This is a genomic window from Martinezella tropici (genome assembly GCF_008370325.1).
GTDB classification, from domain to species: Bacteria; Pseudomonadota; Alphaproteobacteria; order Rhizobiales; family Rhizobiaceae; genus Rhizobium; species Rhizobium tropici_B.
In genome coordinates, this window is record NZ_VNIP01000017.1 from 1 (window position 1) to 57,376 (window position 57,376).

53 protein-coding genes, 2 tRNA genes and 2 pseudogenes are annotated in these 57,376 nt (G+C 59.8%); 26 read left to right on the forward strand and 31 right to left on the reverse strand.

Going from position 1 to position 57,376, the window contains the following annotated elements:
• Both FP026_RS30400 and FP026_RS27865 read left to right on the forward strand, forming a co-directional pair.
• Positions 1 to 1,129 (forward strand): annotated as a pseudogene (locus tag FP026_RS30400) (glycine-rich domain-containing protein); the annotation flags it as partial.
• A gap of 13 nt (positions 1,130 to 1,142) precedes the next feature.
• Positions 1,143 to 1,781: a DUF3102 domain-containing protein gene (locus FP026_RS27865; protein WP_149637807.1), complete on the forward strand. Its 639-nt coding sequence runs from the start codon at positions 1,143 to 1,145 to the stop codon at positions 1,779 to 1,781.
• Positions 1,782 to 1,802: 21 nt separating this feature from the next.
• On the opposite strand, the gene FP026_RS27870 is transcribed toward FP026_RS27865, so the two are convergent.
• A complete protein-coding gene (locus FP026_RS27870) occupies positions 1,803 to 2,342 on the reverse strand; it encodes a hypothetical protein (RefSeq protein WP_149637808.1) in 540 nt (179 codons plus the stop codon).
• Positions 2,339 to 2,557 carry a hypothetical protein gene (locus FP026_RS27875; protein ID WP_149637809.1) on the reverse strand — a complete coding sequence of 73 codons (219 nt, stop codon included), beginning with the start codon at positions 2,555 to 2,557 and terminating at the stop codon, positions 2,339 to 2,341. Before FP026_RS27875 ends, FP026_RS27870 begins: the two co-directional genes overlap by 4 nt.
• A 172-nt stretch (positions 2,558 to 2,729) precedes the next feature.
• Between FP026_RS27875 and FP026_RS27880 the strand changes: the two genes are divergently transcribed.
• A complete protein-coding gene (locus tag FP026_RS27880) occupies positions 2,730 to 3,323 on the forward strand; it encodes a hypothetical protein (protein ID WP_149637810.1) in 594 nt (197 codons plus the stop codon).
• Between the two features lie 69 nt (positions 3,324 to 3,392).
• Here the strand turns inward: FP026_RS27880 and FP026_RS27885 are convergent, their stop codons facing one another.
• From FP026_RS27885 to FP026_RS27935, 11 genes are all read right to left on the reverse strand, one after another.
• Positions 3,393 to 4,292, reverse strand: coding sequence for an Abi family protein (locus FP026_RS27885; RefSeq protein ID WP_149637811.1), 900 nt, complete (start codon positions 4,290 to 4,292; stop codon positions 3,393 to 3,395).
• A 349-nt stretch (positions 4,293 to 4,641) separates the two neighbouring features.
• A tRNA-Phe gene (locus FP026_RS27890) sits at positions 4,642 to 4,717 on the reverse strand.
• Positions 4,718 to 4,913: 196 nt separating this feature from the next.
• Entirely contained in the window at positions 4,914 to 5,129 is a 216-nt protein-coding gene (gene yacG / locus FP026_RS27895; protein ID WP_149637812.1) for a DNA gyrase inhibitor YacG, read from the reverse strand.
• Positions 5,130 to 5,134: 5 nt separating this feature from the next.
• The gene (locus tag FP026_RS27900; RefSeq protein WP_149637813.1) at positions 5,135 to 5,755 is read right to left on the reverse strand and encodes a Maf-like protein; all 621 of its coding nucleotides are present in this window, start codon (positions 5,753 to 5,755) and stop codon (positions 5,135 to 5,137) included.
• 90 nt (positions 5,756 to 5,845) lie between these two features.
• On the reverse strand, positions 5,846 to 6,064 hold the full coding sequence (gene infA, locus FP026_RS27905) for a translation initiation factor IF-1 (RefSeq protein WP_004117876.1): 219 nt from the start codon (positions 6,062 to 6,064) through the stop codon (positions 5,846 to 5,848).
• Between the two features lie 142 nt (positions 6,065 to 6,206).
• Positions 6,207 to 6,689, reverse strand: a complete 483-nt coding sequence (locus FP026_RS27910) for a low molecular weight phosphatase family protein (protein ID WP_149637814.1) — start codon at positions 6,687 to 6,689, stop codon at positions 6,207 to 6,209.
• A 5-nt stretch (positions 6,690 to 6,694) separates the two neighbouring features.
• Complete coding sequence (locus FP026_RS27915) at positions 6,695 to 7,168, reverse strand: UPF0262 family protein (RefSeq protein WP_149637815.1); 474 nt, start codon at positions 7,166 to 7,168, stop codon at positions 6,695 to 6,697.
• A gap of 3 nt (positions 7,169 to 7,171) precedes the next feature.
• Positions 7,172 to 8,470, reverse strand: coding sequence for a histidinol dehydrogenase (gene hisD, locus FP026_RS27920; RefSeq protein WP_149637816.1), 1,299 nt, complete (start codon positions 8,468 to 8,470; stop codon positions 7,172 to 7,174).
• A gap of 161 nt (positions 8,471 to 8,631) precedes the next feature.
• Positions 8,632 to 9,075, reverse strand: a complete 444-nt coding sequence (locus FP026_RS27925; RefSeq protein ID WP_149637817.1) for a DUF2948 family protein — start codon at positions 9,073 to 9,075, stop codon at positions 8,632 to 8,634.
• A gap of 340 nt (positions 9,076 to 9,415) precedes the next feature.
• A complete protein-coding gene (murA, locus tag FP026_RS27930) occupies positions 9,416 to 10,708 on the reverse strand; it encodes a UDP-N-acetylglucosamine 1-carboxyvinyltransferase (RefSeq protein WP_149637818.1) in 1,293 nt (430 codons plus the stop codon).
• Positions 10,709 to 10,849: 141 nt separating this feature from the next.
• On the reverse strand, positions 10,850 to 11,134 hold the full coding sequence (locus FP026_RS27935; protein WP_246665479.1) for a hypothetical protein: 285 nt from the start codon (positions 11,132 to 11,134) through the stop codon (positions 10,850 to 10,852).
• A gap of 156 nt (positions 11,135 to 11,290) precedes the next feature.
• Between FP026_RS27935 and FP026_RS27940 the strand changes: the two genes are divergently transcribed.
• From FP026_RS27940 to FP026_RS27950, 4 genes are all read left to right on the forward strand, one after another.
• Positions 11,291 to 11,365 (forward strand) — tRNA-Thr (locus FP026_RS27940).
• 66 nt (positions 11,366 to 11,431) lie between these two features.
• Positions 11,432 to 11,728, forward strand: a complete 297-nt coding sequence (locus tag FP026_RS30885; RefSeq protein WP_348642340.1) for a DUF6538 domain-containing protein — start codon at positions 11,432 to 11,434, stop codon at positions 11,726 to 11,728.
• Between the two features lie 270 nt (positions 11,729 to 11,998).
• Positions 11,999 to 14,509, forward strand: a complete 2,511-nt coding sequence (locus FP026_RS27945) for an SIR2 family protein (protein WP_149637819.1) — start codon at positions 11,999 to 12,001, stop codon at positions 14,507 to 14,509.
• Positions 14,510 to 14,812: 303 nt separating this feature from the next.
• Positions 14,813 to 15,877 (forward strand): D-alanine--D-alanine ligase family protein, encoded by a 1,065-nt coding sequence (locus FP026_RS27950; protein WP_149637820.1) that lies wholly within the window; start codon positions 14,813 to 14,815, stop codon positions 15,875 to 15,877.
• Between the two features lie 19 nt (positions 15,878 to 15,896).
• On the opposite strand, the gene FP026_RS27955 is transcribed toward FP026_RS27950, so the two are convergent.
• The gene (locus FP026_RS27955) at positions 15,897 to 16,244 is read right to left on the reverse strand and encodes a CAP-Gly domain protein (protein WP_149637821.1); all 348 of its coding nucleotides are present in this window, start codon (positions 16,242 to 16,244) and stop codon (positions 15,897 to 15,899) included.
• A gap of 350 nt (positions 16,245 to 16,594) precedes the next feature.
• Here FP026_RS27955 and FP026_RS27960 point away from each other — a divergent pair, with 350 nt between their 5' ends.
• The 4 genes and pseudogenes from FP026_RS27960 to FP026_RS27975 all read left to right on the forward strand — a co-directional run bounded on the left by FP026_RS27960 (position 16,595) and on the right by FP026_RS27975 (position 20,653).
• A complete protein-coding gene (locus FP026_RS27960) occupies positions 16,595 to 17,794 on the forward strand; it encodes a four-carbon acid sugar kinase family protein (protein WP_149637822.1) in 1,200 nt (399 codons plus the stop codon).
• Positions 17,791 to 18,807, forward strand: a complete 1,017-nt coding sequence (gene pdxA / locus FP026_RS27965) for a 4-hydroxythreonine-4-phosphate dehydrogenase PdxA (protein ID WP_149637823.1) — start codon at positions 17,791 to 17,793, stop codon at positions 18,805 to 18,807. Before FP026_RS27960 ends, pdxA begins: the two co-directional genes overlap by 4 nt.
• Before the next feature lie 403 nt (positions 18,808 to 19,210).
• A pseudogene (locus tag FP026_RS27970) lies at positions 19,211 to 19,683 on the forward strand (VOC family protein).
• A gap of 226 nt (positions 19,684 to 19,909) precedes the next feature.
• Complete coding sequence (locus tag FP026_RS27975) at positions 19,910 to 20,653, forward strand: metallophosphoesterase (RefSeq protein WP_149637824.1); 744 nt, start codon at positions 19,910 to 19,912, stop codon at positions 20,651 to 20,653.
• 52 nt (positions 20,654 to 20,705) lie between these two features.
• On the opposite strand, the gene FP026_RS27980 is transcribed toward FP026_RS27975, so the two are convergent.
• The 5 genes from FP026_RS27980 to FP026_RS28000 all read right to left on the reverse strand — a co-directional run bounded on the left by FP026_RS27980 (position 20,706) and on the right by FP026_RS28000 (position 26,964).
• A complete protein-coding gene (locus FP026_RS27980) occupies positions 20,706 to 23,864 on the reverse strand; it encodes an efflux RND transporter permease subunit (protein WP_149637825.1) in 3,159 nt (1,052 codons plus the stop codon).
• 22 nt (positions 23,865 to 23,886) lie between these two features.
• Complete coding sequence (locus FP026_RS27985) at positions 23,887 to 25,035, reverse strand: efflux RND transporter periplasmic adaptor subunit (RefSeq protein ID WP_149637826.1); 1,149 nt, start codon at positions 25,033 to 25,035, stop codon at positions 23,887 to 23,889.
• A gap of 59 nt (positions 25,036 to 25,094) precedes the next feature.
• Positions 25,095 to 25,703, reverse strand: coding sequence for a TetR family transcriptional regulator (locus FP026_RS27990; RefSeq protein ID WP_149637827.1), 609 nt, complete (start codon positions 25,701 to 25,703; stop codon positions 25,095 to 25,097).
• 232 nt (positions 25,704 to 25,935) lie between these two features.
• Positions 25,936 to 26,415 (reverse strand): hypothetical protein, encoded by a 480-nt coding sequence (locus FP026_RS27995; protein ID WP_149637828.1) that lies wholly within the window; start codon positions 26,413 to 26,415, stop codon positions 25,936 to 25,938.
• Between the two features lie 117 nt (positions 26,416 to 26,532).
• Entirely contained in the window at positions 26,533 to 26,964 is a 432-nt protein-coding gene (locus FP026_RS28000) for an OsmC family protein (RefSeq protein ID WP_004117925.1), read from the reverse strand.
• 326 nt (positions 26,965 to 27,290) lie between these two features.
• Between FP026_RS28000 and FP026_RS28005 the strand changes: the two genes are divergently transcribed.
• Positions 27,291 to 28,100 carry a FadR/GntR family transcriptional regulator gene (locus FP026_RS28005; protein ID WP_149637829.1) on the forward strand — a complete coding sequence of 270 codons (810 nt, stop codon included), beginning with the start codon at positions 27,291 to 27,293 and terminating at the stop codon, positions 28,098 to 28,100.
• Between the two features lie 31 nt (positions 28,101 to 28,131).
• Complete coding sequence (dgoD, locus tag FP026_RS28010) at positions 28,132 to 29,280, forward strand: galactonate dehydratase (protein ID WP_092712672.1); 1,149 nt, start codon at positions 28,132 to 28,134, stop codon at positions 29,278 to 29,280.
• Positions 29,281 to 29,605: 325 nt separating this feature from the next.
• On the opposite strand, the gene FP026_RS28015 is transcribed toward dgoD, so the two are convergent.
• From FP026_RS28015 to FP026_RS28040, 6 genes are all read right to left on the reverse strand, one after another.
• Positions 29,606 to 30,322, reverse strand: a complete 717-nt coding sequence (locus FP026_RS28015; RefSeq protein ID WP_149637830.1) for a Bax inhibitor-1/YccA family protein — start codon at positions 30,320 to 30,322, stop codon at positions 29,606 to 29,608.
• A gap of 22 nt (positions 30,323 to 30,344) precedes the next feature.
• Positions 30,345 to 31,112 carry an anti-sigma factor family protein gene (locus FP026_RS28020; RefSeq protein WP_149637831.1) on the reverse strand — a complete coding sequence of 256 codons (768 nt, stop codon included), beginning with the start codon at positions 31,110 to 31,112 and terminating at the stop codon, positions 30,345 to 30,347.
• A complete protein-coding gene (locus FP026_RS28025) occupies positions 31,099 to 31,638 on the reverse strand; it encodes a sigma-70 family RNA polymerase sigma factor (RefSeq protein ID WP_149637832.1) in 540 nt (179 codons plus the stop codon). Before FP026_RS28025 ends, FP026_RS28020 begins: the two co-directional genes overlap by 14 nt.
• Before the next feature lie 65 nt (positions 31,639 to 31,703).
• A complete protein-coding gene (locus tag FP026_RS28030) occupies positions 31,704 to 32,627 on the reverse strand; it encodes a bestrophin family protein (RefSeq protein ID WP_149637833.1) in 924 nt (307 codons plus the stop codon).
• Between the two features lie 130 nt (positions 32,628 to 32,757).
• Positions 32,758 to 33,510: a peptide-methionine (S)-S-oxide reductase MsrA gene (msrA, locus tag FP026_RS28035; RefSeq protein ID WP_149637834.1), complete on the reverse strand. Its 753-nt coding sequence runs from the start codon at positions 33,508 to 33,510 to the stop codon at positions 32,758 to 32,760.
• Between the two features lie 123 nt (positions 33,511 to 33,633).
• Positions 33,634 to 33,843: a SlyX family protein gene (locus tag FP026_RS28040; protein ID WP_149637835.1), complete on the reverse strand. Its 210-nt coding sequence runs from the start codon at positions 33,841 to 33,843 to the stop codon at positions 33,634 to 33,636.
• Between the two features lie 235 nt (positions 33,844 to 34,078).
• On the opposite strand from FP026_RS28040, the gene FP026_RS28045 reads away from it, so the two are divergent.
• From FP026_RS28045 to FP026_RS28070, 5 genes are all read left to right on the forward strand, one after another.
• Positions 34,079 to 34,912, forward strand: a complete 834-nt coding sequence (locus FP026_RS28045; protein WP_149637836.1) for a metallophosphoesterase family protein — start codon at positions 34,079 to 34,081, stop codon at positions 34,910 to 34,912.
• Positions 34,909 to 36,072: an ABC transporter ATP-binding protein gene (locus FP026_RS28050; protein WP_149637837.1), complete on the forward strand. Its 1,164-nt coding sequence runs from the start codon at positions 34,909 to 34,911 to the stop codon at positions 36,070 to 36,072. Before FP026_RS28045 ends, FP026_RS28050 begins: the two co-directional genes overlap by 4 nt.
• Entirely contained in the window at positions 36,065 to 36,988 is a 924-nt protein-coding gene (locus FP026_RS28055) for a carbohydrate ABC transporter permease (protein ID WP_149637838.1), read from the forward strand. Before FP026_RS28050 ends, FP026_RS28055 begins: the two co-directional genes overlap by 8 nt.
• Positions 36,985 to 37,821: a carbohydrate ABC transporter permease gene (locus FP026_RS28060; protein WP_149637839.1), complete on the forward strand. Its 837-nt coding sequence runs from the start codon at positions 36,985 to 36,987 to the stop codon at positions 37,819 to 37,821. Before FP026_RS28055 ends, FP026_RS28060 begins: the two co-directional genes overlap by 4 nt.
• Positions 37,822 to 37,959: 138 nt before the next feature.
• Entirely contained in the window at positions 37,960 to 39,225 is a 1,266-nt protein-coding gene (locus tag FP026_RS28070; RefSeq protein ID WP_149637841.1) for an ABC transporter substrate-binding protein, read from the forward strand.
• Between the two features lie 71 nt (positions 39,226 to 39,296).
• Here the strand turns inward: FP026_RS28070 and FP026_RS28075 are convergent, their stop codons facing one another.
• On the reverse strand, positions 39,297 to 40,280 hold the full coding sequence (locus FP026_RS28075) for a substrate-binding domain-containing protein (protein ID WP_149637842.1): 984 nt from the start codon (positions 40,278 to 40,280) through the stop codon (positions 39,297 to 39,299).
• A gap of 252 nt (positions 40,281 to 40,532) precedes the next feature.
• Between FP026_RS28075 and FP026_RS28080 the strand changes: the two genes are divergently transcribed.
• Positions 40,533 to 41,453 (forward strand): YncE family protein, encoded by a 921-nt coding sequence (locus tag FP026_RS28080; RefSeq protein ID WP_149637843.1) that lies wholly within the window; start codon positions 40,533 to 40,535, stop codon positions 41,451 to 41,453.
• Positions 41,454 to 41,647: 194 nt separating this feature from the next.
• Here the strand turns inward: FP026_RS28080 and FP026_RS28085 are convergent, their stop codons facing one another.
• Complete coding sequence (locus tag FP026_RS28085; RefSeq protein ID WP_149637844.1) at positions 41,648 to 43,234, reverse strand: aldehyde dehydrogenase (NADP(+)); 1,587 nt, start codon at positions 43,232 to 43,234, stop codon at positions 41,648 to 41,650.
• Positions 43,235 to 43,458: 224 nt separating this feature from the next.
• Here FP026_RS28085 and FP026_RS28090 point away from each other — a divergent pair, with 224 nt between their 5' ends.
• On the forward strand, positions 43,459 to 44,970 hold the full coding sequence (locus FP026_RS28090; RefSeq protein WP_149637845.1) for a mechanosensitive ion channel family protein: 1,512 nt from the start codon (positions 43,459 to 43,461) through the stop codon (positions 44,968 to 44,970).
• Here the strand turns inward: FP026_RS28090 and FP026_RS28095 are convergent.
• The 3 genes from FP026_RS28095 to FP026_RS28105 form a co-directional block, all read right to left on the reverse strand.
• Positions 44,967 to 46,490, reverse strand: coding sequence for a S10 family peptidase (locus FP026_RS28095; protein WP_149637846.1), 1,524 nt, complete (start codon positions 46,488 to 46,490; stop codon positions 44,967 to 44,969). The genes FP026_RS28090 and FP026_RS28095 overlap by 4 nt on opposite strands.
• Positions 46,491 to 46,669: 179 nt before the next feature.
• Positions 46,670 to 47,374 (reverse strand): isochorismatase family protein, encoded by a 705-nt coding sequence (locus FP026_RS28100; RefSeq protein ID WP_246665476.1) that lies wholly within the window; start codon positions 47,372 to 47,374, stop codon positions 46,670 to 46,672.
• Positions 47,375 to 47,497: 123 nt separating this feature from the next.
• Complete coding sequence (locus FP026_RS28105) at positions 47,498 to 47,980, reverse strand: MarR family winged helix-turn-helix transcriptional regulator (protein WP_149637848.1); 483 nt, start codon at positions 47,978 to 47,980, stop codon at positions 47,498 to 47,500.
• A 76-nt stretch (positions 47,981 to 48,056) separates the two neighbouring features.
• Between FP026_RS28105 and FP026_RS28110 the strand changes: the two genes are divergently transcribed.
• From FP026_RS28110 to FP026_RS28120, 3 genes are all read left to right on the forward strand, one after another.
• A complete protein-coding gene (locus FP026_RS28110) occupies positions 48,057 to 48,920 on the forward strand; it encodes a haloalkane dehalogenase (protein WP_149637849.1) in 864 nt (287 codons plus the stop codon).
• Positions 48,921 to 49,063: 143 nt separating this feature from the next.
• Positions 49,064 to 49,951, forward strand: a complete 888-nt coding sequence (locus tag FP026_RS28115; RefSeq protein ID WP_149637850.1) for an amino acid ABC transporter substrate-binding protein — start codon at positions 49,064 to 49,066, stop codon at positions 49,949 to 49,951.
• Between the two features lie 182 nt (positions 49,952 to 50,133).
• Positions 50,134 to 52,695: a GcvT family protein gene (locus FP026_RS28120; RefSeq protein WP_149637851.1), complete on the forward strand. Its 2,562-nt coding sequence runs from the start codon at positions 50,134 to 50,136 to the stop codon at positions 52,693 to 52,695.
• Positions 52,696 to 52,760: 65 nt separating this feature from the next.
• On the opposite strand, the gene FP026_RS28125 is transcribed toward FP026_RS28120, so the two are convergent.
• Positions 52,761 to 53,624 carry an alpha/beta fold hydrolase gene (locus FP026_RS28125; protein ID WP_188112706.1) on the reverse strand — a complete coding sequence of 288 codons (864 nt, stop codon included), beginning with the start codon at positions 53,622 to 53,624 and terminating at the stop codon, positions 52,761 to 52,763.
• Positions 53,625 to 53,852: 228 nt separating this feature from the next.
• Here FP026_RS28125 and FP026_RS28130 point away from each other — a divergent pair, with 228 nt between their 5' ends.
• The 3 genes from FP026_RS28130 (at position 53,853) to FP026_RS28140 (ending at position 57,345) form a co-directional block, all read left to right on the forward strand.
• Positions 53,853 to 54,629 carry a class I SAM-dependent methyltransferase gene (locus tag FP026_RS28130; RefSeq protein ID WP_149637852.1) on the forward strand — a complete coding sequence of 259 codons (777 nt, stop codon included), beginning with the start codon at positions 53,853 to 53,855 and terminating at the stop codon, positions 54,627 to 54,629.
• A gap of 666 nt (positions 54,630 to 55,295) precedes the next feature.
• A complete protein-coding gene (locus FP026_RS28135; protein WP_149637853.1) occupies positions 55,296 to 56,516 on the forward strand; it encodes an acyl-CoA dehydrogenase family protein in 1,221 nt (406 codons plus the stop codon).
• Positions 56,517 to 56,547: 31 nt separating this feature from the next.
• Positions 56,548 to 57,345: an enoyl-CoA hydratase-related protein gene (locus FP026_RS28140; RefSeq protein WP_149637854.1), complete on the forward strand. Its 798-nt coding sequence runs from the start codon at positions 56,548 to 56,550 to the stop codon at positions 57,343 to 57,345.
• Positions 57,346 to 57,376: the final 31 nt, after the last annotated feature.

Consider the following 57,376-nt stretch of genomic DNA (forward strand, 5'->3'; position numbering starts at 1 on the left):
GGCCCCGCCTTGGCGCTTACAAATCACGAAGTGGACGCAATGGCAGAACGCAGGTGGCCTCGTCGCCTATGATTCTGCCTTTTCAACAGCCATTGGTGGCTATCCCAAGAATGCTCTTCTCTCTGGTACGGCACTTGGGATCATCTGGCTTTGCACTGCCGACAATAATACGAGCAATCCAGATAGTGCTGGGGCTGGTTGGCTGAACGTTCCGACCGCGCTCGATCTTCTGACACAGAAATTCACCTATTATGTCGCCGGAGGCTCAGCGAATGCACTGACGGTCACTACGATCCCGGCGATCACATCCTATACGGCTGGCCTTAGTCTTTCGGTCAAGATTGCTACCACAAACACCAGTACAGCTACAGTCAACGTCGATGGTATCGGCCTTATAGCCATCACCCGCGCGGATCTTTCTCCAACGCAGCCTGGAGACCTTCAAGCCGGTGCTATCGTAGAATTGAATTGCGATGGTACTCAATTTCAAATCAACGGTTTGATCAGTTCTAACCTACCTTCCACTACTACGGTAACATTTGCCTCAAACACCACATGGACCCCGCCCACCGGCGTGACAAAAATTAAACGCGCCCGCGTATGGGGTGCCGGCGGCGGAGGCGGTGGTGCAAATGCCAATGCCGGAGCCGCCGGCGCTGGCGGCGGAGGCGGCGGTTATGCCGAGGGCATTAATTATGCGGTTACTCCCGGTACTCCTGTCACAGTCACGGTTGGTACAGGTGGGGCAGGTGGCGCGACTACACCAACATCTGGCGGCAATGGCGGCTCATCATCCTTCGGTGCCCTGATTTCCGCGACAGGCGGAACTGGCGGCGGTGGCGGCAACAGCGGTATTCAACCGGTGGGTTCATCTGGTGGCACTGGTAGCGGTGGGAATGTCCTAAACCTCAGTGGGCAAGCGGGTGGTACTGGCTACGGCGTCACAGGTGGCACGCTATCCGGTATTGGCGGTGGTACTTTCGCAGCACCATCTTCCGGCCCGAATGCGGGCACGGGTGGATCTCCAGGCGCATATCCTGGAGGAGCTGGAGCCGGCGGCGCGGGAACGGCAGGCAGCGGAAGTATCGGGGGCACAGGTGCCAACGGCCTCATCATCATCGAATATTAAGGCTTTGGTAGGCATGAAGCACAACGCCAAAGCCGAAGCGATCGTGCGCGAGATCTGCGCAGAGTACGATATCGAGATCATCCCTGGCAACGTCTATCCCATGCCCGGGCAAACCCGCGCCTTGGCGACCATGTGCCAGATCCTCGCGAAATACGGAGAAGGCCATTTCCGGCTCGTCATGACGACTTTGGGCGAGACGCGGGGAAATAACGCGCTCATCGAGCAAACGAGCCTGTGGGCCGTCTCTGACCTAATACGGGCCTGTCCAGATTGGGTGGAGAACAGAACCTCGGAATGGCTGCAGTGGTGGGACGAAATTCCGCTAGGACCGATCATTGCCACGATCAACCAGCTTCGCGGCGTCGTCCACCAGCGCCATGCCCTAGCCGGTGCTATTTACTGGCGTTTGTGTACCTATGCCCAGCAGCGCATGTCAGTCCAGGACACGGCTTCCACCATCAAGAACAAGGTTCCGGAAGTCGGCCGAGCTCGCAGCAATGCCAACCGTGAGCAGGCGATCGAGACTGGCCGGAAGCTTATCGAGATCAAAGGACGCCTGCCCCGTGGCGAATGGCTGCCGTGGATCGAGCAGCAATCTGGACTGAGCTACGGCACGGTGCACCGGTATATGCGGATGGCGAAAGCGGCTTAAAATCGGACGCCACGAGTTGACTTATCCCTGACGAAGGACCCCGATGATGTTAACTGAGCTGAACAGAAAACATAGACCGGACAGCAAACCAGAAGCGGCCGCCATCCACATCGTCGCGTTCACTGGATCCCTTGTCGATTGGTCTTGATGCCATTCGTCCGTCTTGAAGACCACAATCGGCTTGACTCTTGCCGAATAGAGCATTTCGGCAAATTGAAAGTTTAGCCACGCAAAGAAGCCGGCGACCAATGTAAGAAAAATTCCCGCAAGATGCCAACTCGCGCTTGTTATTAGGCCCACGACTTGATGCGGCTGGACCGCAGTTCGAAGTGCATTTAACGCGTATAGTGAACCGCCATGAACTGCTAGCAAGGAAGCAATGAGCCACTTGCCATATTCAACATGGCCTTGCCGAGCGTGATCGCGATATTGCTTCAAAAACTCATACCATTCACGGGCATGAAATTGATAGCGCTCGCGCCTTTTCGGATCGCTCCAGAGTTCTACAAATGGCGAATCATCGTCGAAGCGAGCCTGCGCTCTTTCTTCTTGTTCGCTCATCCGAATACCTTCTTCCAAACCTCTGGGTCAAATTCTTTGAGCTCATCGCTAATAGCGCGATCAATAATCTCGATCTGTTGTTGAAGCTCAATCACCACCTTTATTGTACCCAGACTGTCGCTCGTAGCGGCAATAGATGCCTTTTCCCGTCGCCGCTTTACGAGCGCTTCTCTAACAGCGCGCAAATTTTCGACATTCTTTTGCTGCTCGGACACCAGTCGCTCCCGCTTGGTAATTGTCGAATGCAGAAGCTATCAAAAGGTGCGCGAATGTCGATGGCGATATTTCGCCTAATCCGCGAATCCGATTTGTGGAAACCTTGGAAAACCTAATTTGTGATTCGCCCGTTTCCTTGGCCTGAGGCCCAATGCCGCCAGGAGATGCGCTATGTCGCTTGCCTATTACGCGCGAAATGCCGCTACGGCGGAACGAAACAGACGTCGGATGCGAAGAGAAGGTGTGACCATGAACGGATACAAACTCTGGACTGAAGAGGAAAAAGAAATCGTACGGCGGCTTTCGCCAGATTATGACGCGATTTGCAAACTCATCCCTTCAAGGAAAAGACGGTCCATCCAGCATATGGCATCAGCCATGGGCGTTGCAGGAGAAAAGCACCTTTACACTGCGGCGGAAATTTCGAAACTACGGCGTTTGTATTCCACCGCTACATGGCAAGAAATCTTAGAAGCGTTTCCCTTCTCGGACAAAGAGCGCCTAAAAGGCGTCGCAAAATACCATGGTTTCAGGCGCCCGCGGAAGAAATTCAAACTCACCGGCGATCAGCCGATTGATGCTCTTCTTGAGAAATGCGCGGCTGCCAACCTATCATTGGTAGATCTTGATAAAGAGTGCCGCACCAAGAACTATTTCCGTCACTGCAATTGGCGGAGCAAGCCCCCGAATTACACGCGCATCGTAAAAGCTATCAAACTGCTCGAAGGGCAGATGCGGGCTGAGTGGCCATCTGACGAATTTTGATAATGCATGTCGCATCGCATGCGCTCGAATAATTATGTTTTCCGCCGGTCTGGTGAACCTTCGATCGCTTTATTTCCACGCTGGAAGATTTTTCCAATCTACCGGAAAACCCATGGCTGCGGGATCGGCCAAGGGACACGAATTTACCAATTCGACAAGTTGCTGACGCCAATGGTTTCCGGGCGCAACGATACTCATCATGTAGCCGAGAACAGCAAGCGTATTATAGATGCGACCTTGACTAGCTTGGTTCATGGCAAGTTTTAAGCTGGCCGGGGATTTTGGCACGATCATTTTTACGGTGACTTGCTTGTTCCAAAGACGCCCGTGATGCGCGCAGATATTTCGAACGTAGGTCAGATGGTGGGCCAGCGAAACGAAAATTGTTTCGTCGAGCCCGTAGGTTTTTGCGACCGCCTGGCGATCAGGGCGATTTTTCAAATTGCTGTACCACATTGAGAGCTGCCCCAATGAGATGATCTCTGCGGTCATCCATATCGGCGGATGTTCCGGATCATCGTATTTGCTCTTGTAATGAACGATGAAGGTGTCTTTCGACCTATCCAGATCTTCAATCAACTTTGCGAACGCTTGGGCGTATCGGTCGGGGCGGTTGTAAAGAGCTGGCTCAAGGTAGCCGTGGGGGCCGTATTTCATTGCAAGGTGGTGGGCCCAACTTCCTCGCAGCGAAACCTCTACTCGTTCGATAGCATCCATCACGAGCAGCCGAAGGCGCCTGTCGAAAATATACAGGTCCAACACATTGTCGAAGGTGATGCCATCTTTGAATTTGTGCCCGCCGCTTGTCGGTGCGATATCTTCGAACGGCAGCCAGTAAGCGCGCAGACGGTAGTAGCTTATATGCTGGAGACAATGAGCCGCATGTGCATGATCTGGAACGGCCATTCCTCTCGCTTCAAGCAGAGCAATTTGATCAGCGATCGAGACGGACGGTTTTTCGAACTTCATGCCATTTCATAGGCGGATTCGAAGTCCTAGAAAAGGAAAACCCGCCGGGGTGCGCAGTTCCGAAACCAAGGTTTCGTCCGAGGCGTGGCGGGTGTTGTTAGGCAGAGATATGGCGCATGAGTCCTAAGAAAGCAATAAGAGGTGGCCACAAAAACGCGGCCCACGTGCCAAGCCTTTGATCTAGATTCAGAATTTTTTCATGTCGCGCTGCATGTTGCATGGATTCGCCGAGCGTGCCGGGAATCCCTCGGAAATGAACGGGAACAGCTCGCAACAACACGCAACACGAAATACCGAAAACTCACAGCACGCCACACATCTAAACTGCTGTTCTTATTGAGGTTTATAGTGGTGCCCAGAGCCGGAATCGAACCAGCGACACGCGGATTTTCAATCCGCTGCTCTACCAACTGAGCTATCTGGGCATCCGTGCTTCGCGTCTAAGAAGGAGCCTTGGAAGGCACCGGGCGGTTGGTTCGCCCCGGAAGCGAGCGGGGTTATAGCATCTTGTTCGGCCATGTCCAGCCGCAAATGACTCTTTTTTGACAGGAAATCGAACTTTGGCAATTCGCGAACAAAATGAAGGAGTTCGTAAGGTCGAGCGACGTTGGAAAGCGGCACTCAGTCCTGATCGGAGCCGTCCGCCTTCTTGTCGTCCTCGGTCACAGGAATCGCGTAGGAGCCATTGAGCCACCGCGAAAGATCGACGGAACGGCAGCGATCCGAGCAGAAGGGATAGTGTTCGCGCGCCGATGGGCGACCGCATTCCGGACAGGGGCGCGTCTTGCGCAGCGGCTCGACCTTCGAACCGACCTTGATCTCTTCAGCCTTCGTCATCAGCTCTATCCTTCCTGCCATCCGGCGTGGACATCGAATCCCTCGCCTGCGAGCAGCAGCATGGTCTCATAAAGCGGCAATCCGACGACATTGGTGTAGGAGCCGACGAGCTTCTGCACGAAGGAGCCGGCAAGCCCCTGTATGCCGTAGGCTCCAGCCTTGCCGCGCCACTGCCCGGAGGCAAGATACATTTCGATATCGCGGCCGGAAAGCCGCTTGAAGCGCACCTTGGTCTCGATCACCTTCTGGCGCAGCTTGCGGTCCGGCGTGATCAGGCAGATGCCGGTATAGACGACATGGCCGCGCCCGGAGAGCAGATGCAGCGCCGCGGACGCTTCATCGACGAATTCCGCCTTCGGCAGCATACGCCGTCCGACGGCGACGACCGTATCGGCTGAGAGAATATAGCTGCCCTGCCAGGCGGCGTCGCTCTTGATCGCGGCATACGCCGCCTCGCCCTTCTCGGTCGAAAGCCGCCGCGCCAGCGAGCGCGGATGCTCCGACTTCTTCGGCGTTTCGTCGATGTCCATGGGCATGAGGCGCGCGGGCTCGATGCCTGACTGATGCAGGAGCTCGACGCGACGCGGCGATCCGGAGGCTAGTATCAGCTTGTGTTTCAACGCCATCAGATCTCGACCTGTCATGCGGGAATGAGAGCCGGCTCCGGAGCATGATGCCGAAAATGTCGGCGGCATCCGGCTCCAGCGAGCGGCGGACTACTTGAAACGGTAGGTGATGCGGCCCTTGGTCAGGTCGTAAGGGGTCATTTCCACCAGCACCTTGTCGCCGGCCAGAACGCGGATGCGGTTCTTGCGCATGCGGCCCGCGGTGTGGGCAATGATCTCGTGCTCGTTTTCCAGCTTCACGCGAAAAGTCGCGTTCGGCAGGAGTTCGGTGACGACACCGGGAAATTCGAGGACTTCTTCTTTCGGCATTAAAGCTTCTTTTCCTGTCGGTTGAGGCCGGCGCCCCGGTTAAAAAGGCTGGGTCGCCGGAAATTTGGGCGGAAACTACACAATCGCCGCGGTTTTGTGAACCACGTTGATAAGGGTTTCTGCATTTGTTTCATTTGCAGCTCTAAAGCGAGCCGCGATGTTCCACAAGCCTGCTCTCGATGAGACCGAGAAGATAGTCCCGCACCCCGCGATAGGCATCCAGAACCTGATCGCGCGTTCCGTCCGTTGCGGAAGGGTCCATCGTCGGCCAATAGATGACGTCGATCGCGTTGGACCGCGTCAATTCCAGCGCGGCGTGATGCGCCTCGGGAGAGAGCGTTATGATGACGTCGAAGAAATCATCTTCCAGCTCCTCCATGGTCTGCGGCTGCCGCCGGCCGAGCGAAAGCCCCATCTCGGAAAGCACGACATCGACGAAGGGGTTGCGCTCGCCGGCACGCACCCCCGCCGAGGCTACATAGGTGCCTTGCGGCAGCATCTGCCGAGCGATCGCTTCGGCCATGGGCGAACGAATGGTATTCAGGCCGCACATGAAGAGGATGGCGCCAGGGGATTTGCCCCCGGACGACCTACCATTGTGCTCGATCGCCTGCGGCTCCTCCATCTCAGTCACCCGCGCCAGTAGAGCACGCACACGAGCGTGAACAGCCGCCGCGCCGTGTCGAAATCCACGCTGATCTTGCCGTTCAACCGGTCCATCAGCGTCTGCGAGCCTTCGTTATGGATGCCGCGCCGGCCCATGTCGATCGCCTCGATACGGCTGGGGGTGGCGGAGCGGATCGCCTCGTAATAGCTCTCGCAGATCATGAAGTAGTCCTTCACGATCCGGCGAAACGGCGTCAGCGACAGAATATGGGTGGCGACGACGCTGCCATCTTCCATGCGGATGTCGAAGACCAGCTTCTGGTCGACCAGCGACAGGTTGAGCAAATACGGCCCGCCCTGATGCCCGATCGGCTCGAAGCTGTTTTCCTCGATCAGGTCGAAAATGGCGACGGCGCGCTCATGCTCGACATCGGGCGTCGAACGGCCGATCGTGTCGTCCAGGACCACATCGCTCAGCCGGAAGACGCCCTTGGCCATGCCTTACCCCTCGAGATTGAGGCGGATCGCCACCGATCGCGCATGTGCATCCAGCCCCTCGGAATTGGCAAGCGCGATCGCCGCCGGCCCGAGTGCGCGAAGCTGCTCCGACCCAAGCCTGAGGATCGAGGTGCGCTTGACGAAATCCAGCACGGAAAGTCCGGAAGAGAAGCGCGCGGAGCGGGCCGTCGGCAGCACATGGTTCGAACCACCAACGTAATCGCCGATCACTTCCGGCGTGTGACGGCCGACGAAGATCGCGCCGGCATTGCGCACGCCTGAAACCAGCGGCTCGGGATCGTCGACCGCGAGTTCCAGATGCTCGGCCGCGATTCTATTGGCAAGCGGAACGGCCTGCTTCAGATCGGAGACCAGGATGACCGCGCCGAAATCGCGCCAGCTCGCCGCCGCCGTCTGCGAGCGGCTGAGCCGCTTCAACTGCCGCTCGACCGCCGCTTCCACCGCTTTGCCGAATTCGGCATCGTCGGTAATCAGGATCGATTGCGCGCTTTCGTCATGCTCGGCCTGCGCCAGAAGATCGGCGGCGATCCAATCCGGATCGTTGTTCTTGTCGGCGATGACGAGCACTTCCGAAGGGCCGGCGATCATATCGATGCCGACGGTGCCGAACACCTGCCGCTTGGCGGCCGCCACATAGGCGTTGCCGGGACCGGTGATCTTATAGACCGGCTTGATCGTCTCCGTGCCATAGGCAAGGGCCGCGATCGCCTGTGCGCCACCGATGCGGTAGATCTCCTCGACGCCGGCCATGCGGGCCGCGGCAAGCACGGCCGGATTGACGGCGCCGTCCTTGGTCGGCACGGCAATGACGACGCGGTCGACGCCGGCAACCTTGGCCGGCACGGCATTCATCAGCACCGAGCTCGGATAGCTCGCCGTGCCGCCGGGTACATAGAGGCCGACGGCCTCGATCGCCGTCCAGCGCGACCCCAAGCCGACGCCGAGATCGTCCTCATAGATATCGTCCTTCGGCAGCTGCCGGCGGTGATGCGATTCAATGCGGGTGGCGGCGACCTTCAGCGCGCCGAGAACCTCGGCCGGAACGGCGGCAACAGCCGCATCGACCTCCGCTTCGCTGACGCGCATCGGCGTCGTGGCGAAATCGATGCCCTCGAATTTCCTGGAATAGTGAGCAAGGGCCGCATCGCCGCGCGCGCGCACATCATCGATGATGCCGCGCACCACGGCATTCACATCCTCGGACACTTCCCGCTTGGTCGTCAGGAACGCGGCGAACTGCTGCTCGAACCCTTCCGACGCCTGATCCAGCCAGATAGCCAATGCTGAAATTCCCTTCCATCGAGGCCGCCTAAGCGGCCGTATCCAACCGTTACAAGCCTAAAGCGCGTCGCGATCTCTCAGATTCGCTTCTGGCACTTTAGGTCTTTGATTGTGCGCATGTCGTTGTCGCAAAACCGCTGCACACTTTTGCGCGACATGCTTTAGTTGCCCGCATCCGGATGCCGGGGCTTATGCGCCGTTTCCCACGCGCCGCCGATATCCGCGAGCTGAGCCTCGATGCATTCGACATCGAGCGCAATCGTGGCCTTGCCGGCAAGGGCAAGCTCGATCGTGCCGTCGGGCCCCTCGCCCCGCTGATCGAAGCGGATGGCGAGCAGCGACAGCACCTCGTCGCGGTTGCGCCGGTCGATGCCGTTCGAGCGCACGGCCTGCACGCGCTTGAACACCAGCGCGGAACGATGGCGTTCGTAAGGCTTGCTGCGCTGATCCGATTGCTCCCAGCCGAAACGGTTGGCCGCGAGCGAAAACTGCTCTTGCTTCGGCGCATAGGACATATCGCCGACCTTGAAGACGCTATCCTGCATATAGGCAGAGATGACATCCAGGTCCTCGGTGTCGAGTGCCATTAGCTTGAGATCGCTCATTCGTCCTTTATCCCCGATTACGCCACCAGAAAAACGCCCTAAAGCGGTTCAGCTTTTCACTGAATCTCTGAACCGCTTTGTTCCTTTGCTTTCTCGCAATTCCGGACGGAAAACCGCTACGCACTTTTCCTGGAATTGCTCTAGCGAAACGCCGTTTCCAGCGTTTCCCTTCTGTGGACATAAGATGCGAGCGCAAAAGACGCAACCGAAGAAAACGGGCTTGCCCGCTCTCTTGGCGCCATCGGATGGAATTAGGGCATGCCGCGCAAATCCGTGTCGCGGTTTTGCGACAGCGACAGGCACGAAAGCGGGAAACTATTCCGCAGGGTCGCGATAGGGCTTAGTCGCTGATGCGCTCGACCACGGCGCCGCAGCGCGTCAGCTTGTCTTCCAGCCGCTCGAAGCCGCGATCGAGGTGATAGATGCGCGACACCACCGTCTCGCCTTCGGCGGCAAGGCCGGCGATGACGAGCGAGACGGAAGCACGAAGATCGGTCGCCATCACCGGCGCGCCCTTCAGCTTCTCTACGCCCTCGATACGGGCGGTCTGGCCGGAAAGCGAAATCTTAGCGCCGAGGCGGGCCAGTTCCTGCACATGCATGAAGCGGTTTTCGAAGATGGTCTCGGTGATGTGCGAAATGCCGCCGGAGCGGGTCATCAGCGCCATGAACTGCGCCTGCAGGTCGGTCGGGAAGCCGGGGAACGGGTCGGTGACGACATCGACCGGCTTGATGCCGCCGCCGTTGCGCATGACGCGGATGCCGTTATTGGTCGGCGAAATCGTAGCGCCGGCGCGGCGCAGGCTTTCGAGCGCCGTGTCGAGCAGCGCCATATCGGTATTCTCAAGCGTGACGTCGCCGCCGGCCATGGCAACGGCCATGGCATAGGTGCCGGTCTCGATACGGTCGGGCAGCACGCGATGGCGGGCGCCGGAGAGCGAGGTGACGCCCTCGATGGTGATGGTGCTGGTGCCAGCGCCGGAAATCTTGGCGCCCATGGCGATCAGGCAGTTGGCAAGATCGACGATCTCGGGCTCGCGAGCGGCATTGCCGATGACGGTCGTGCCGCGGGCAAGCGTGGCCGCCATCATCATCACATGCGTCGCGCCGACGGAAACCTTCGGAAAGACATAGCGGGCGCCGATGAGGCCGCCCTTCGGCGCCGTGGCATTGATATAGCCGGCGTCGATATCCATGGTGGCGCCGAGCGCCTCAAGACCCTCGATGAAGAGATCGACCGGACGCGTGCCAATGGCGCAGCCGCCCGGCAGCGACACGCGCGCCTGGCCCTCGCGGGCGAGCAGCGGCCCGATGACCCAGAAGCTCGCGCGCATCTTGGCGACCAGCTCATAAGGCGCGGTCGTATCGACGATGGTGCGGCAGGTGAAATGGATCGTGCGGGAATAGCCGTCTTCCTGGCGCTCGCGCCGGCCGTTGACGGCGACATCGACGCCGTGATTGCCGAGGATGCGCATGAGCAGCTCGACATCGGCCAGATGCGGCACGTTTTCGAGCGTCAGGGTATCGCTGGTCAGAAGCGAGGCGATCATCAGAGGCAGGGCGGCATTCTTGGCGCCGGAGATCGGAATGATACCGTTGAGCTCGTTGCCGCCGACAATCCTGATACGATCCATATATGCAATACGGGCGAGGCCCGCCTTTCCTGATAGTTCCGGGCGCCAAGTTCAGGCGCCAGGTTTCGTGCACCTGGTAAAAGGCGCTCTTTAGACGAAATAGATTAACGCATCAATTCGTTTGATGATGGGCGACATCAATCATTGCGATTCGTCCCTTTTTGCGGCGGCATCCGCACTATCCACAGGCTTTGCGGCCGGCAGCCCATCCGTCTCGTCGGCCTGACCGGCGCGGCGCGCCCGCACCTGCTGCTTGCGGCGAGACAGATTCTCGCGCAGCTTCTGCGCCGCCCGCTCCCGCCGCCGATCCGCCTCCGTGACCTGCCTGCCGCCCACGGGCTCGCCCGCCGCATCGCCGACCCCACTGGACGCCGAACCGCCCCGCAAAGCCAGCTTGTCATCGATTTTCGTCTTGTCCGCACCCATGTCTTCCTCATAGCGGAAAACCTTAGGCGTCAAAAGACCGACACATTTTTTCCAACGATCTTTCAAAGAACTTGCAATTTGCGGCTTGCACTCCGCCCCGACCTATGGCAATAGCCGCCTCGCCCAATACGGCGCACTTCAGTGGCGCCACGGAATGCTGCTATAGCTCAGGGGTAGAGCACTCCCTTGGTAAGGGAGAGGCCGAGAGTTCAAATCTCTCTAGCAGCACCAGTTTTCCTTGTTGTTTCGCAAGGACTTACCAGAAAATCAACGGGTTACCGCCTCGCTTGCTCCTGCGTGCTGCTACAGCGGAGCAATAAACGACATGCCGCTGCCCCCGGCCTCATCAAACGCGGAAATGTCCATTGGTTTAGGTGTTCGATCCCGCGCGATATCAAAGATTCTTATCCCAAAACGGACGAAACGTTCTCGCTGAAATCCCGCGACTACCAGGAGGCGCTGAAAAAGCTTCGGAAAGCCTCTGCGGAGGTTGATGAGTGGTTCGAAGAACACAGGCTACGTCAGATGCAGCCATCGCCGCGCGGACCGGCCCTCGGGGAATGCTGCGTGATCAATCTTCATGATCCCACCTGATATTTTTGCGATGAAAACAATCGCGTAATAAACGCCTCAAATACTTCGCACCGATACTTCTCCAAACAGGGTTTCGACCGAATGTAACACCGAGAGACATTCAAATGGTCGACGATTGTAGCTTCGCCAAAGAAGAAGGTTGGCCCATTCCCACTGTTCGCGATTTTTCGAATTTCACCACCTGTGGACGCGGGTAGTAAAATCAACAACTCCATAGGCAAAAGGCGAGATTGCGGCTACCACTAATATCAAACCGTATTGGGGGGGCGCATGTTCGAGATTAATGAGCACGATGGTAACCTTCTCCTGAAGGCTATAAACGACGGTAACGCGGTCTTATTGCTTGGAGCAGGGGCATCTGCCACCTCGCTGAATGCGCAGGGACAGAAGGTTAAGCTGGGAAAAGCTCTTGCGGGTGAACTTGCAGGAATGGCGGGGCTACCTTACGCCGACGAAGATTTACCGGACGTAATTCAAGCCGTTCGCCCCAGGGTAAGCGAGCTACAGCTTCATCAGTTATTTCGAAAAGAATTCACTCGGATAGTTCCCGCCGCCGAATTTCGTGAGCTTTTTCAGTATAGTTGGCGCCGCTTATATACGTGGAACATTGATGACGCGATTGAGAACATTCAGTCTTCTGCGCAGAGTCGGCGTTATTACAATGGACTTATTGACAGAGTAGCTGTCGATGAAGGAATCGAGTATCTTCACGTAATCCACCTACACGGCGAGGCTTCCAAACCGGAACACGGTTTTATATTTGGACCTTCCGAATACAACCGACGGCTTAACAGCGATAAGCATGATTGGTATCGACAAGCAGCTTCCGATTATGCAGCGTATGTGCCGATATTCATTGGCAGCACTCTAAAGGAGCCCATTCTTTCAGCGGAACTCGATCGCGCACGTCCAAATACGGATTCATCTCTGGGCACGGCTTTTCTGATCACGCCGGATGAGTTCACCGCTCTCCAAAAAGCTGCGTATCAGGCTCGAAATATTGTTGTTGTGCAGGGGACACTTGCTGATTTTACCGACTGGCTTCGCGGAGCCATTAGTGGCGGCTTGAGCCCGCTGCAAATTAGCAAGAAAAGAAACACATTCACCGAAACCCTCGCATCGAGAATCACGCCTACACGGGCAGAAATTAGCACCGCCAATTTCATTCGGGTTCAGACTTGGCAAGATGCGAAAAGCAAAGCGGAAGAACTTCAAGGGTTGAAGCGGCAACGTGCGGCCCGAGCTTTCCTCGAAGGAGAACCTCCAAGCTGGCAAATCGCCGCAAGCGACATACCAGTTTGGCTTACCGCAACCGGTGAGTTGTACGCCGCACTTTCGTCCTCCATTGACGCTGGAGATCGAATATTTCTTGTATATGGCCAATCCGGCAGTGGCAAAACGACCGCACTTCTCCAGGCACTACTTCGATATGTTCAAGAGCATGACGGAAGGGGTGTCTACGAACTAAAAGGCGAGGTGAGATCCCTACGTGCATCCCTTGAACTAATCTCTCGGCTTCACAAAGACGATCACGCCATAGTCTACATCGGTGATGCTTTCATTTATGGTGACGCGCTTAGCGAGGATGCTTTAGCCCTTCCGCGAGGTAGAATAACCCTCATCACAAGTGCGCGATCACACGAATGGCGTCACCATATTGAGCGGCGCGTTGGAGATTTTACGACACCGTTCGAATTCCAGCGATTTGTAAAGAAAGACCATCCGCCCCTCATCGAAAGGTTACTTGAATACGTTCCGTCGCCTAGTTTCCTAAAAATGAGCCCTAACGAGAGAACGCAGAAGCTGGCAACCTCACAAGAGCAACTGCTAATAGCGTTGAAAGAGGCGACATCTTCCGAGAAATTCACGAAGGTGATCACGGACGAGTATGAGCACCTGCCGGACAACGACACCAAAGCACTATTTCTAATTGTCGGACTCGCAACTATCTCACGGACTGGAATCTCCGCTGGCGTAGCGCGGGAATCATACAATAGGCTTCGAACGGAATTGTCGTTCGACGGCGCTATGCGTCAGTTGGAAGGTATTGTGAGTACGAACTCAACAGGGCGTCTGGTCGCACGTCACGAGTTATACGTTCGACATATTCTGGAGAACGTCGCGGACTTTCCAGCCATTATCGACGCCGCTGTCGAGACCCTTCGAACTTATACAAAATATGCCCTACCCATTGTAAAAAACGTAGATCGATTGGATGGCCTGCTTTTCAAATTCATACTCAATCACAATTTCATCGGCGAATTAGCTCGTCGGCGAAACGAGGTTGAAGAAGCCTTGCGGGTATTCCAGAGTTTTGAGATCGATTTTCAGCTTGATGGTCATTTCTGGCTGCAGTACGGGCAATATCTTGCGATGTTCGGAGAACTTGAACCGGCTTTGCGTGCCTTGGAGAAGTCAATAGCAGCCTACCCTGAGAATATTTTTGCGGTTCATGCTTTAGCCGACCTCCAACTGAGAGTGGCAATCACGCGCGATACTTTTGACGCAACCACCGTTGCTTTAATCGGCGATGCGGTGGAGACATTAGAAGGTCTTCATGCTGCACAAGGTATTGAGGCAGATTTCTATCCAATCGTAACGCTTGCCGATAGGCATGTGTCCGCCCTGATCAAGCACGGTCAGCAGAAATCCGCCTTGTCTGCCGCGCAGCGATATTTCCGACTAATAGAGTCGATGCGACGTACTGATTTGCAGATAGATCGGGCAAGAGAGCGGCTAGCCCATTACATTACGCATGGCACATGGGAAAAAGGCCAGTAGTCGCAAAATGGCCACTCGCAGCATCACAGGCGCCGAAAGTCCAGGCGCTAGAATTCATGGCTGCAGTTATCCCGTCGATGTTGCTAATATTGATGTCGCTGATTTTCAACCCAGTAGGCTAAAGGCTTCAACTCAACTCCTCGTCCACTCCGTGCAGACCCGGGGCAAGGGGAACCGTAGGAGGATGGAACGCCAACATGTTCTTGTGACAGCACACCTTAAACCCCCACCCCAATTCCGCTGCAATCCCCCGTTTAAAACCTTCTCCCATCACATCCATCCTGCCCCGGGAGAAACGCCTCAATGTCGAAACTACGCGTCGCCGTTCTGTTTGGCGGTCAGTCCACGGAGCATGAGGTTTCCGTCATGTCGGCCCGCAATGTCGTCAAGGCGATCGATGGGGTGCGATACGAGATCGTGCCGATCCTGATCGATCGCGCCGGGCGCTGGCTGCTGGTGGAGGAAAAGGGCGGCGTGCTGCCGGAGCCGATTGCCTATGAGGGCACGGAAGTCTGCCTGGTTCCGGGCGGCAACGGGCGGCTGATGGCGCTGGAAGGGTCTGGCGCACGCGCGCTGCCTGCGGTCGACGTGCTGTTCCCGGTGCTGCATGGGCTGAACGGCGAGGATGGCTCCATTCAGGGCCTTGCCCAGATCGTCGGCCTGCCGCTCGTCGGCTGCGGCATTCTGGGCTCGGCCAATGCGATCGACAAGGATATGGCAAAGCGCCTGCTGCGCGAAGCCGGCCTGCCAGTGGCCCGCTCTGTCACGCTGACGCGCGGCGAAAAGCCTGATTTCGCTGAGATCGCGGGCGCGCTCGGCTCGCCGGTCTTCGTCAAGCCTACCCGCCAGGGATCGTCGGTCGGGGTCAGCAAGGTGCAGGATGCCGCAGGGTTCGAGAGAGCGCTTGCCGAGGCCTTCCGGCATGACCGCAAGGTGCTGGTGGAAGAATTCGTGCGCGCCCGCGAAATCGAATATGCGGTGCTGGAACAGCCTGACGGTACGCTCTTCGTCTCCGTGCCGGGCGAGATCACCACGGCTGCGACCCACGGTTTCTATTCCTACGAGGCGAAATATCTCGATCAGCATGGCGCCGTCGTCACCGTGCCGGCGCATATTCCGGCCGAGACGGCAGAAGTAATGAAGCGCATGGCGGCGGACGGTTTTCGCGCGCTCGGATGCGAGGGGTTGGCGCGCGTCGATTTCTTTCTGCGGCCGGATGGCAGCGTTGTCATCAACGAGATCAACACCATGCCGGGCTTCACCAATATCAGCATGTATCCCAAGGCCATGGGCGCTTCGGGCATCCCCTATCCGGAGCTCATCAGCCGCCTGATCGAGCACGGGCTTGCGCGGGCGCGGCAAGCCTAGCTCGCCATGCCCTCCAGCGTCAGACCTTTTCCTTTTTCCTGGTCTTGACCTTGGGCTCGACAGGCGCATCCGGCATCGGCGCGAGCAGCTTTCTGAGCGAGGCGATCTTGTCCTTCACCAGCGGACGGAAGCGGCTGGCGCGATAGGGCATGTCGGCGGCGCCATAGCCTTCCGGGCCGTCGTCGTTGCCGCGATGGATCTCCTCCAGCTTCACGCCGATGAAGGTACCGTCGACATAATGCGTGTATTCGCCGACCCAGCGGATGGTGTAGATCGTGCCCTTGCGGATCAATTGATCGATGCTGACATGCTTGAATTTGTCATCGATGCAGACGACCTTCTGCCCCACATGGAAATCGTAGCTCACCCTGCCCTCCTTGAAGCGGCCGAAACAACCGCCGTGTCGTTCAGATACAAGCATAGCCGCATATGCACAGCCGAGTAAACGCGGGCTGAGGTCGCAGCCGCGATCGATGAAACGGTGGGGCAGTCGCATATGAGGTGAGATCGTTGCCGCGCAACCCCTTCTCCCCTGGGGGAGAAGGTACATGCGGCACCGGCCCGCTCCATATCCGGTAGCCCTACATGAATCGGTGACAAAGCAACCCGTTGACATCCCTCATGGAAGGCTGAAGATTGCGCTTCGTACGAGCCCGCAAGGCCTCACCTCCATTCCCATATCCGATACCCGCAAGGCCGCTGAAGGCTTCTCCGCCAATGCCCACCCTCCGCCTCATTGCCGACGACTTGACCGGCGCGCTCGACACCGCAGTCGAATTCGTCGGCGTCTATGGGCCGATCGCAGTGGAACGCAGCGATGCGCTTGCCGCAAGCCTGCCGGATTGCCTTGCGATCGACAGCGGCACCCGCGAGAAGACCGCTGCTGAAGCGGAAGCGATCGTCCGCAGCATTGCGCCACTGCTGGAGGGTGCCGATCTCGCCTTCAAGAAGGTGGACAGCCTGTTTCGCGGCCCCTGGGCGGCGGAATTGGCCGCCTGCTTCCGGCTCGGCTACTGGCGGCACTGCATTCTCGCGCCGGCTTTTCCACATCACGGCCGGTATACAAGGGGCGGACGGCAGGTGCTTTATGCCGGCAAGGACGCCTGGCGCGATGTCAGCGGCGATCTGGTCGCGCATTTGAGGGCAGAGGGATTGCCGGCCTTCAACACGGCGCTTGACCAGACCTCCGTCGATGGCGCAGAAAACCAGCCCATTCCCGATGGCATCCATGTTTTCGATGCCCATACGGACGACGATCTGGATGCCATCATCGCATGGGGATCGTCACAGCTGGAAGGGCCGGTTCTCTGGAGCGGCACCGGCGGTCTCGCCCGCGCTTTGGCACGCAATATCGACCGGGCAACGCATTATCTGCCCCGCGCCGAAAAAGACGCAAACGAAAGGCGGCCTGCCCCAGCCGTCCCCATCTCGCGCAGGCTGCAAAGGCCGGTGCTCGGCCTGTTCGGCTCCGATCAGCCGATCACGCTCGCGCAACTCCAGGCTTGCGGTCCCAATTGGCTGAAGCTTGCGGAAGGCGCCGATGCCGATGCCGTCGATCATCAAATCCGGCAAAGCGGTGTCGCCATGGTCAGCCTCGACCTGCCGACAGGGCTTGAACGCGATGATGCGGCAAGACGCATTGCGGCGAGCTTCGGCGGCATGGCCAAGGCGCTGTCGGCTCCAGGCACATTGATCGTCGCCGGCGGCGAGACCCTGCGCAATCTCTGCTCGGCGCTCGACGTGTCAGCCCTCAGCATCACCGGTCAGGCAGCGCCGGGCCTGCCCCGCTCGACGATTGTCGGCGGACCCTGGCAGGGGACCACAGTGATCTCCAAGTCAGGCGCATTCGGCGGCCCGACCCTGTGGCGCGACCTCTTGAGTGAAAACGGGCTGATTGCCGGAGGAGAAGAACCATGACGCGGCATCTGGCAATCACCATGGGTGACCCCGCCGGCATCGGCCCGGAAATCATCGTCAAGGCTGCAGCGCGACTCAGAGATAGGCTTGATGACGGTAAGCTGAAACTGACGATCATCGGCAGCGGCCCTGCCCTGCGGCTCGCCGAGCAACAGCTTGGCCTCGATATCGAGATTCCGGAAGCTGAGATGGAGGGCGACTGGCCGAACCTCTGCTTCATCCAGGCCGATGCCGAGGGAGAGCCGATCCTGCCGGGCCGGCTTTCCGCCGATGGCGGCCGCATGGCCTTCAAGGCGATCGAAAAGGGCGTTCAGCTCGCAATATCAGGCAAGGTCGGCGGCATCGTCACGGCACCGCTCAACAAGGAAGCGCTGAACAAGGCAGGCTTCCATTATGCCGGCCATACCGAGCTTTTGGCCGAACTCACCGGCGCCCGCGGCTCTGTCATGATGCTGGCCCACGGCAATATGCGCGTCAGCCACGTCACCACCCATGTCGCGCTGGAGGATGTGCCGAAGCGCCTGACGCCCGAACGGCTGCGGCTCGTCATCGACCTCACGCACAAGGCTCTCAAAAACCTTGGCATCGCCAGCCCGAAGATCGCGGTGGCGGCGCTCAATCCGCATGCCGGCGAAGGCGGTCTCTTCGGCCGGCAGGATATCGATATCTCCGCGCCAACCATCGCCAGGGCCGTGTCCGATGGGCTTGATATCGTCGGCCCCGTTCCTGGTGATACCGTTTTCGTCAAGCTGCGCGCCGGCCAATACGACGCCGTCATCGCCATGTATCACGATCAGGGGCATATCCCGGTCAAGCTGCTCGGTTTCGAGATTGACCCGGCGACGGGCAAGTGGATGGATCTTTCCGGCGTCAACATCACGCTCGGCCTGCCGATCGTGCGCACCTCCGTCGACCACGGCACGGCTTTCGACATCGCCGGCAAGGGCATCGCCAACGAACGCAGCCTGATCGAGGCGATCGAATTCGCGGAGAGATTGGCGACGAGCGATTGAGCTTGGTGTTGCATCGGCCAAATACCTCTCTCGCTTATCGCACCCCTGATACCCCCCTCTGTCCCTTTCGGGACATCTCCCCCACATGGGGGAGATCGTTGGGAGTATGTCGCCCGTTTCAGCTAAAAGAACAAGAACACAGGAATAGGCAAATTTAATGCTTGCTTGAGGCAGGAAGGTGCCGCGAGTTACCAATCTCCCCCCATGTGGGGGAGATGTCCCGAGAGGGACAGAAGGGGGTAGCGCGCCCTCCACGAGTTCACAATCGATATCTAAAAGACAATTCTACCCGCCTGCATCGCGTTGAAAGGCATTTTTCAAAGCTCGATGTCGGCATCTCGCTTTTTCAAACGTCCTCTGGCCGCCCAGCTACGAAGAGAGCTATCCGAGAGAGGAGTACCAAATGTCCAAGATTGCCCCATGCCTGTGGTTTGCACGCGAAGCCGAGGAAGCAGCGAATTTCTACGTTTCGCTCTTCCCGGATTCCAGAATTGATCATGTTCAGAAGAATGTCGTCGACACGCCGGCCGGAAAGTCCGATCAGGTTCTGGTCGTCGGCTTTACGCTTGCCGGCCAGCGCTTCATGGCGATAAACGGCGGCAGCCGCGTCGAGTTCACCCATGCGATCTCGCTGGAGGTCGATTGCGCCGACCAAGCTGAAGTCGACCGGCTCTGGAACGGGTTGACTGACGGGGGAGCGGCCGTTCAATGCGGCTGGCTCAAGGATCGCTACGGCATTTCCTGGCAGATCGTGCCGACCGTGCTCGGCAAATATATCGCCGATCCGGATCCGGCCAAGGCCGCTCGCGTCATGCAGGCCATGATGGAGTGGTGAAGCTCGATATTGCCGAGCTCGAGGCCGCCTATCGCGGCTGAGCGACCATTCAGGGGATTGCGTCATGGGCGTGATCCCCGAAGGCGTCCTGAAATTCCCTGCAATTTCAGCGGTTCAGACCAATGCCGCTGCCCGTAAGACTTGCGGCAGGACGATGCGTGGAATACCGTCCAATAAAGACTCGTCAAAGTCGGGTTTCGATACCATTTCAAGCAATTGGACTGCCGCGGCCATTCAGGCACGACCCGGCGGGAAACGGTCGATTTCATGCAGCAGCAACGGGACCGCATCGATCTCACCGGACGCGATTATACCGCGATCTATGCACTGAGCGATATTCATGGCTGCCACGACGAGATGGCGGAGGCTGAAAGGCGCATCGTTGCCGATGCCCGCTCCCTTCCCGGCCGAAAGCTTTTGATGTTTCTCGGCGACTATGTCGATCGCGGCCCGCGCTCCAGCGACGTGCTGGCGCATCTCAGCGCGCCGCCGCCGGAAGGCTTCGACCGCTACGCGCTTTGCGGCAATCACGACGATGTCTTCCTGCATTTTCTCGATGATCCCGACACCAATGTCCATTGGCTCGAATTCGGCGCGCTGCCGACGCTCGCCTCCTATGGTATCGATGCCAGACACGTTCTCTTCGACCTTGGCTATAGCATCCAGCAATTGCGCGACATGACGCTGAAGGCAATGCCGCCAGCGCATGTCGATCTGCTGCGGTCGCTCGCCGCGGCCGTCACGTTCGGCTCGACGCTCTTTGTTCATGCCGGCATCAGGCCCGGCATTCCCTTCAGGGATCAGACGGACGAGGATTTAATGTGGATCCGTGAGCCCTTCCTGTCGGAAGGGCCGCGACTGCCGCTTCTGGTGGTCCACGGCCATACGCCTGGCTCCCATCCGACTTTCGGCATAGGCCGCATCGGCATCGATACGGCCGTTTCGATGGGCGGAAGCCTGACGATCCTCAAGATCGCCGATGGTAGGCAGACGACCCTGCCGCCGATCTGAACAACCCGAACGAAAATCCCGGCCTGAAGCCGGGATTTATTTTTCAGGTATCCTACTCCGCCGCCACGGCCGGTGGCAGCCGGATCGTATTCTGCTCTTCTTCGTCGATCTGCTCCTTGGCCTGCGGCTCTGCCGACTTGTGCTTCGGCTCGCGGCCGAAGAACAGGGCGTAGCCGGCGGGTAGAACGAAGATCGTCAGCACGGTGGCGACCAGAATGCCGCCCATCATGGCGTAGGCGAGCGGCCCCCAGAAGACGCCGCGCGAGATCGGGATCAGCGCCAGCACGGCCGTCAGCGCCGTCAGCATGATCGGCCGGAAACGACGCACGGCCGAGCCGATGATCGCTTCCTTCCGGTCCATGCCCGCCGCGATATCCTGGTCGATCTGGTCGACGAGGATGATCGAGTTGCGGATGATGATGCCGAGCAACGCGATGACGCCGAGGATCGCGACGAAGCCGAAGGGCGCGCCGCTGATCAGCAGGGCACCGGCCGCACCGATGATGCCGAGCGGGCCGGTGGCGAGCACCAGCATCGCCTTGCCGAAATGCTGCAGCTGCGCCATCAGGAGCACGACGATGATGACGAGCATGATCGGCGCCTTGGCGGCGATCGAGGCCTGGCTTTCGGCGCTGTCCTCGGCGCCGCCCTGGATCTCGATCTTGTAGCCGGCCGGCAGGCTGTTCCTGAGATCGGCCATGTCGTTATAGAGCTTGGCCGTCACATCGTTCGACTGCACATTGTCGGGCAAGGTCGCCCGCACGCTGATGGTCGGCAGACGGTCACGGCGCCATTCTATGCCCTGCTCCATCACGGGCACGATCTTGGCAACCTGCGACAGCGGCACGAACCCGCCGCTATCGGTTGGAATGTAGACCGAATTGACCGAGGTCAGCAGATGACGGCTCGCGTCCGGCTCACGGGCGACGATCCCGACGGTTTCCTCGCCTTCGCGATAATTGTCGAGCGTGAAGCCGGACATCGAGGCCTGCAGCATCTGGCGGATGCGCTGCGAGGTAACACCGAGGGCGCGGGCACGATCCTGATCGATCACCAGCTTCATGGCCGGCACCGGCTCGAGCCAGTCGTCATGGATGGCGCCGAGCAGCGGGTTCTGGGTAAAGCGCTGCTTCACCTCGTCGGCAATATGGCGAACCTCTTGCCGGTCGGGACCCATGACGCGCAGCTGCACGGGCCAGCCTGTCGGCGGACCGAGGAACAGGCGGTCGACCTTGCCGCGGACCGACGGGAAATCCGCCGCCAGGATGCCGCGCATCTTGGTGATCAGACGCTCGCGGGCCGGCTCATCCTTTGCCATGACCAGCATCTGGGCATAGTTCGGGTTGGTAAGCTGCTGATCGAGCGGCAGGAAGAAGCGCGGCGCGCCCTGCCCGACATAGGTGGCGATGAAGCGCTTGTCCGGATCGTCGGCCATGCGGGCTTCCAAAGCCTGGGCCTGGCGCTCGACTTCCTTGATGCTGGTGCCCTCGGGCAGCCACAGGTCAACGAGAATTTCCGGACGCGACGACTGCGGGAAGAAATTCTGCGGAATGAACTGGAAGGACCACAGGCTACCGACGAAGGCGGCGAGCGTCAGGAGCAGTACGATGACGCGGTGGCGCACGGCCCAGGTGACCGACGACCGCAGGCGGCGATAGAAGCGCGTGTCGAACACGTCATGATGCTCGCCGGCATGGTGGCGCTGCTTGAGGATCATGTAGCCGAGCCATGGCGTGAAATAGACGGCCACGAACCAGGAGACCACGAGCGCGATGCCGACCACATAGAACAGCGTGCGGACATATTCGCCTGCTGTCGACGCCGCAAAGCCCACCGGAATGAAGCCGGCTGTGGTGATCAGCGTGCCCGTCAGCATCGGGAAGGCGGTCGAGGAATAGGCGAAGCTCGCGGCATCGAGCTTCACCAGCCCCTCCTCCAGCTTGCGCTCCATGAGCTCGACCACGATCATGGCGTCGTCGACAAGCAGGCCGAGCGCGATGATGAGCGCGCCGAGCGAAATGCGCTGCAGGTCGATGCCGAACTCATACATGATGGCGAAGGTCGCGGCCAGCACCAGCGGAATGGCAATGGCGATCACGAGGCCGGAACGCCAGCCGATCGACAGGAACGAGACGATCAGCACGATAATGAGAGCTTCGCCGAGCGCATGCATGAATTCGCTGATCGCGTCGGTGACGACATCAGGCTGGTTGGCGATCTGATCGACCTGAACGCCGACCGGCAGCGAGGCCTCGAAGCGCTTGTAGGTTTCCTCTACCGACGTACCGACATCGGTCACCTTATAGCCGTTGGCCATGACGACGCCGAGCTGCACGCTTGGATGGCCGTTATAGAGGAACTTGGCTGTATAAGGGTCCTGCAGCCCGGCGGTGACGGTGGCGATATCGCCGAGACGAGTCACCTGGCCGCCGGCGTTGAGCCGCAGGTTCTTGATATCCTCGATCTTGTTGACATCGCCTTCGACCGAGATGCGCACGGAGCGCGTGCTGGTATCGACGGTGCCGGCCGGATCGACATTGTTCTGGCCGACGATGGCATTCTTCAGGTCGTTGAGCGTCAACCCACGCTCGGCCAGAACCTTGGAGGAGACGTCGATATAGATCTGCTCCGCCTGGTCGCCGATGATGGTGGCCTTCTCGACACCGGGCGTCGAAAGCAGCATGTCGCGGGCCTGGATGGCGAATTTCTTCAGCTCCGGATAGGTGTAGCCGTCGCCGCTGATCGAATGCAGCGTGATGAAAGTATCGCCGAATTCATCGTTGAAATAGGGACCGAGCAGGCCGGACGGCAGCTCGTTGCCGATATCGCCCACTTTCTTGCGGATCTGGTAGAAGGCGTCCTTCACCTGAGCGGTGTTGGTGTCGCCCTTGATCTGGATGGTGGTGATGGCAAAGCCGGCGCGGGTGTAGGATTTGACCCAATCGAGATGCGGCGTTTCCTGCAGCTTTCGCTCGATCTTGTTGACCACCTGGTCTTCCATGTCCTGCAGCGAGGCGCCGGGCCACACGGTCTGCACAACCATGACGCGGAAGGTAAAATCCGGATCTTCCTTCTGGCCCATATGGGTCAGGCCGAGCGCGCCGGCGATGATGATGAGCCCGAACAGGAACCGCGCAATGCTCGGATGGGCAATCGCCCAGCGCGACAGGTTGAAACGCTTCCTCTCGCCGGAGGTGCTATTGATGGACATGATCTCGTCCCCTCGATCCGGGTCAGCGTACGATATCCGCCGAGGCGGCTTTGGTGTCTGCGGAGGCTTGCTGAGCGCCAGCGCTCGGAAGCTTGACCTTCATGTTCTCGGTCATGAATTGCGTGCCGGCGGCAATGACGACATCGCCGGTTTTCAGGCCATCGGCGACGCGCACGCCGTCATCGGCGAAATCGGCGATCTTGACGGCGCGGGAATGGACGGTGCCGGCATTGCGGTCGACGAGCCAGACGATCTGCTGCCCATCCTTCTGCGCAATAGCGCTAAGCGGAATGGAAACGTAGGGTTCCGTATTGTCGGCCAGCGCTTCGATCGTCGCGGTCATGCCGAGCAACACGCGCGGATCGTTCGGCAGGCTCACGCGCACCGCAAACGTGCGCGACTGATCGGCGCTGCCGGATACTTCCCGCACCTTTCCATCGAGCACGAGAGCCGAGTCGGACCAGAAGCGTGCCTTGACGTCCTTGCCGACCTTGAATTGGGCGATGTCCATTTCCGGCACGGCGACCTGCACCTCCTTCTCGCCATCGACCGCAACGGTAATGACGGGCGTGCCGGAGCTGACCACCTGGCCGACATCGGCATTGATAGCAGTCACGATGCCGTTCATGTCTGAGGTCAAGCCGGCATAGGCGACCTGGTTCTTGGCCTCGGTCAGTGCCGATGCCGCGGAATCGCGCGTCGAAACGGCCTGTTCATAGGAGAGTTCGGCCTGTTCGAGCTGCGATTTGGAGGTGACGTTCTTGTCGAAGAGCGTCTGCGCACGCGTGCGGGCAAGCTCGGTCGTCTGTACCTGCTTTTCCGCCGAATCCAGATCGGCCTGCGAACGGCGCACCGAAAGGACATAATCGGTCGCGTCCATGCGGGCGAGGACGTCGCCGGGCTTTACCCTCTGGCCGATATCCACCTTACGTTCGACGATCTTGCCGTTGACGCGGAAGCCGAGGTTCATCTCGGTCCGGGCGCGCACGACGCCGGAATAATCAAGCTTGCGCGTCGTGTCGGCTTGAGCGATTTCAACGACCTTGACCGGCCGGACCACCTCCGCCGTCTCCTCTTTCTTCTCATTGCAGCCCGTAAGCCCAAGCCCGAAAGCGGCAAAGAGAGCCGCGCCGGCAATGGTCCGTAAAGTGTTGGTCGTCAGCGAAACCATGTCGCTCTCCTAAAGTCGAACAAAGAGTACGAGCACGCCGGCCATCCGGATGCACATTGTTATTTCTTCAAAGCCCTGATGACGAACTCGATGATATCCTCGGGCTTGGCCTGGTATGTCTTGCCAAGGCACTGCGCCACCATTTGCGGATGACAGAGATCGACGGTCGCCGCACCGAAGCACTTGGCTGCAATGCCCGGATCCTGTTCGGCGAACTCGCCAGCGGCAATCCCCTCAGCGATGATCTCGGCGACCAGATCCTGGATACGTTCGATATGTTTTTCGATGACATGCCAGTCGCGCTCTATGGCGACAATGACCATCTCGTGAACCTTCTGCTCGTCGAGCATGGCCTCCAGCGTCATCCTATATTGGGCCATGAGATAGGCCCGCAGCCGATCGGTGGCACTGATGGGCTGATTGCGGATGGCGAGAGCCATCTGGTAGCTCTGGCCGAGCATACGCCCACAGATAGCCTGATGGATTTCCGTCTTGGAACCGAAGAAACGATAGATATTCGCTGTCGACATGCCGAGATCGCGCGCAATATCGGCTACGTTCGTCTTGCTGTAGCCATAGTGGCGAAACAGCCTTTCGGCGGCGTCGAGAATGCGCGTGATGTTTTCCTGGCGGGCAGGATCGGCGCTAACGTCGGAAAGATCGAGCATGAGCAGGCCTAATGGTTTTACGAGTGACGATTTTCAATTTTCGTCACTCGTAAACCATTAGAGCGCCGATGTCAAGAAACCCGCCTACAACCACAGGCGGTTTTTCAGATGCTATACAATAAACCGAGAATGCGCCGAACAACTTGAAACAAGAGTTAAATCATCGACAACGCTCCTCGCGGAACGCAGCGAAAGTGTCCGGCATTTTGTCGCAGCAGCGAAAGTCGCCTGCTCAGGCGCTCATAAGCGTCGGATGAAAGCGGCGAAGGCTGAAAAAGCCGACGAACACAATCACCACCAGCAGCGCCACCTGCGCAGCCAATATCGACGGCTCGTTGCCATTCGGCGCCAGCGCATTAAGCACCGATATCTTCTGGAACGACTGGACGATCAGGACCAGACAGTTGAAGAACAGCAGAACCAGGGCCCCGATCACGAAGACGGGACGCCAGATGCCGGCAAGATGAAACACGTAGCGCGCCAGCGCCGTTGGAATGAAGATGAGAAGACAGATAGTACCGACGATGATCGCCGGCGTGACACCGTGAAACGGAAACAGAAAGCCCGTCAAGCTGGTGAGAACAGTGGTCAGCATATAGACGAGCGTCGATCGATTATGACGGTTGCCCGTGAGAAACCCCTGGGCCACGACAATGCCGCTGATGATGGCAATCAAGCTTATGACAACATGAATTAAGAGAATTCCAGACATTCGCCTCTCTCCTTGAGCACCGCATTTCGTTGGAAATGACAGCCCAATGCCCGAGTGCGGAATATATACGAAACGCGCCGCGCCAGCCAGCGCGACGCGAAAACCTGAAATTGCGGCCTAGGCGGCGTGAACTTCCAGGGAAATCGGAACGGAAGCCAGCGCCTTGGAAACCGGGCAACCCGCCTTCGCCTTGTTGGCAAGCTCGGTGAAGGTCGCCTCGTCGGCGCCGGGGACCTTGCCTGTCAGCGTCAGATGGATCGCGGTGATGGCAAATCCGCCTTCGACGCTTTCAAGCGTGACCTTGGCCGTCGTCTCCATGCTTTCGGCGGTGAAGCCCGCCTCATTCAGGATCAGCGACAGGGCCATGGTGAAGCAGCCGGCATGCGCAGCGCCGATCAGCTCTTCCGGATTGGTGCCGGCAACGCCTTCGAAACGGCTGGCAAAGCCGTAAGGGTAATGATTGAGCGCGCCGCTTTGCGTCGAGATCTGACCCTTGCCGTCCTTCAAACCGCCGGACCATTGGGCCGAACCTGTACGATTGATCTGCATGTCGTCCTCCTTGTCGTTGAATGAATTGGAAAGCGGAAGCCGCCTCCCGTGATGATCGACGGCAAGCGGCTTGGCCACCTGCACCGACACCATAATCCTTCTATCCGCCGAAGACGACGCCGCGGTAACAGAAGCGGCGTCGATCCGGGCAATTGCGGACTCCTAAAATCATCATACAAGAATATTGCCAATGTATGATGATTATCGTATCATGATTTCAGCATGGCCGTGAAAGATGGCCGGGCATCGCCTGCATGAAAGACCCGCCTGCCTCTGACCGAGGGAGATATTCGGGAAAGCATGCGAAACGGTGTGGAGGAGATAGGGTGGAATCGCTCGAAAGACAGGGGCTTGCAAAACAAGGACATGGCTCCTCAACGCGGCCGGCGCGCCGTCCGCGCGTGCGCAAAAACGTGACCGCCGCGATCGCCGAAGACATCTGCGCCGAACGCTATCTCTCCGGCTCGACCCTGCCGCGCGAAAACGACCTCTGCGAAATGTACGGCGTCAGCCGCACCGTTATCCGCGAATCCCTCAAGGTGCTGGAATCCAAAGGCCTCGTACGCGGCAAGCCGCGAATCGGCACCACGGTCTGCGACAAGGACGACTGGAACATTCTCGACCAAGATGTGCTGGGATGGATGGGTCCCTTTATCGCCGATTTCGACATTCTCGGCTCCATTCTGGAGGCGCGCCGCACCATCGAACCCGCCGCCGCCGAATATGCGGCCGAGCGCGCCACCGCCCGCGAAATTGCCGATCTGGAGAATGCATGGCAGCAGATGCGCAACAGCGGCGATGATCCGGAAGGCTTTACGGAGGCCGACGTGACCTTCCACAACGTACTCCTGAGCGCCAGCCACAATCAGGTCTTCCGGCGCCTGTCCAGCGCCATGCATGCCGGTCTCAAATATGCACTCCACGCCTCCAACGTCGCCGCCCATAGCCGCGACGAGGCGATCGCGGTTCATGGCGAACTGGTGGAAGCGCTGCGCCTGCGCGACCGCGCCGCCGCACGCGACTGCGCTCACCGCATGCTCGATCTTGCCGCTCGCGATCTCGCCGTCGAACGACGGCCGGACGAAGGCCGGAAAACAAATCCCGAAACCCCGAGATCTGCGGCCTCGCGCCGCTGACGCAACCCAAAGCCCAAACGGAATCATTCCCATGAAAATCACCAAGCTGACGACCTATATCGTTCCCCCGCGCTGGCTGTTCCTGAAGATCGAGACCGACGAAGGCATCGTCGGCTGGGGCGAGCCGGTGGTCGAGGGGCGCGCGCTCACCGTTCAGGCGGCCGTGCACGAGCTGGAAGACTATCTGATCGGTAAGGATCCGTTCCTGATCGAGGATCACTGGAACGTCATGTACCGCGCCGGCTTCTATCGCGGCGGCGCTGTTCACATGTCGGCGCTTGCCGGCATCGACCAGGCGCTGTGGGACATCAAGGGCAAGGCGCTCGGCCAGCCGATCCATTCGCTGCTCGGCGGCCAGGTACGCGACAAGATCAAGGTCTACTCCTGGATCGGCGGCGACCGTCCCTCCGATGTCGCCAACAATGCCAAGGACGTGGTTGCCCGCGGCTTCAAGGCGATCAAGCTCAACGGCTGCGAGGAAATGCAGATCGTCGACACCTACGACAAGGTAGAGAAGGCTGTCGAAACCATCGCCACCATCCGCGAGGCGATTGGTCCCTATATCGGCATCGGCGTCGATTTCCACGGCCGCGTCCATCGGCCGATGGCCAAGGTGCTCGCCAAGGAGCTGGAGCCCTACAAGCTGCTCTTCATCGAAGAGCCGGTGCTTTCGGAAAATCGCGAAGCGCTGAAGGAAATCGCCAATCATTGCTCGACACCGATCGCGCTCGGCGAACGCCTCTATTCGCGCTGGGATTTCAAGTCGGTCCTGTCGGACGGCTATGTCGACATTCTGCAGCCCGACCTCAGCCACGCCGGCGGCATCACCGAATGCCGCAAGATCGCCGCCATGGCCGAAGCCTATGATGTGGCGCTCGCCCCGCATTGCCCGCTCGGCCCCATCGCGCTTGCCGCCTGCCTGCAGGTCGACGCCGTCAGCTACAATGCCTTCATCCAGGAACAGAGCCTCGGCATCCACTACAACAAGGGTAACGACATCCTCGACTACATCTCCAACAAGGAGGTGTTCCAATATGCCGATGGCTTCGTCTCGATCCCGCAGGGTCCCGGCCTCGGCATCGAAGTTGACGAAGCCTATGTCATCGAGCGCGCCAAGGAAGGCCATCGCTGGCGCAACCCCGTATGGCGTCACGAGGACGGCAGCGTCGCCGAATGGTAAGACCACCCCCCTCTTCTGACGGACGGGAAACCGCATATCTCCAATGATGAAAGGCCCGATGGCAGCAGATTTGCGCTATCGGGCCTTTTCTTTAGATGGTGCTCTCTTAGTCCGGCACCTTCCCCTTTGCCGCCTGGCGGCGAATAACGCTGCACATCCGGTGTGCGGCTCTCCCAAAAAAGGTTGCGCCTGCAGTATCGGCGCAGATACTGCAGGCGCGTCATGCGTCTCAACAAGCCCCCAGGGAGACGCATTCCTGGAGCATGATCACCGAAGGCGTGGAGTGCCCTTCAGCTCAGACCATGCTCAAGCAGACAATTTCGAATTACTCCCGTTCACCCGTGAAGTTCAGCAGCAGCTGGAAGATGTTGACGAAGTTCAGGTAGAGCGACAGGGCACCGAAGACGGCGAGCTTCTGCTGCGATTCCTGATCATGGTTTTCGGCATACTGTTCCTTGATGTTCTGCGTATCCCAAGCGGTCAGGCCGACGAAGACGACGATACCGATCACCGAGATGGCGAACTGCAGGGCGCTCGAGCCCAAGAAGATATTGACGATGCTGGCAATGATCACGCCGAACAGACCCATCATCAGGAAGGAGCCCATGTTGGAAAGGTCACGCTTCGTCGTATAGCCATAAAGGCTGGTCGCTCCGAACATGGTCGCGGCGATGAAGAAGGTGCGGGCGATGCTCGTTCCGGTGAAGACCAGGAAGACCGAGGCCAGCGACAGGCCCATGACCGCGCAGAACGCCCAGAACATCATCTGTGCCGTGCTGGCCGACATCGACTGGATGCGGAACGAGAAGAAGAACACGAAGGCGAGCGGCGCCAGCATGACGACCCACTTCAGCGGGCTCTGGAAGATCGGCACGTAGAGCGCCGGCGTCGTGCCGACGATCAGCGCGACGATTCCCGTCACGACAAGGCCGATACCCATGTAGTTGTAGACGCGCAGCATGTGCCGGCGCAGCCCTTCGTCGAAGAGCGCCTGAGAGCCGGCGGCGGCTCCGTAGCCGTATCGCGGATTGGTCGGGTTCATGGTCGTTCTCCTTTAATCCAAACTAGTAGAGGCTGCGGGCAAGCTTTTCGGCATCGCCGTCAAGCTGACCCGCCTGGCCATTGCCGATCAGCGCATAGGCGACTTCGCCGATCTGCCAGTAGGCAGCCTGGACATCGTCACGCTTGATGTGACTGACATCCTGGACGGCGAATGTGCCCGGGCGGACGGCGAAAAGTGATAAATGCCCGTCCTTGCCAGCATCAACCATCATTTCGACGCTTGGACCGAACTCGGACGGATAGATCTGGGCGTCGGTGACGCGCCAGCCACCCGGCAGCTCCGGCAGGACGATCGCCGTCGAAGCGCGGATTTCCTCGGGATTGTAATTCACGACCGACTGCTGCTTGATCTCTTCGCGCACGGCCGTTGTCTTGTAGGCGCGCACCGCATCGTCGACAAAAGCCGGCGGCCGTGTGGACGCGCTGACCTCGCTTGCCGTGAAAGCGCCGAAGGATGTATGCGCGACCCAGCCGGTCGTCACCAGCACGGCGATGGCGGCAACCCGCTGGAAGGAGCCCAGCATGCGCCCGTAGACCAGCCCGCGCTCCAGCCGCCGGGCGGCTTCGCGCGTTTCAGCCCGGACTACATGGCCTTCTCCGGCCAGCGCCATGCGCAGTTCGCCGCGGATGCTCATATCAGCCATCACCTTGGCCGCGATCTCGGGGTGCTCAGAGAGGTAGGACTCCACCTCGACGCGGCGCGCGAGCGTCAGCTCGCCATCGACATAGGCATCGAGATCGGTATCGATGATCGGATCAACGATTTTCATTGCCGCCCCCCTCGATAAGCCTGAGATGGGAAACCTTGGAGGTAGCCTCCTCGAAATGGCGCAGCGTCGCGCGAGCCCGCGCGATACGGGACATCAGCGTACCGACAGGAATGCCGAGCGCGGATGCCGCCTCCTGATAGGAGAGATCCTCGATCGCCACGAGATGCAGCGCCTCGCGCTGCTCCTCGGGCAGGTTGAAGAAGGCTTCGCGGACCTGGCTCAAACGCACCGTATGATCCTGCGATGCTGGCAACATCGGCTCGAGCTCGGCCGCAGCCTCCTCGTGACGGCGGTTCTGCGATTTCGTCTGGCGCAGACGATCGATATGCACATTGTGCAGGATCGACAACAACCAGGTGCGCAGATTGCCGTCACGCCTGAAGGATGCCTTGCGCTCATAAGCCTTGACCAGCGCGTCATGCACCAGATCTTCGGCCTCGTCCGCATTGCGCACGAGCGAGCGGGCGTAACGTCTCAGCGAACCGAGCTGCCCCAAAACATCGAATGTGCGTCCTTTGCGTTCCATACCCCTATATACGGAAGCACTCCGGATTCTATTCCATCGCCCGACGAATATTTTTCGCTGATTTTTTACATCAGCACGAAATCCTTGGGCTGCGGCAGCGGCGGCAGGTCGGTTTCGCCAAGCGCTTCGCGCAGGTTGATCTCGATCGTATCGGCAAGGGCGCCGATGGCGAGAGCATTGGGTCGATGGCCGAAAGGATCTTCCAATTCGTCGCCCAAAGCATCGAGACCGAAAAAGGTATAGGCGATCAGCGCCGTCACGAAGGGCGAACCCCAGCCGAGCGTGTCGACATAGCCGAAGGGAAGCAGGAAGCAAAAGAGATAGGCGGTGCGATGCAAAAGCAGCGTATAGCCGAAAGGCAGCGGCGTGTTGCGCAGCCGCTCGCAAGCCGCCTGAGCCGCACCCATCTGGCCGATCGTGATATCCAGCATCTGATATTGGATATCCGAAATCGCACCCTCTGCCTTCAGCCGCGCGAGATCGGCGGACATCAGGCGCAGGATAAGGTCGGGCCGATTTTGGGCCGCATGATAGAATTCCGCCTCGCTTGGGGTCAGCAGGCGCAGCACCTTGCCCTCGTCGCTGCCTTCACGCAGAAGACAGACCAGCGCCTGCGCAAACGCCATCGTCAGGCGCAGCAGGTTCTTGCGCGCTTCGATGCCAGCCTCCCCTGCACTCTCCAGCACCAGCGTCTGCCGGGCGAAGCCGCGCGCGAGATGGACGAGCTGCCCCCAGTCGCGCCTTCCCTCCCACCAGCGGTCGTAGCAGGCATTGTTGCGGAAGCCGAGGAAGATCGAAAGGGCGATGCCGAGCAGCGAAAGCGCCGAACCGTTGAAAGAAATGATGAGGTTCGGCCGCTCCTCATGGCCCCAGACGATCAGCATCGACAGCAGAAAGATGGCAACGATCTGCGGTAGGATACGCCGGATGATCGAGCCGCGAAGGATAAAGAAAAGCTGAAAAAGATTCGGCCGGTCGCGGACGATCATGACGAAACGCACTCTCGATGAATGTCTGATGGCGCAGCAATACACCAGGCGAGCCGCGAGTAACGAGCATTTCTTGCAAGGCGGCCGTGACCGGCGGACATCGCTCGCCGGTCAGCCCATCAGCTATCGCTCAGTTCGCACCGGCGCTCGCCGTCACCAGAACCGGATCGGCGCGATAATCCCTAGGAAAGAGATGCTCAAGATTCTTGATCTTCGGCAGATCGTTGATGACGATGTACGGATAAGTCGGATGCGTCGTCAGGAAATCCTGATGATAGTTTTCCGCAGCATAGAATTGCCGCGCCGGCTCGATCTTGGTGACAACAGCGGCATCGAAGGCCTTGGCGTGGTTGAGCTGATCGATATAGGCCTTGGCAACGTCGGCCTGCGACTGGCTGGTCGGGAAGATCGCCGAACGATATTGCGTGCCGCTGTCCGGCCCCTGATAGTTCAGTTCCGTCGGATCATGGGCGACCGAAAAATAGATCTGCAGCAGGTGGCCATAGCTGATCTTGTGGGGATCGAAGACGATGCGCACGGATTCGGCATGGCCGGTATCGCCCGCACTCACCGTTTCGTAATGGGCCGCATCCTTGCTGCCGCCAGTATAGCCCGAAGTCGCGCTGATGACGCCGTTGACGTGCTGGAAGACGCCCTGGACGCCCCAGAAGCAGCCGCCGGCGAGCACCGCTGTCTCCGTGCCCGATGAACCTGCCTTTTCATCCATGCTCGGCGCGGGAACGATGCGTGCATCCTCGGCCGAAGCGCGGCCGACAAATTGCAGCGCAACGCCGCCAAGCAAGACGGTCACCGCAGTCAGGCCGGCAAAACGAGCAACGCGCGCTGAACAGCTTCGAATCATGTCCGTCGATAGAGTCTTCATGGTGATTACCTCTCGACCGCGATTGTAAATGCTCCGGTCACAAGGGAATACGGGAAGACAGACACTTTTGTTACACACGCCCGCGTGTAACACTGAAACGTGAACGCGGTGGCCGAGCGGCCCTCAGTAGTGCGGCGGCTTGGTGATACCAGGCGCGTCGAGCGATTGCTCCTCCAGCGTCAGAAAGCGCTCGGTCAGCCGGTCAAGTTTCTGCCGCGTCTGCTCCACCACCTTCCATTGCTCGGCAATTTGGTCGGAAAGCTCCTCGATCGTGTTCGCCTGGTGGGCGACCGTTTCCTCGAGTTTGGTGATGCGGCTCTGTTCGTCTGACATGTCTGATCCCTTTCACAACGATCTATAACATCGAGGCAGCTGCGTACAGTCCTGGAAGTCGGCGTGAAGCGGACGACGGCGCCGTTTGACGGCGATGTGACAAAACTGAAAAACAGCTGAAAAGACCCGTTACCTAACTGACATGGGGGCCTTCTAAAGAGAGCGCATAGACGCGCCCATTTGAAAGCAATCCATTCGACAGGCGCACCATTCTAAAAGACTGCGGAGAAGCGCCTTGAAGATCATTCAGATCACCGACACCCATTTGAGCCCCAACAAGCCGCATTTCAACGGCAATTGGGAGCCGCTGGCAAAATGGATCAAGGCAAGCGGCGCCGATCTCGTCGTTCACACCGGCGATCTCAGCGTCGATGGCGCCGACAAGGATGAAGATCTCATCTTCTCCATGGAGCTGATGCGGCAGGTCTCCGTGCCGATGCTGATCGTGCCCGGCAACCACGATGTCGGTCACCTGCCCGGCTCCTATCAGCCCGTCAATCCCGAGCGCCTGGAGCGCTGGCGCCGCCTCGTCGGCCCGGACTACTGGGCGAAGGACGTCGACAACTGGCGGCTGATCGGCCTCAACAGCCTGCTGATGGGCTTCGAAGATGCCGAGGAGCAGAAGCAGTTCGACTGGCTGCAGGATATGCTCGAAAGCCGTGGCGATCGCCGCGTTGCCCTTTTCGCCCACAAGCCGCTCTTCGTCGATGCGCCCGATGAGGGCGATACCGGCTATTGGAGCGTACGCCCGGCCCAACGCCGCCGGCTCTATGATCTGATTGCCGCGCATGACGTCGCTCTCTTCGGCAGCGGCCACCTGCACTGGACCTGGGAAGGCCGCTTCAACGACACGAACCTCGTCTGGGCACCGCCCGGCGCCTTCATCCTCGACAAGATGGAACGCGAAATGCCGGGCGAACGCCTGATCGGCGCCGCAATCCATGAGCTTGGCGAGACGGTATCGACCGAGCTCGTCGCCGTACCCGGCATGACCGCCTACTTCCTCGATGACGTCCTTATGGAAGTCTATCCGCAGGCCGCCCCCAAGACAAAGGAGCCGACCGAATGAGCGCGCTTTCGCTTCGCGGCATCGCCAAATCCTTCGGCGGCAACGCCATCCTCAAGGGCGTCAATCTCGACGTCCAACCCGGCGAGTTCATCGCCCTTGTTGGCCCGTCCGGTTGCGGTAAGAGCACGCTGCTGCGCATCCTCGCGGGCCTTGACCATGCCGATAGCGGCGAGATCATCCTTGGAGGCAGCGACGTATCAAGCGTTGCGGCGGCCGACCGCAACATCGCCATGGTCTTCCAGTCCTACGCGCTCTATCCGCACCTGACGGCATCGGAAAACATCGCCGTGCCGCTCGCCATGCGCCGTCTGTCGCGCGTCCAGCGCCTGCCCTTCGTCGGCTCGCTGATCCCCGGCCAGCGCGCCACCCGCACGGGCATCATCCGCGATGTCCGTGAAATGGCTGTTTCTCTGAAGATCGATCACCTGCTCGACCGCAAGCCCGGACAGATGTCCGGCGGCCAGCGTCAGCGCGTGGCGCTCGCTCGCGCCATGGTGCGCCGCCCCGCCGTCTTCCTCATGGATGAGCCGCTTTCCAATCTCGATGCCAACCTGCGCGTCCACGCCCGCGGCGAGATCGTCGACCTGCATCGCCGCGCCGGCGTTCCCACCGTCTATGTCACGCACGACCAGGCCGAGGCGCTGTCGATGGCCGATCGCGTTGCCGTCATGATCGGCGGGCAGCTGCTGCAGCTCGCCTCCCCTCAGACAATCTATGACGATCCGGCCCATGTCGAGGTTGCCCGCTTCGTCGGCCAGCCGCGCATCAACCTGCTGCCGGCGCTGGCGGAAAACGGCATCGTCGCCTTCGGCGGCATCCGTCTTGCGCTGGAAGACGGCAGCATCGCCGGCAACAATGTCACGCTCGGCATTCGCCCGGAATTCGTGCGCCTCGCCCAAAATCGGCAGGATGCGCTGGCCGCCCATGTCGAGCGCATGGAGTTCCTCGGCTCCGAAGTCATCCTCTATGCCAAGCTGGACGCCATCGGCGAAACCATGGTCGTCAAGCTCGCACCATCGGATGTCGCCGGCCTTTCCGCCGGCATGCCCGTTTCACTGACGCTCACGGCCGAACAAGCAATGGTCTTCGCCGAAGACGGCCACCGTTTGCGGGCTGCACCGACGACCGTCGACGCCGCGCGGGAGAAGGCGCATGGCTAGCATTGCCGCCACCTCCCTGCCGATGCAGGCGGCCGCGGCGCGCGAACGCAGCGAGGCCCGCACGGCTCTCCTCTTCGCTCTGCCTGCCATCATCCTGATCGTGCTTTTCATCATTGTGCCGATCGTCGCCGTCGTCGTGCTCGGCTTCACGGATTTCCAGCTCGGCGACAAGAGCCTGCGCTTCGTCGCCTTTGAGAACTATGCGCATCTGTTGCGTGACCGCGCCTTCATAAAGTCGCTCTGGAACACGGCGACCTATACCGCCATCGTCGCACCCGTCTCGATCGCGCTCGGTCTCGGCGTCGCTCTGCTCATCGAAAGCGAAGGTATCGGCCGCAGCTTCTTCCGCACCGCCTATTTCCTGCCCGTCGCCTCGCTGATCGTCGCGATGGCGACCGTCTGGCAGTATCTCTTCCACCCGACGATCGGCCCGATCAATGCGCTTCTGGCCGAGATCGGCGTGCGCGGCCCGAACTGGCTCGGCTCGTCGGGAACGGCGCTCTACAGCCTGTCGATCATCGGCGTCTGGCAGTCGGTCGGCTTCAACATGGTGCTGTTTCTGGCCGGCCTCACCGCCATCCCGCGCGAACTTTATGCCGCGGCCGAAGTTGACGGCGCGAAATCGGCCTGGGACCGCTTCTGGCTCGTCACCTGGCCGATGCTCGGACCGACGACGCTGTTCGTCACGACAATCAGCATCATCAATGCGGTGAAGGTGTTCGACACTGTGAAGGCCCTGACCGACGGCGGCCCGAACCATGCCTCGGAAGTCCTGCTCTTCTCGATCTACCAGGAAGGCTTCGTCTATCTCCGTGTCGGCTATGCCTCGGCGATGACCACGGTCTTCCTCGCCATCCTCGTGGTGCTGACCTTCCTGCAATATCGCGTCCAAGACCGGCAGGTGCACTACACATGACCTCGACAGGCTTCACTCCCGGCCGCATCCTGCGCCTCTCGCTGCTGATATCAGGCGCGCTCATCTTCCTCGCGCCCTACATCTTCATGATCTCGACCGCCGGCAAGGCGCAGGACGATATCTTCACCTCCGCCCTGAAGCTGATCCCGACGCATTTCTATTACGTCGAGAACATCGCCAAGGCGCTGAGCAAGGTTGACATGGGCACGCTGCTCTTCAACGGCGTCCTCGTCTGCGGCCTGATCTTCTTCTTCCAGGTGCTGATCGCCATACCCTGTGCTTATGCCATGGCGAAACTAAAGTTCCCTGCTGCGCGCATGATGATGGTGCTGGTTATGCTCGGCCTGCTGGTCCCGATCCATGCGACGGCGCTGCCGCTCTATGTCGGCTTCAACAGCCTGTCGCTCTTGAACAGCTATACGGCCCTGGTCGCGCCCTTCTCGATCTCGGTCTTCGCGATCTTCATGTTCCTGCAGTTCTTCCGCGCCATGCCTGATGACCTGATCCACGCCGCCCGTCTCGATGGCATGTCGGAAATCGGCATCGTCGCTCGCGTCATCGTGCCGAATGCCTGGCCGGCGGTCACCGCCTTCGCGATCTTCTCGGTCGTCGCACACTGGAACGACCTCTACTGGCCGCTGATCGTCATCACCAAGCAGGATTATTTTACGCCGCCGCTCGGCCTCATGTATTTCCGCGCCGCCGAAGCCGGCGACGACTACGGCGCGCTCATGGCGGCAACCCTGATCATTACCCTTCCCCTCGTCTTCGCATTCCTTCTCGCGCAGAAGCGCTTCGTCGAGGGCATCACCATGACCGGTCTCAAAGGCTGACCGGTTCGCCTAGAGCGGATGATCTTAGATCGAAGCGATCTAAAATCTGAATCCGCTCTAGAATCAAAGAAGTAGAGCATGATGTCGTCCGAAAACCGCAAGCACTTTTCGGCATCATGCTCGACAGGAGAACGAGCGATGAAGCATATCACCCAGATTCTCGCCGCCGCGGCCATTTCGATGGTCGTGACGGTCCCGGCCTATGCCGAAACGACCCTGACGGTTCATTATCCCATGCCCGGCTTCTTCAAGAACGTGATGGACACGATCTCGAAGAAGTTCATGGAAGAAAACCCGGACATCAAGATCCAGTTCGCCGCTCCCTCGGCCACCTATGAGGAAGGCATTCAAACCATCCTGCGTCAGGTCGGCACCAGCGAGATGCCCGATGTCACCTTCATCGGCCTCAACCGCCTGTGCATGATGGATGAGCGCAACGTCGCCGTCGACCTCGGCCCCCTCGTCAAGAAAGAGGGCAATATGGCTGAAAAGGGCTTCTCGGACACGATCCTGAAGCTCGCCCAGGTCAAGGGCAAGCAGGTCGGCCTCGCTTTTGCGACGTCCAACCCGATCATGTACTACAATGCCGATCTGGTGAAGGCGGCCGGCGGCAATCCGGACAACCCGCCGAAGACCTGGGATGAAGTCATCGCGCTCGCCGGCAAGATCAAGGCGCTCGGCAACGGTGTCGACGGCATGGACTTCCGTTGGCAGGGTGACGACTGGATGTTCTCCGCCCTCCTCTTCGGCGCCGGCGGCAAGATGCTGAGCGACGACGAGACGAAGGTCGCCTTCAACGGTCCCGAGGGCCAGAAGGCCGTCGAGATGATCCAGCGCTTCGTCAAGGAAGGCGGCATGCCGGTCTTCACTAAGGCTGCCGGCGAACAGGCCTTCGCTGCCGGCAAGGTCGGCTTCGAATTCCAGACGACCGGCGCGCTCGTCAATACCATCAAGAATGTCGGCACCAAGTTCGACCTGCGCACCGCCAAACTGCCACTGATCGACCCGGTCAATGGCCGCCTGCCGACGGGCGGCAACGCCGTCGTTATCCTGACCCATGACCCGGTCAAGGAAGAAGCTGCCTGGAAGTTCGCCAAGTTCGCCGCCGGCCCCTATGGTGCCTCGGTCGTCGTTCCCGGCACCGGCTATGTTCCGAACAACGAGCTTGCTGCTAAGTCCGCTGAATATCTCGGCGACTTCTACAAGAAGAACCCGCTGTTCCAGGCCGGCCTCAGCCAGATGTCGATCATGGTTCCCTGGTACGCCTTCCCGGGCGCCAACGGCGTCAAGGTCACGCAGACCATCGTCGACAACCTCTCGCGCATCGTCGACGGCTCGGCCACGCCGAAGGAAGCGCTCGACGACGCCGCTTCCGACGTCGAAGGCCTGCTGCCGCGCAGCTGATCTTTCAAACGGCACTGAAGATACCGCGCCGCCTCTCCCGAAGAGGCGGCGTTCTTATATGCAAAGGGATGTCAGGGTTGAATGGCGAGATTGCGCACCGTTCCACCCGCGCGCATTCGATAGGGCACGCTCAGATGACGCGGCGGCGCGGCGTTTTCCGCCATATCGAGCAGCAGCGAGGCGGCCGCAGCCCCCATCGTCCCGTCCGGAATTTCGACCGTCGTCAGTGAAACCTCCCCGAGAAAGCCAAGGGAAATCCCGTCGAAGCCGGCGACCGAAATATCGCGCGGGATCGAAAAACCCTGGCGCCGAAGCGCGCCCATGACGCCGAGCGCCAGAAGATCGTTGGAGGCGATGATCGCCGTCGGGCCGAAACGTGAAATAGCATCAGAGAGATCGAGCTGTTCCAGGCTGTTCACGAAGGAAATTTCGAGCGCATCAAGGGGCTGTTGCCGCGCCGCCTCCATCGCCCTGACATAGCCGTGATAGCGCAGTCTTGCCCGATCCGATGCCGAGAAGTGGCCTGATATGAACAGGATGCGGCGATGCCCCATTTGCAGGAGGTGCTCGGTCAGATCACGGCCGGCACCGAAATTGTCTGTCGCGACGGCGGCGGTGAAGCGGGCAGTCGGCAGATTGCCGAGCAATACGGTCGGCGGCAGAGCGGATGGCAGAACTAGGCTGCGTTCGGGATCGCAGAGCGTCAGGATGAGGCCGGTCGGCTGCTGCTGCAGCAGCGAGGCGACAGCATCAGCCTCTTGCGCCGGATCATAATTCGATTGCGCGATCAGCACGCTATGCCCGGCATGAAGGGCTCGGTTCTGAATGCTGGAAAGCGAAGCCGCGAAAACCGGATTGGTAATGCTCGGAATGAGCACGCCGATCGCCGGCCGGCCATTGCCGCTGCGGCTGCCGGCGCGATAGCCGAGCTCCGCCGCCGCCCGGCGCACGCGCCGCACCATCTCGTCGCTGACCGGACCGGTGCGATTCATCACCCGGCTGGCGGTCGCAACCGAACAACCGGCGCGAAAGGCGATCTGCTGGAGCGTCGACATGATATCAATCACCTCCGGCTTCGGTTTCAGCCTTCGACTGGTGCAGTCCATGGGAATGACGGGGATTTATATCAGACCGATGACACTTATTTGACAACCCTTCATCCGCGCCGCGACAATCCGGCCCTTGATATTTGTTGCGGTGCAGCAGATGGTCATCGTGATCGCAGCGGCGAATGATGCTGTCATCAACCGATGCCATGATTGCCGCGCTGTGATCCGCAGATCCGCTCCCTTTGAAAGGATGCTCTCATGTCAGAAGCAGAAGCACGGACGCCTGCCACCTCCGCCGACCAGACCGAACGATTGTTCTTCCTCGATATCAACGACGGACGAATCCTCTCCTCCGCCATCGACGGCACCGATCTCAAGCTCATCGTCCAGCGGCCGGGCCGCAGCCCGGACGGCATTCTCGTCGACAGCGAGAACGGCTGGATCTACTGGACGGAGATGGGCACGGACTACAACGCCCATGACGGCTCCATCGAGCGCATGGATCTCGACGGCGGCAATCACGTCACGCTGATCCCGCCGGGCAATACATTGGTCACGCCGAAGCAGATCCAGCTCGATCGCGACAACGGCAAGCTCTATTGGTGCGACCGCGAAGGCATGCGCGTCATGCGAGCCAATATCGACGGCAGCGACATCGAAACCCTGGTGCAGAACGGCGATAGCCCGGAAGAGAGCGCCGATATCGAACGCTGGTGCGTCGGCATCGCGCTCGATCTGCCGCTCGGCCAGATCTACTGGACCCAGAAGGGACCGCCGGATGCCGGCCTCGGCCGCATCTTCCGCGCCGGCATCAATATACCGGCCGGCGAAACCGCGACAAGCCGCAGCGACATCGAGACACTGCTGGACAAGCTGCCGGAACCGATCGATCTCGAACTGGATCTCGCCACCCGCACGATCTACTGGACCGATCGCGGCAATCTTCCACGCGGCAATACCGTCAACCGCGCCCAGATGGACGATATCGCCGCAACCTCCGAAGTCGTCCTCGAAGGGCTCGACGAAGGCATCGGCCTCTCGCTCGACCTACCGAACAACCGCATGTTCTTCACCGACATCGGCGGCAATCTCTACTCCGCAAGCCTCGACGGCTCGGGCGAGCGCGAACTACTGCACCATGCCGGCTCGTTCACGGGGATTGTTTACGCTGTGGTTTGAGGTTTCCAATCGACTTCAAGTCGTGGAATTGCCCCTCACCCTAGCCCTCTCCCCGTTTTGACGGGGAGAGGGAACGACCTCATACCCTCGCCCAATAGGTAGTTGAAGGGAAGGCTGTGGGTGCGTCTATCCCCTTCTCCCCGTCAGAACGGGGAGAAGGTGGCCGACAGGCCGGATGAGGGGCACTTCGCCACTCAATTGCCCTTGCGCACACCATCCAGCAGATGCGGCAACGACCTAACGCCACCATCGCGCAATTCCACCGGCAGCAACCCTTCCGGCAGATCCTGATAGGAAACTGGACGCAGGAAGCGGCGGATGGCCAGCGTGCCGACCGAGGTGGTGCGGCTGTCCGAGGTCGCCGGGAAAGGCCCGCCATGCACCATGGCGTGAGAGACTTCGACGCCGGTCGGCCAGCCATTGGCGAGAATGCGCCCAACTTTGCGTTCCAGCACCGGCACCAGCTTGGCGGCCGTGGTGTAGTCATCCGCTTCGATCTGCAGCGTCGCGGTCAGCTGGCCCTCGAGCTTTTCCGCAACCGCGATCATCTGGTCGACATTCTTGCAGCGCACGAGAAGGCTTGCCGCGCCGAAAACTTCGTGGCCTAAGCGCTCGTCGGCCAGGAACTGCTCCGCTTCTGTCTCGAAGAAGATGCCGGGGCTGCGATTGACGCCTTCAGCCGGCGCACCATGAGCGACGGTCTTGACCGCCTCATGCTCTGCCAATGCGGCAACACCTTTGTCGAAGGCGGCATGAATGCCCGGCGTCAGCATCGGTGCCGGCGCACGGCCGGTCAGGGCACCGCTGGCAGCCTGGACGAACCGGTCGAGATCGGGGCTCTCGATCGCAAAAAGCAGGCCGGGGTTGGTGCAGAACTGGCCGGCGCCGAGCGTCAGGGAATCGATGAAGCCCGTACCGATCGCCTCGGCGCGCGCGGCAAGGGCGGCCGGGAAGAGGAAGACGGGATTGACGCTGCTCATTTCGGCATAGACCGGGATCGGCTCGGGCCTGGCTGCGGCAATGGCACCAAGCGCCAGGCCGCCGCCACGCGAGCCGGTGAAGCCGACGGCCTTGATGCGGGGATTGCGCACCAGCGCAGCACCGGTTTCATTGGCACCGGTCAGCAGCGAGAACGTCCCTTCCGGCAGGCCGCATTGGGCAACGGCGGCGCGGATGGCGCGGCCGACAAGCTCGCCCGTGCCCGGATGGGCAAGATGGCCCTTGACGACGACCGGGCAGCCGGCGGCAAGTGCCGAAGCCGTATCACCACCAGCAACCGAGAAGGCGAGCGGGAAATTGCTGGCACCGAAGACGGCAACCGGGCCGAGCGGAATCTGGCGCAGGCGCAGGTCTGGCCGCGGCAGCGGCTTGCGCTCCGGCAAGGCCGGATCGACGCGCAGATCGAGCCACTCGCCCGAGCGGACGACCTGGGCAAATAGCCGCAGCTGGCCGACGGTGCGCGCGCGTTCGCCCTGCAGGCGCGCGACAGGCAGGCCGGTCTCTTCCGTTGCCCGCTCGATCAGCGCGTCGCCGATGCCAATGATGTTGTCGGCAATCTTTTCAAGGAAGGCCGCGCGCTGCTCCGGGCTTGTCGCGCGGTAGATATCGAATGCCTGGGCCGCCAATTCGCACGCTTTGGCAACGTCGCTTTCGCTGGCGATCGCAAAGGCCGGTTCCAGGTTTGCGCCGGTTGCCGGGTTGATGGCACGCGCGGTTCTGTTGTCGCCGGTGGAATCCGAGCCGATCAGCAGATCGCCGCGAATCTCGAAAGACTGTGTCATGGGTATTCCTTGATGATGTCGGAGCGCTGGGAGATGCGCTTCGAGAGCAGATAGCAGGATGGAATGACAGATGTAAGATGATAATCGTCATCTAATTATCAAGGTGCAAGCCCTGAGATCAAGGCGTCAGCGTCAATTAATCATACTTTATCTGCATATGGCGCTGCGGCCTCTTTCATGCCAATTTAGCGCCCATCCGAAAGACCGAGTGCGACCACGTCCCCATGTCCATTGCGCTTCTTGACGATCCGATCGTCCAGTTCTTCATTCTGGTTGTCGTCGGCACATTCGTCAGCCGCGTCATACTGCGTCGTCAGCGGGCCGGCCGTCTGATCGGCCAGATCGCCTTCTTCGTCTGCCTGACGGCACTTTTGTTCTATCATGGCATCGTCCCCTATGAGCCGAGCCCGCCTCAGGAGTCGGTGACGCTGCGCACCTTCACGGGCTTTGCCAAGATCGTCTGGTGGGTCAATGGCGCCTGGGTGCTGATTGCCTGCGTGCGGCTGTTCCTGATTTTCGAGCGCAAGCCTCGCGAAGGCCGGCTGCTGCAGGATCTGATCGTCGGCGTCATCTATCTCGGCGCCATTCTTTCCATTATCGGTAATGTCTTCAGCGTCCCGATCGGTACACTAATCGCAACATCGGGCGTCTTCGCCATCATTCTCGGTCTTGCCTTGCAGAGCACGTTGAGCGACGTCTTTTCCGGCATCGCGCTCAATCTCGGCCGCCCCTATACCGTCGGCGACTGGATCGTTGTTGACGATGATATCCAGGGCCGCGTCGTCGAAACGAACTGGCGGGCGACGCATCTCTTGAGCGGCACCAACGATCTGGTCGTTATTCCCAATAGCGTCCTTGCAAAGACACGGCTCACCAACCTTTCGTCGCCAGACGAGAGCCACGGCGCCACCGTCACCGTGAGAATCCAGCCGACCACCCAGCCGAACGTCGTCGCTGACGTGATGCAGAAAGTGCTGATCAGCTGCAATTCCATCCAGAAAACGCCCGAACCTTCCGTCGCCATCAGCTCGATCGACGAACAGGCGATCGAATTGCAGCTTTCCTTCCGCGTGCGCGAGATATCCCTGGCGACAACCGCCAAGAACGAGATCTACGATCTCCTTTACCGGCATGCGAAGGCAGCAGGCCTGAAGCTCGCCGGCCCTCCCGGCACGATCACCATTGCGGCGGAACACAAGACGGACACGGCCGGGGGACAGCAGAGCCCCGGCACGCCATGGCGGTTGCTCAACAACATCCCACTGTTCGCTTCGTTGACCGAGGACGAAAAGGAGCATCTGGCGACAAACATGCAGCGCCGCACCTATCACAAGGACGCCGTGATTGCCGAACAGGATGCTCGCCTGCGCTCGCTCACCATCGTCCGCTCGGGCGTGGTCAGCGTCACCCGTCGCGAAGGACATCGGCAGATCGAGCTGACGCGGCTCGCTCCGGGCGACTATTTCGGCGAAAACGGCTTGCTGATGGGCACGGGGGAAGTCGGAACGGTCCGAGCCCTGACCTTCGTCGTCACCTACGAAATCGGCGAGGATTGCCTGGCGCCCTTGCTGCATGACAGGCCCGCGCTCGCCGAGGAGCTCGGCGCAATCATGGCCAAGCGCATCGACGCCGAGCGTCACCTATTTGCCAATGCCGACATGCTGGTCCATGGCGCTCCCGTCAACTCGCTGAGCTCACGCATCAAGCATCTCTTTCAGCTGCAGCAGCATGACTAATTCGACTTTGCCGACGGCGCTGCCTGAACCTGCCCGGCATAAAAGGCCTTGGCATCCGTCGTGAACTGTTCGCGTGACGCCGGTCGTGTGTAGAACATATGGCCGCCCCGATAGAGCTTCAGCGCCACGCGATCGGCAAGGGCCTGCGGCAGGTGGTCGAGCACATATTTGTTGACGCCGAAGGGAATGACGAGATCGCTATATCCCTGCCCCACCATAATCCGGAAGGATGGCGACAGCGACAGCAGTTCCTTGAGATCGTCGGTGGCACCGGTGGTTGCTCGAGAGCCGCCGTTCCGCCCGCCCCATTTCCACTCGCTGTTCACGGCTCCCGATAGCAGCGTGTAGGTCATGTCCGTATGGAAGCCAAGCTCATCGCGGGCATAGCTCGAAAAGGCGCCGCCATAGGCACGGACGAAGCCATCGAGAACCGGATCGCCGCCATGCTCAGCCTCCAATTGCGGATAGGGATCCGGTGCCAGAAAGGAGGCGTCATAGGCACTCGCTATAGCCGCGCCGTTCCCATCGGAATGCTTGCGGTAGGCCCTACTGAGAAAACCCTGGTTCCTGGCGACGACATCTTCGGGAATGCCCGTCAGCTTCGCCACGCGGCCATAGAAGGCCCGGGCGGCATCGCCCGCCGGCGGCGGCCCGGCAAGAACGGGCAGATAGTCATTCAAGGCGAAGGTCTGGGCATCCTGGACCGCTTTCTCGCTGAAGGCATTTTGCCGTTCCAGCTCGGCCGCTGCCAGCGAAGGCAGCTCCAGAGCCGCACTGAGTGCATCTCCACCCTCACCGAAGACGAACCGGCCCTCCAGCAGGGGCGAAAGCATGACGATGCCGGAAATCAGAATGCCCTGATCCTCGCGCAGGCTGTTGGCAACCTTGACCGAGCGAAACCCGCCATAGCTTTCACCAAGAATATATTTCGGCGATGTGGCGCGGCCATTATGGCTAATGTAGAGCGCGATCGCTTTAGCCAGGCTTTCGGCATCGCCGCCCACACTATAGAAATCATTCTGATCATCGGGCTTCGCCGTTCGGCTCCAGCCGGTGCCGATCGGATCGATCAGCACGAGATCAGTGAACTCGAGCCAGCTTTGCGGATTGTCGACCAGCTTGGCATTGGCGCCATCGCGGCCATCCGGACCAAAGTCGACGATGCGCGGGCCGACCAACCCGAGATTGAGGAAGGCTGAAGCCGCGCCCGGCCCACCGTTGAAGACAAAGGTCACGGGCCGGTTCGCATCCCGGTTCTTCGCGACATAGGCGGTGTAAAAGATCGCCGCGCTGCGCTGGCCATCCTGGCCGAAGAGATCGAGCGTACCCGCCGTTGCCGTATAGGGGACGGTCTTGCCATCCGTAGCGAGCACGTGGTCGCTCACGGCATCCGGCGGCAGGAGCGAAAGCACGCCACCGCCGCCGGCAGTATGTCCCGGCTCGGGCGGTGCGGCGGATGCGGTAACAGATATCAGCGAAAAAGCCAGCACCAGGCCGGGAACCATCTGGCGAAAAGACATGAAATCGTATCCTCCAAAGGTTCGCCGCATAGAGGTTATTGCCGGCGATACTATGTCACAGACGACAACCACCGAAACTCAAGAGATGTTGATCGATGGATCGTCGAGCGCGGCACTTTTGGAGAAAGGAGCTCTCGAGGCCCCAGAGGCCGGCCGGCTGCAGGTCAGGCCGCGGCGGATCAGAACTTGATCCGGTCGATGCTGGTCAGCGTCGTCTTCTGCGAGACGCCGGGCGCATTGACCATGTGCCAGGCCACATATTGCTCGCCGTAAAGCTCGGTAGACGACATGCCGTCGATGGGAAGCACGATATTCATGCCGTTGAGCGCTGCGTCCGTTGCGGTGTCGAGCACCGCGCCCTCCGAGCCGGTGCCTGTCACGATCACAGTCTTGATGCCCTTGTCGGAGAGAATGCTGCGCAGGTTGGTGCCGATGAACTTGTCCGGCCCGGATTTGACGACCGGCTCGCTTGCCAAGGGTGCCAGCGCGGTCGCGATATCCTCCGCCTGCCCAACGCCCGCCAGACTGAAAACGACGAGCATCTCCTTGGCGCGGGCCTGATCGAGCAGGGTTTTCACCTTGGGCACGGAGGCGAGGCAGCGCGGCTTTGTATTCTTGTTGCAAGGTCCCTTGGTCGGGTCCTGCGCGCCGTTGAAATCGAGGATCAGCAGCGCCGTCGTCTTCGGATCGACGGTGACCTGCTTCAGTTCCGGCGGCGCCGGCGGCTTTACATTCTGCCAATCGTCGATGATCGTCTGCGCTGCTGCCGGTGATGGGAAGGCGGCGCTGAGGCCTGCACAAAGAACTGCAAAACCGGCGCATAAGGCAAAACCTGCTCTGCCTATCGCGCCGCCTCCGTATCGAAGTCCATTGCTCTTGTGCATCAGCGTCCTCATGGGTTTGACGATGGTGCAAGATTGATAGGCGAGAAACTGCGAGAGGGTAACGAAACTCTTCGTGATGGTCTTGCGGCGCGTTCAGCTGACGCCATGAGTGGCGGGAGCCATTTATGAGCCTCCATCGCCCATCGGGTCTCCGTCATTCTTATCGCCGCCGCGCAGCTTTCCCAGCAGGCTCTGCAGGGCTTGTTTGAGCGCATCGATCTCTTCCGAACCGGCAATATCAGACCAGCGCTGATCCACGAGACGGCCAGTTGCCACCGCAACCGGTCGCACGCCTTTGCCACGCTCGGTCAGGAAGACCAGCCTTGCCCGCCGATCGTTGGGATCCGGCCGGCGCTCCACATAACCAAGGCGCTCAAGCTCCTCCACCGCCTGCGTCATGGTTTGTTTGCGGACGTGGGCGAGCCGGGTGAGTTCGCTTACCTGAATTCCCTCGGGATGGATGAAGGTGAACACATTGGCATGCGGCGGCCGGATATCGCCGAAGCCGGCCTCTTCCAGAGCGGCTTCGACATCCTGTGTCCAATGTTGGTGCACGAGCCGCAGCAGCAAGCCCAGGGATAGATGGGTGGGAACGCAGTTTTCCATGGATATAGACAGGTACCTGACCAATATGATAGATAGACAGGTACCTTACCATTTCTTCCCAAGAGAGGATACCCATATGTCTTCGCTCGATGTGCTGGACTCGACTATCTTCTACGAGGATGCGGGGAGCGGAACGCCGTTCGTTTTCCTGCATGGCAATCCGACCTCATCCTATCTTTGGCGGCATATCGCCCCTGCCATTGCTGCACAGGCCCGCCGCCTTGCCCCCGATCTCATTGGCATGGGTCGCTCAGGCAAACCCGATATCGCCTACAGTTTTGACGATCACGCCCGTTATCTCGACGCATGGTTCGACGGGCTAGCCCTCGATGATGTCGTCCTGATCGGCCATGACTGGGGCGGCGCCCTCGCTTTCGACTGGGCCGCCCGCCATCCGGAACGTGTGCGCGGTATCGCCTTCATGGAAACGATCGTTAGACCATTGACCTGGGACGATCTCCCGAATGCGCGTCCTCGCTATGAGGTGCTGCGTTCGCCAGGCTCTGGCGAAGCGAAGGTTCTGGATGAGAATTTCTTTATCGAGCAGGCGCTGAAGGCCACGATCCTAAATGGGCTGAGCGCCGAGGACCATGCCATCTACCGCGCCCCTTACCTTACGCGCGAAAGCCGCCGGCCGCTGCTGGCCTGGCCACGTGCGATGCCGATCGAAGGTGAACCCGCGGAGGTGGTCGCGCGGATAGAAGCGTATGACGCCTGGCTTTCTCTGAGCCAGGATATCCCGAAGCTACTGCTGACTTTCGATGGTCCGCCTGAGACGCTGCTGATCGGTGACATGATGACAGGCTGGTGCCGGGCAAATATCGCCGCGCTGGAAATCGAAAACTGCGGGCCGGCAAGGCATGTCGCACCGGAAGATCAGCCGGAAGCGATCGCAGCAGCGATTTCTCACTGGGCCGAGCGTCACGGTCTACCGCGTTAACACGCGACCTTCGGGCAAGACGGTTTCCGCCACCCCTGCTCGACCTGACATATCGAGGACAATCCGCCGTTGACAAAAACCTGTCAGACCATAATCTGCGCCTAAGCCTTTGCGATTGCCCATTTTCTTTGGAGATCAGGATCATGCCGGCGAATTGCATGAGACGACTGGTTCTGGCAGGCATTATCCTCGGCATATCCATTTGCACGGCCGCTGCCGCACAGACGCTCGACCTCATCGCCCAAAAAGGCACGATCCGTATCGGCTATATCAACGACGAAGAACCATTCTCCTTCAAGAAGAAGGATGGCAACCCGACAGGCTATGCCATCGACCTCTGCGGCAAGATTGCCGATGCTGTCGGACGCAAGGTCGCCAATCTGAAGCGCGACTATGTGGAAATCGCGCTCGCCGATGGCTTCGACGCGGTGAAGAGCGGCCAGATCGACCTTCTCTGCGGCGCCCTCACCATCAATCTCGGCAGGCGGCAAAACGTCGATTTCTCGCAACCCATCTTCCTGACCGGCGCGAGTGCCTTGCTGCGCAAGGATTCGCCCGATTATCTGATGGTGCTCTTCCTCGACAAAATGCCGGCGCGGACCGTCAAGCAGGCGCCCGCGAGGAGCACGATCGGCGTCCGCGCCGACACGACCACGGGAGCGACGCTGCGCGAGGCGTTGGGTTCCGACGTGCCCAAGACGCGGATTGCGAATTTCGCGACTCACCAGGACGGTCTGAATGCGCTGGAAGATCACAAGATCGACGCCTATTTCGCCGATCGCGCCCTACTCTTCGATCTGGCATCGCATGCCCGCAACCCTTCCGCGCTTGCCATCGGCAACCGCCTGTTCACGCACGAGCCCTATGGCATCGCGCTCCGGCAAGACGATTCCGCCTTCCGTCTCCTCGTCGATCAGGCGCTGACCGAGACCTATCAGTCGGGCGATTTCGCGAAGCTGCTGGCGACCTATTTCGGCGAAGAAGGCCCGATCCTGCGTCGCGAGATCATGATGCAATCCATCCCGCAATAAACGCAACCGGCGCGATGCCATCGCCTTTGCGACATGACCACCTGCGACTACCGGCGCGATGTCTCGATGGGAAACGGCCTTGCAGTCGTCGTGCAAGCATCTTGAATATGTCGTAGACAGGCTCTGGTCGGCGTCGCACACATCATAAAATCCGTCTCCAGTATCAATCAGGGTCGCACGAAATGGCAGTATTTCCTCAAAAGGCGAAGGTCGTAATCATCGGGCTTGGCGGCATCGTCGGCGCATCGATCGCCCACCATCTGATCGAGCGCGGCTGGGACGATATTGTCGGCATCGACAAGTCCGGTATCCCGACCGATATCGGCTCGACTGCCCATGCCTCCGACTTCTGCTACACGACCAGCCATGATTTCCTCTCCTGCTGGACGACCCTCTATTCCATCGATTTCTACGATAAGCTCGGCCACTATGCCCGCGTCGGCGGCCTGGAAGTCGCCCGCGTCGGTGATGACGACCGCATGGCGGAAATCAAGCGCAAGGTCACCTCGGGCAAGGCCTTCGGCACCCGCGTGAGCCTGGTCGACCCCGCCGAGATCAAGGAGAAATTCCCGCTGATCGAGGAAAGCATGGTTCAGGGCGGCATGTGGGACCCGGATGCCGGCCTCGTCATTCCCCGTTCGCAGACGGTTGCCGGCAAGCTGATCGACCAGGGCGAAAAGAGCGGCAAGCTCCTTTCCTTCGCCAATACGCCGGCCCAGTCCCTCATTGTCAAGGACGGTCGCATCACCGGCGTCGTCACCCATCGCGGCACGATCGAAGCCGAATATGTCATCATCTGCGCCGGCCTCTGGGGCCGCCTGATCGCCGAGATGGTCGGCGAAGACCTGCCGGTCATGCCGGTCGACCACCCGCTGACCTTCTTCGGCCCCTACAATGAGTTTGCCAACACAGGCAAGGAAATCGGCTTCCCGCTGATGCGCGACCAGGGCAACTCAGCCTATATGCGCGACACAGGCGACCCGAAGACCGCCGAAGGCGGCCAGATCGAATGGGGTTATTACGAAGAAAAGAACCCGCGCCTCTGCCATCCCCGCGATCTCCTCGAAAAGCATGAGGCCCGGCTTTCGCCTTCGCAGCGCGATCTCGACATGGAACAGATCATCGAGCCGCTCGAACGCGCCATGGAACTGACGCCGATCCTCGGCGAGCTCGGCTACAATGAAGGCCATTCCTTCAACGGCCTGCTGCAGGTCACGACCGATGGCGGCCCCTCGGTCGGCGAAAGCCAGAAGGTTCGCGGTCTTTGGTACTGCGTCGCCATCTGGGTGAAGGATGGCCCCGGCTTCGGCAAGCTGGTCGCCGACTGGATGACCGATGGCCGCACGCCAATCGACCACAACAAGATCGACTATTCCCGTTTCTACCCGCATATGCTGGAAGAAAAATTCATCGAGGGCCGCTGCACCGAGGCGGCCCAGAAGATCTATAACCCCGCCGTCCACCCGCGCGAACCCTATGCCACCGGCCGCAACATCCGCCGCTCGCCCTTCTATGAGCGAGAAAAAGAACTCGGCGGCTATTTCATGGAGCTCGGCGGCTGGGAGCGTGCTCATGGCTATGCCGCCAACGAGCACCTGCTCGAGAAATACGGCGACCGCATCCCCGTGCGTGAGAACGAATGGGACAACCGCCATTTCTGGCGCGTCTCCAATGCCGAGCACCTGGCACTGAGCGAAGATTGCGGCATCATCAACCTCTCGCATTTCGCCATGTACGACATCGAAGGCCCCGATCATGTCGAACTGCTGGAATGGCTCTGCGCGGCCAAGATCGGCGGCGACGCCAATATCGGCAAGGGCATCTACACCCACTTCCTCGACGACGAGGGCATGGTGCGGGCCGACTTCACCGTGATCCGCATGGCCGACCGCTGCCGCCTCATCGACGGCGCCGACGCCGGCCCGCGCGATTTCCACTACATGCGCCGCGTTGCCGAGGACAAGGGCTTCGATGTCACCATCACCGATGTCACCGAACGCTATGTCACGATCGGCATCTGGGGACCGAATGCCCGCACCAATCTGCAGAAGGTGGTCGAAAGCCCGGAAAACCTCACGCACGAAAACTTCCCCTTCGCGGCGATCAAGCAGATCCGCATCGCTGGCAAGAACGTCACGGCATTCCGCATCTCCTATGTCGGCGAACAGGGCTGGGAACTCCACATGGCCTATGGCGACGCGCTGGTCGTCTGGGATGCGCTGCGTTCGACGGGCGCTATCGCCGTCGGCGTCGAGACCTATGCCAACAGCCGCCGCATGGAAAAGAGCCTGCGCCTGCAGAATGCCGACCTGCTGACGGAATATAATCTGCTGGAAGCCGATCTCGCCCGCCCGAAGGTCAAGGACGCCGATTTCCGCGGCAAGGCCAAGCATCTCGAATATCGTGCACGCGAACACCAGCCGGCCATGCTCTGCACGCTCGTGATAACTGACAATGTGGATTCCAACGGCGTTGCCCGCTACCCGGTCGGCATCCTGCCGGTCATGGATCCCGAAACCGGCGAAACCCTCGTCGACGAGCTCGGCCGCCGCTCCTTCACCACTTCGATCGCCTACGGCCCGACCATCGGCAAGAACATCGCTCTCGCCTACCTTCCCTGGTCCTTTGCCCAGGAGGGCCGGAAGCTGACGGTCGAATATTTTGGCGAAACCTACCCGGTCGAAGTCGCCGGCGTCGGCTACAAGCCGCTCTACGATGCGGCGAACCTGAAGCCGAGAAGCTGATTTCTAACGAACCGGAAAGCGAGGTCATGCCTTGCTTTCCGATTGTCTGTCGGGCCGGTCATCTGTCAGGCTGTATGATCGATGATGGCCTGCGCGATCTCGTCAATGTCGCGCTCGTGGATTTCGTGCCCTCCACCTTCGACCCGGTGCAGCCGCGCATCTTGCACGACCTTGATGAAGGCCTCACCGTGCTCTATGGGAAACAGCGGATCGGCTGTGCCGTGGAGCGCGAGGACCGGCAGCTTGATATCAGAGGCGTGAAGCCTGGCAGGCCCTTCCTCACTCACCAGCGTGAAATGGTTCGTAGCACTGGCAAATGAAGGCGCCCGCGCCATGTCGCGGGCGATCAATGTACTTGCAGCGTCAGGATCATGCGGATGCCGGGTGCCGGCAAGCATGGCCGTCTCGCGACGCAGGAAATCGGCGATTGCCTCGAGGCTCGACCAGTCGATTGCTTCGGCCGATCTGGAATACTCCCGATAGGCCGTTGTCGAGGAGGGCAAGCCCTCGACGCCGAGCGGTGATGTGCTGATTAGCGTAAGCGTCCGAACACGCCGGGGATGGCGCAACGCGACGTCTTGCGCAACGACGCCGCCCATCGACATGCCCGCCACATGCGCCGTTTCCAATCCGTGGCCGTCGAGAATGGCGATGGCATCGTCGGCAAGGTCGCTGAACGAATAACGCGGCTTGCCTTGCGGATAGTGTGTCGAGAGGCCGGTGTCGCGCTGGTCGTATCGGATCACATAGCGCTGGCGGGCGGCAAGCGCCTCACAGAACCTGTCCGGCCACCACAGCATCGAAGCCATCATCCCCATGATCAATATGATGGGCGAGCTGGAGGGATCACCGAAAGCCTGGGTCTGCAGTCTCGCTCCCTTGGCCTCGACCGACGTTTCGGTGACGACGAATGATCCCGTCCGTTCCATGACAAATCCATCCGATTGCAAATTGCAATTGGAATCCATATTGCATAACTGATCCTATTATGCAATCAGTTTATCAGGAAGGCGCACACGGGAACCGACTTCCGTTAGAGCAAATCCAGAAAAAGCACCTAGCGGCTTTCCAACCGAATTGTGCAAGAACAATGCGTTAGCTGTTCGGAGGTATCGCGAGAACTGATCGCGATTAAGACGAGATGAGGGAGGCTTGTTGTGTTGCAATGTGCCGATTTTTACGACGCTGAACTCTCACGGCATAACCAGCATTTGCAGGCCGCCGCCAGCGTCAGGAGGCGCGACCGGGTGCTCGATATCGGCTGCGGCGCTGGACAAACCACCCGGGAAGCAGCCCTTGCCGCAATAGAAGGCGGCGCGGTCGGCGTGGATACTTCCGCCGAGATGCTTGAGATTGCGCGGCGACGTTGCGCTGAAGCGGGATTACGCAATGTCGGCTTCGAACTGGGCGACGCACAAAGCCACAATTTTCCAGCTGCCGGTTTCGATCTATGTATCAGCCGGTTCGGCGTTATGTTCTTTGCCGATCCGTCGGCGGCATTTGCCAATATCGCCCATGCAATACGCCCGGGCGGGCGCCTCGCCTGGATGGTATGGCAGAGCCAGGAGCGCAACACATGGTCTGGCGCCATCAGGGATGCCCTGGCTCCGGGAAGCGCAATTCCGGAAAATGCCGGCAAGCCGTTTTCGCTTGGCGATCCCACTATAGCCAAAGAGCTGTTAAGCGCCGCCGGTTTCACCTCGATCGACTTCATCGAAGTGGAGGAGCCGGTGTTTTACGGGGCGAATGTCGACGCCGCCCTTGATGCTCTTGGTGGCCTCTATATGGTCAAGGACGCGCTTACGCACACCGATGAGACGCCCGATCAACCACTGCAGCGGCTGCGTGATTTGCTGGAAGCGCATATGACCCCCGAAGGCGTGCTCTTCGACTCCCGCGCATGGATCATCACCGCTGATCGGGCCAGTGCCTGAGAAGGCTTGGTCCGACGGTGTTGGGGCATCGCAATAGCTCAGAGCCTGGCCTTATGTGTTTGGGCTGGCGCGTGCGGCTGCTTTCGAATTTCTTTTCTCGGTTCGGAAACGCCAAAAGGCCCTTTGGGGGGCTTTTTTGGTTGGGGGGAGGTGTGTTGGTTTTGGGGCAGGATTTGAACCGTTCGCTGCGCTCAGCCTTCAGGTTATGGTCCTGAGGCACGACGAGCTACCGATCGCCAGCGAAGATGAAGTCTTCGCGCCGGCGATAGCTGATCTTGGTGATTGGGAAAGATTGGTTGCGGGGGCCTGATCGCACCGAGACTTGCAACAATCCTCTAATTTCCCGCCACGCTGTAAAATAGCGCAATCGCCTTCGAGGGCAGACACCAACAATTGCTCATTTCAAAGCGGCGAAACGCAAACATAAGCCAGACAAGCCGCTTTCGGACCCAGATAGCGGGCGGGATGTGGGAGAGCATCTCCCAAGCTTGAAGAACTGCGCATGCCTGCGCGCTTTTGACCCGTTTAAACAAACACCGGCTGATCCGTTACATACGGGAAAGGCCGCGGAAAGCTACTTGCGGATAAGAGGAGGCCTTAGGTGGGGTGATCGCGCGGTGCGTCTCCTTCGCGAAGGAACCTGCTCGGACATCATGGGGGAGAATAATGTCAACCCAGCCGTCACCGACTGCCAGCACCGAAGGCAAGCAGCTACCACTACCCAACAGCGACTTCTACGATCTTGCCGAAACCCTGGACCCCAGCGAGCTTGCGCTCGTAAGGCAGGTACGCACCTTCATGGAGAGCAAGGTCGCGCCGGTCATCAATAAATACTGGGCCGAAGACGCGTTTCCGTTTGAACTGATCCCCGCGTTGAAAGAGCTCAACATCGGTGGCCTTGGTCTCAACGGCTATGGCTGCAAAGGCGGCAGTGCGAAACTGTTCGGGTTCGTCGCAATGGAAATGGCGCGCGTCGACGCTTCGTTTTGCACCTTCTTCGGCGTTCACGACGGCCTTGCAATGGGTTCGATCTACCTCGACGGCTCGGAGGAGCAGAAGCAGAAATGGCTGCCGCCGATGGCGCGATTTGAAAAGATCGGCTGCTTTGGGTTGACCGAACCTTTGGTCGGCTCCGGTGCCGGCGGTGGCTTGACGACCACAGCGAAGCGAGAGGGCGACGTCTGGATCCTCAACGGCCAGAAGAAGTGGATCGGAAACTCCCCTTGGTGCGACCTTTCGATCATCTGGGCACGTGATGTGAGCGACAATCAAGTCAAGGGCTTCATCATCGAGAACAAGACCACAGACGGTTTCAGTGTCGAGAAGATCGAAAACAAGATCGCGCTCCGAGTCGTCCAAAATGGCCTGATCACCATGAAGGACTGCCGCGTATCAGAAGAAAACCGCCTCCAAGCATCCAATTCGTTCCGCGACACAGCGAAAGTGCTGCGGATGACACGCTACATGGTCGGCTGGTCAGCAACCGGCTGTCAAATGGGTGCTTATGAGCATGCTCTGGCCTACGCCCAATCGAGGATGCAGTTCGGTAAGCCGATCGGCTCCTTTCAGATGGTACAAGACCTCCTCGCCAAGATGCTCGGCAATGTCACCGCCTGCCAATGCCTGATGCTTCGCCTGGCTGCAATGGGCGATGAAGGCAAGCTCCTCGATCATCACGCCTCGCTCGCAAAGTCCTTCTGCACCGTGAAAATGCGGGAAACCGTCGGCTGGGCACGCGAACTATTCGGCGCGAATGGAATCGTTGTCGATTACAATGTCGCCCGTTTCTTTGCCGACGCCGAAGCACTCTACTCCTACGAAGGCACACGAGAGATGCAAAATCTCATCGTCGGCAAGGCGATAACCGGCTTCAGCGCCTTTGTTTAGCCCCTCCCGTTCGAAGCTCGGAGCCAATCGAATGCCAGTCGCTTCCCGTTCCTTTGACAATATACTTTACGAAAAAAGGGCGTCGATTGCCTACATCACCCTCAATCGCCCCGATGTCCTGAATGCCCTGAATTCGAAAACCTGGGAGGAACTCGCCCTCGCCTTCAAGGATGCCAAGGACGATCTCGCCGTACGTGGCATCATTCTGACCGGCGCCGGCGATCGGGCGTTCATTGCCGGTGCGGACATTGGGGAGCTTGCGGAGGTCGGCGCCGTCGAGGCTGAGCGATCGAGCCGCTTTGGGCAAGAGGTTCTGGACTTTATCGAAAACATCGGCAAACCGGTTATCGCTGCCGTCAACGGCTTTGCCCTAGGCGGCGGGTGTGAGACAGCGATGGCTTGCACGATGAGGATAGCGTCTGAAAATGCGAAATTCGGGCAACCGGAAGTCAAACTCGGCCTTCTTCCGGGCGGCGGCGGCACTCAACGCCTGCCACGGTTGGTTGGCAAGGGTCGCGCGCTGCAGCTCATTCTTTCGGGAGAGACAATAGATGCGCAGGAAGCCTATCGGATTGGTCTGATCAACGATATCGCGCCGGCAGCCGACCTGCTTACCCGCGCGGAACGGCTTCTAACGGAGATCGCCGCGAATGCTCCGATCGCCGTCAAATTTGCAATCGCTGCGATAAACAGCGGACTGGAGACGAGCCAGCGCCAGGGATTGCTGTTGGAAGCATCCTATTTCGGAATCTGTGCCGGAACCGAAGACAAGAAGGAAGGTACCTCGGCCTTTCTGGAAAAGCGTACGCCCAATTTCGGCGGACGGTGAAACAAAGTGCCGAGCGCGTCAGCATAATTAG

Coding starts and splice junctions, on each gene's coding strand:
- FP026_RS27885 (WP_149637811.1), bottom strand. CDS start 4,292: ATGAAGTTCGAAAAACCGTCCGTCTCGATCGCTGATCAAATTGCTCTG.
- FP026_RS27980 (WP_149637825.1), bottom strand. CDS start 23,864: ATGTCCATCAATAGCACCTCCGGCGAGAGGAAGCGTTTCAACCTGTCG.
- FP026_RS27900 (WP_149637813.1), bottom strand. CDS start 5,755: ATGGCGTTGAAACACAAGCTGATACTAGCCTCCGGATCGCCGCGTCGC.
- FP026_RS28075 (WP_149637842.1), bottom strand. CDS start 40,280: ATGTCGACGCTCCAGCAGATCGCCTTTCGCGCCGGTTGTTCGGTTGCG.
- FP026_RS28105 (WP_149637848.1), bottom strand. CDS start 47,980: ATGGAAAACTGCGTTCCCACCCATCTATCCCTGGGCTTGCTGCTGCGG.
- FP026_RS28095 (WP_149637846.1), bottom strand. CDS start 46,490: ATGTCTTTTCGCCAGATGGTTCCCGGCCTGGTGCTGGCTTTTTCGCTG.
- FP026_RS27880 (WP_149637810.1), top strand. CDS start 2,730: ATGTCGCTTGCCTATTACGCGCGAAATGCCGCTACGGCGGAACGAAAC.
- FP026_RS27985 (WP_149637826.1), bottom strand. CDS start 25,035: ATGGTTTCGCTGACGACCAACACTTTACGGACCATTGCCGGCGCGGCT.
- FP026_RS28030 (WP_149637833.1), bottom strand. CDS start 32,627: ATGATCGTCCGCGACCGGCCGAATCTTTTTCAGCTTTTCTTTATCCTT.
- FP026_RS28110 (WP_149637849.1), top strand. CDS start 48,057: ATGTCTTCGCTCGATGTGCTGGACTCGACTATCTTCTACGAGGATGCG.
- FP026_RS28135 (WP_149637853.1), top strand. CDS start 55,296: ATGTCAACCCAGCCGTCACCGACTGCCAGCACCGAAGGCAAGCAGCTA.
- yacG (WP_149637812.1), bottom strand. CDS start 5,129: ATGACGAAGGCTGAAGAGATCAAGGTCGGTTCGAAGGTCGAGCCGCTG.
- FP026_RS27950 (WP_149637820.1), top strand. CDS start 14,813: ATGTCGAAACTACGCGTCGCCGTTCTGTTTGGCGGTCAGTCCACGGAG.
- FP026_RS27865 (WP_149637807.1), top strand. CDS start 1,143: ATGAAGCACAACGCCAAAGCCGAAGCGATCGTGCGCGAGATCTGCGCA.
- FP026_RS28050 (WP_149637837.1), top strand. CDS start 34,909: ATGAGCGCGCTTTCGCTTCGCGGCATCGCCAAATCCTTCGGCGGCAAC.
- FP026_RS28090 (WP_149637845.1), top strand. CDS start 43,459: ATGTCCATTGCGCTTCTTGACGATCCGATCGTCCAGTTCTTCATTCTG.
- FP026_RS27960 (WP_149637822.1), top strand. CDS start 16,595: ATGCCCACCCTCCGCCTCATTGCCGACGACTTGACCGGCGCGCTCGAC.
- FP026_RS27945 (WP_149637819.1), top strand. CDS start 11,999: ATGTTCGAGATTAATGAGCACGATGGTAACCTTCTCCTGAAGGCTATA.
- FP026_RS28100 (WP_246665476.1), bottom strand. CDS start 47,374: ATGCACAAGAGCAATGGACTTCGATACGGAGGCGGCGCGATAGGCAGA.
- FP026_RS28140 (WP_149637854.1), top strand. CDS start 56,548: ATGCCAGTCGCTTCCCGTTCCTTTGACAATATACTTTACGAAAAAAGG.
- FP026_RS28125 (WP_188112706.1), bottom strand. CDS start 53,624: ATGGAACGGACGGGATCATTCGTCGTCACCGAAACGTCGGTCGAGGCC.
- FP026_RS27925 (WP_149637817.1), bottom strand. CDS start 9,075: ATGAGCGATCTCAAGCTAATGGCACTCGACACCGAGGACCTGGATGTC.
- FP026_RS28000 (WP_004117925.1), bottom strand. CDS start 26,964: ATGCAGATCAATCGTACAGGTTCGGCCCAATGGTCCGGCGGTTTGAAG.
- pdxA (WP_149637823.1), top strand. CDS start 17,791: ATGACGCGGCATCTGGCAATCACCATGGGTGACCCCGCCGGCATCGGC.
- FP026_RS27975 (WP_149637824.1), top strand. CDS start 19,910: ATGCAGCAGCAACGGGACCGCATCGATCTCACCGGACGCGATTATACC.
- FP026_RS27935 (WP_246665479.1), bottom strand. CDS start 11,134: ATGGGTGCGGACAAGACGAAAATCGATGACAAGCTGGCTTTGCGGGGC.
- FP026_RS28015 (WP_149637830.1), bottom strand. CDS start 30,322: ATGAACCCGACCAATCCGCGATACGGCTACGGAGCCGCCGCCGGCTCT.
- FP026_RS28025 (WP_149637832.1), bottom strand. CDS start 31,638: ATGGAACGCAAAGGACGCACATTCGATGTTTTGGGGCAGCTCGGTTCG.
- FP026_RS28080 (WP_149637843.1), top strand. CDS start 40,533: ATGTCAGAAGCAGAAGCACGGACGCCTGCCACCTCCGCCGACCAGACC.
- msrA (WP_149637834.1), bottom strand. CDS start 33,510: ATGAAGACTCTATCGACGGACATGATTCGAAGCTGTTCAGCGCGCGTT.
- FP026_RS28070 (WP_149637841.1), top strand. CDS start 37,960: ATGAAGCATATCACCCAGATTCTCGCCGCCGCGGCCATTTCGATGGTC.
- FP026_RS27995 (WP_149637828.1), bottom strand. CDS start 26,415: ATGTCTGGAATTCTCTTAATTCATGTTGTCATAAGCTTGATTGCCATC.
- FP026_RS28060 (WP_149637839.1), top strand. CDS start 36,985: ATGACCTCGACAGGCTTCACTCCCGGCCGCATCCTGCGCCTCTCGCTG.
- murA (WP_149637818.1), bottom strand. CDS start 10,708: ATGGATCGTATCAGGATTGTCGGCGGCAACGAGCTCAACGGTATCATT.
- FP026_RS27910 (WP_149637814.1), bottom strand. CDS start 6,689: ATGGAGGAGCCGCAGGCGATCGAGCACAATGGTAGGTCGTCCGGGGGC.
- FP026_RS27990 (WP_149637827.1), bottom strand. CDS start 25,703: ATGCTCGATCTTTCCGACGTTAGCGCCGATCCTGCCCGCCAGGAAAAC.
- FP026_RS28020 (WP_149637831.1), bottom strand. CDS start 31,112: ATGAAAATCGTTGATCCGATCATCGATACCGATCTCGATGCCTATGTC.
- dgoD (WP_092712672.1), top strand. CDS start 28,132: ATGAAAATCACCAAGCTGACGACCTATATCGTTCCCCCGCGCTGGCTG.
- FP026_RS27915 (WP_149637815.1), bottom strand. CDS start 7,168: ATGGCCAAGGGCGTCTTCCGGCTGAGCGATGTGGTCCTGGACGACACG.
- FP026_RS28115 (WP_149637850.1), top strand. CDS start 49,064: ATGCCGGCGAATTGCATGAGACGACTGGTTCTGGCAGGCATTATCCTC.
- infA (WP_004117876.1), bottom strand. CDS start 6,064: ATGCCGAAAGAAGAAGTCCTCGAATTTCCCGGTGTCGTCACCGAACTC.
- FP026_RS28055 (WP_149637838.1), top strand. CDS start 36,065: ATGGCTAGCATTGCCGCCACCTCCCTGCCGATGCAGGCGGCCGCGGCG.
- FP026_RS28040 (WP_149637835.1), bottom strand. CDS start 33,843: ATGTCAGACGAACAGAGCCGCATCACCAAACTCGAGGAAACGGTCGCC.
- FP026_RS28120 (WP_149637851.1), top strand. CDS start 50,134: ATGGCAGTATTTCCTCAAAAGGCGAAGGTCGTAATCATCGGGCTTGGC.
- FP026_RS28085 (WP_149637844.1), bottom strand. CDS start 43,234: ATGACACAGTCTTTCGAGATTCGCGGCGATCTGCTGATCGGCTCGGAT.
- FP026_RS27870 (WP_149637808.1), bottom strand. CDS start 2,342: ATGAGCGAACAAGAAGAAAGAGCGCAGGCTCGCTTCGACGATGATTCG.